General features: G+C 43.7%; 53 protein-coding genes (2 of these 53 cut by a window edge). 38 read left to right on the plus strand and 15 right to left on the minus strand.

What is annotated here, in order from left to right:
- The 19 genes from FTU72_RS01735 to FTU72_RS16335 all read left to right on the plus strand — a co-directional run.
- A protein-coding gene (locus FTU72_RS01735; protein WP_180052355.1) for a hypothetical protein crosses the window boundary here: on the plus strand, nt 1-112 show its end. The gene continues 791 nt to the left of window position 1, outside the view; the window shows 112 of its 903 coding nt (coding positions 792-903); the start codon falls outside the window, past its left edge; its stop codon occupies nt 110-112.
- A complete protein-coding gene (locus FTU72_RS01740; protein ID WP_180052354.1) occupies nt 109-447 on the plus strand; it encodes a hypothetical protein in 339 nt (112 codons plus the stop codon). Before FTU72_RS01735 ends, FTU72_RS01740 begins: the two co-directional genes overlap by 4 nt.
- 48 nt (nt 448-495) lie before the next feature.
- Entirely contained in the window at nt 496-1,062 is a 567-nt protein-coding gene (locus tag FTU72_RS01745) for a hypothetical protein (RefSeq protein ID WP_180030905.1), read from the plus strand.
- Nucleotides 1,062-3,086 carry a carbohydrate-binding protein gene (locus FTU72_RS01750; RefSeq protein WP_180052353.1) on the plus strand — a complete coding sequence of 675 codons (2,025 nt, stop codon included), beginning with the start codon at nt 1,062-1,064 and terminating at the stop codon, nt 3,084-3,086. The genes FTU72_RS01745 and FTU72_RS01750 overlap by 1 nt, the downstream gene beginning before the upstream one ends.
- A gap of 2 nt (nt 3,087-3,088) precedes the next feature.
- Nucleotides 3,089-3,541, plus strand: a complete 453-nt coding sequence (locus tag FTU72_RS01755) for a GNAT family N-acetyltransferase (RefSeq protein ID WP_180052352.1) — start codon at nt 3,089-3,091, stop codon at nt 3,539-3,541.
- A 2-nt stretch (nt 3,542-3,543) separates the two neighbouring features.
- Nucleotides 3,544-3,945 carry a hypothetical protein gene (locus FTU72_RS01760; protein ID WP_180052351.1) on the plus strand — a complete coding sequence of 134 codons (402 nt, stop codon included), beginning with the start codon at nt 3,544-3,546 and terminating at the stop codon, nt 3,943-3,945.
- The gene (locus FTU72_RS01765) at nt 3,945-5,975 is read left to right on the plus strand and encodes a methyl-coenzyme M reductase (RefSeq protein WP_180052350.1); all 2,031 of its coding nucleotides are present in this window, start codon (nt 3,945-3,947) and stop codon (nt 5,973-5,975) included. Before FTU72_RS01760 ends, FTU72_RS01765 begins: the two co-directional genes overlap by 1 nt.
- On the plus strand, nt 5,975-8,812 hold the full coding sequence (locus FTU72_RS01770) for a lytic transglycosylase domain-containing protein (RefSeq protein ID WP_180052349.1): 2,838 nt from the start codon (nt 5,975-5,977) through the stop codon (nt 8,810-8,812). The genes FTU72_RS01765 and FTU72_RS01770 overlap by 1 nt, the downstream gene beginning before the upstream one ends.
- Before the next feature lie 65 nt (nt 8,813-8,877).
- Nucleotides 8,878-9,183 (plus strand): hypothetical protein, encoded by a 306-nt coding sequence (locus tag FTU72_RS01775; RefSeq protein WP_180052348.1) that lies wholly within the window; start codon nt 8,878-8,880, stop codon nt 9,181-9,183.
- The gene (locus FTU72_RS01780) at nt 9,183-11,708 is read left to right on the plus strand and encodes a hypothetical protein (protein ID WP_180052347.1); all 2,526 of its coding nucleotides are present in this window, start codon (nt 9,183-9,185) and stop codon (nt 11,706-11,708) included. Before FTU72_RS01775 ends, FTU72_RS01780 begins: the two co-directional genes overlap by 1 nt.
- A gap of 65 nt (nt 11,709-11,773) precedes the next feature.
- Nucleotides 11,774-12,082, plus strand: a complete 309-nt coding sequence (locus FTU72_RS01785; protein WP_180052346.1) for a hypothetical protein — start codon at nt 11,774-11,776, stop codon at nt 12,080-12,082.
- Nucleotides 12,082-13,770, plus strand: coding sequence for a phage terminase large subunit (gene terL, locus FTU72_RS01790; protein ID WP_180052345.1), 1,689 nt, complete (start codon nt 12,082-12,084; stop codon nt 13,768-13,770). Before FTU72_RS01785 ends, terL begins: the two co-directional genes overlap by 1 nt.
- A gap of 9 nt (nt 13,771-13,779) precedes the next feature.
- Nucleotides 13,780-16,101: a hypothetical protein gene (locus FTU72_RS01795; RefSeq protein WP_180052344.1), complete on the plus strand. Its 2,322-nt coding sequence runs from the start codon at nt 13,780-13,782 to the stop codon at nt 16,099-16,101.
- Nucleotides 16,102-16,201: 100 nt separating this feature from the next.
- The gene (locus tag FTU72_RS01800) at nt 16,202-16,465 is read left to right on the plus strand and encodes a holin (protein ID WP_180052343.1); all 264 of its coding nucleotides are present in this window, start codon (nt 16,202-16,204) and stop codon (nt 16,463-16,465) included.
- Entirely contained in the window at nt 16,458-17,000 is a 543-nt protein-coding gene (locus FTU72_RS01805; protein ID WP_180052342.1) for a glycoside hydrolase family protein, read from the plus strand. The genes FTU72_RS01800 and FTU72_RS01805 overlap by 8 nt, the downstream gene beginning before the upstream one ends.
- Nucleotides 17,000-17,383 carry a hypothetical protein gene (locus FTU72_RS01810; RefSeq protein WP_257220226.1) on the plus strand — a complete coding sequence of 128 codons (384 nt, stop codon included), beginning with the start codon at nt 17,000-17,002 and terminating at the stop codon, nt 17,381-17,383. Before FTU72_RS01805 ends, FTU72_RS01810 begins: the two co-directional genes overlap by 1 nt.
- A gap of 327 nt (nt 17,384-17,710) precedes the next feature.
- Nucleotides 17,711-18,562, plus strand: a complete 852-nt coding sequence (locus tag FTU72_RS01815; RefSeq protein WP_179992316.1) for a 3'(2'),5'-bisphosphate nucleotidase CysQ — start codon at nt 17,711-17,713, stop codon at nt 18,560-18,562.
- Between the two features lie 60 nt (nt 18,563-18,622).
- Nucleotides 18,623-19,372: a histidine phosphatase family protein gene (locus FTU72_RS01820; RefSeq protein ID WP_179992317.1), complete on the plus strand. Its 750-nt coding sequence runs from the start codon at nt 18,623-18,625 to the stop codon at nt 19,370-19,372.
- Between the two features lie 121 nt (nt 19,373-19,493).
- Complete coding sequence (locus FTU72_RS16335; RefSeq protein ID WP_004786141.1) at nt 19,494-19,616, plus strand: hypothetical protein; 123 nt, start codon at nt 19,494-19,496, stop codon at nt 19,614-19,616.
- Nucleotides 19,617-19,755: 139 nt separating this feature from the next.
- On the opposite strand, the gene rpsT is transcribed toward FTU72_RS16335, so the two are convergent.
- Entirely contained in the window at nt 19,756-20,025 is a 270-nt protein-coding gene (rpsT, locus tag FTU72_RS01825; RefSeq protein ID WP_004786139.1) for a 30S ribosomal protein S20, read from the minus strand.
- A 213-nt stretch (nt 20,026-20,238) separates the two neighbouring features.
- Between rpsT and FTU72_RS01830 the strand changes: the two genes are divergently transcribed.
- The 5 genes from FTU72_RS01830 to FTU72_RS01850 all read left to right on the plus strand — a co-directional run bounded on the left by FTU72_RS01830 (nt 20,239) and on the right by FTU72_RS01850 (nt 25,153).
- Nucleotides 20,239-20,904 carry an NAD-dependent epimerase/dehydratase family protein gene (locus FTU72_RS01830; RefSeq protein WP_034702612.1) on the plus strand — a complete coding sequence of 222 codons (666 nt, stop codon included), beginning with the start codon at nt 20,239-20,241 and terminating at the stop codon, nt 20,902-20,904.
- Between the two features lie 12 nt (nt 20,905-20,916).
- The gene (gene rraA, locus FTU72_RS01835) at nt 20,917-21,426 is read left to right on the plus strand and encodes a ribonuclease E activity regulator RraA (RefSeq protein WP_125278329.1); all 510 of its coding nucleotides are present in this window, start codon (nt 20,917-20,919) and stop codon (nt 21,424-21,426) included.
- 101 nt (nt 21,427-21,527) lie between these two features.
- Nucleotides 21,528-22,325 carry a glutathione S-transferase N-terminal domain-containing protein gene (locus FTU72_RS01840; protein WP_034702605.1) on the plus strand — a complete coding sequence of 266 codons (798 nt, stop codon included), beginning with the start codon at nt 21,528-21,530 and terminating at the stop codon, nt 22,323-22,325.
- Between the two features lie 222 nt (nt 22,326-22,547).
- Nucleotides 22,548-23,231: a response regulator transcription factor gene (locus tag FTU72_RS01845; protein ID WP_180033475.1), complete on the plus strand. Its 684-nt coding sequence runs from the start codon at nt 22,548-22,550 to the stop codon at nt 23,229-23,231.
- A gap of 59 nt (nt 23,232-23,290) precedes the next feature.
- Complete coding sequence (locus FTU72_RS01850; RefSeq protein WP_180011840.1) at nt 23,291-25,153, plus strand: ATP-binding protein; 1,863 nt, start codon at nt 23,291-23,293, stop codon at nt 25,151-25,153.
- A gap of 85 nt (nt 25,154-25,238) precedes the next feature.
- On the opposite strand, the gene FTU72_RS01855 is transcribed toward FTU72_RS01850, so the two are convergent.
- From FTU72_RS01855 to FTU72_RS01865, 3 genes are read right to left on the minus strand one after another with little or no spacing between them, the layout of a single operon-like run.
- Nucleotides 25,239-26,408: a cupin domain-containing protein gene (locus tag FTU72_RS01855; protein WP_180052341.1), complete on the minus strand. Its 1,170-nt coding sequence runs from the start codon at nt 26,406-26,408 to the stop codon at nt 25,239-25,241.
- A 24-nt stretch (nt 26,409-26,432) separates the two neighbouring features.
- Nucleotides 26,433-27,026, minus strand: coding sequence for a nucleoside triphosphate pyrophosphatase (locus FTU72_RS01860; protein WP_034702599.1), 594 nt, complete (start codon nt 27,024-27,026; stop codon nt 26,433-26,435).
- Nucleotides 27,026-27,409: a DUF2237 family protein gene (locus FTU72_RS01865; RefSeq protein ID WP_034170328.1), complete on the minus strand. Its 384-nt coding sequence runs from the start codon at nt 27,407-27,409 to the stop codon at nt 27,026-27,028. Before FTU72_RS01865 ends, FTU72_RS01860 begins: the two co-directional genes overlap by 1 nt.
- 141 nt (nt 27,410-27,550) lie before the next feature.
- Here FTU72_RS01865 and FTU72_RS01870 point away from each other — a divergent pair, with 141 nt between their 5' ends.
- From FTU72_RS01870 to FTU72_RS01885, 4 genes are all read left to right on the plus strand, one after another.
- Nucleotides 27,551-28,738 carry a phosphoglycerate kinase gene (locus tag FTU72_RS01870; RefSeq protein ID WP_034702596.1) on the plus strand — a complete coding sequence of 396 codons (1,188 nt, stop codon included), beginning with the start codon at nt 27,551-27,553 and terminating at the stop codon, nt 28,736-28,738.
- 150 nt (nt 28,739-28,888) lie between these two features.
- Nucleotides 28,889-29,167, plus strand: a complete 279-nt coding sequence (locus tag FTU72_RS01875; RefSeq protein WP_052026304.1) for a hypothetical protein — start codon at nt 28,889-28,891, stop codon at nt 29,165-29,167.
- A gap of 120 nt (nt 29,168-29,287) precedes the next feature.
- On the plus strand, nt 29,288-30,325 hold the full coding sequence (gene fba / locus FTU72_RS01880) for a class II fructose-bisphosphate aldolase (RefSeq protein WP_104426189.1): 1,038 nt from the start codon (nt 29,288-29,290) through the stop codon (nt 30,323-30,325).
- Nucleotides 30,326-30,410: 85 nt separating this feature from the next.
- Entirely contained in the window at nt 30,411-31,265 is an 855-nt protein-coding gene (locus FTU72_RS01885; RefSeq protein ID WP_179992319.1) for a DMT family transporter, read from the plus strand.
- Here FTU72_RS01885 and FTU72_RS01890 read toward each other — a convergent pair.
- Both FTU72_RS01890 and nfsB read right to left on the minus strand, forming a co-directional pair.
- Nucleotides 31,228-31,455 carry a hypothetical protein gene (locus FTU72_RS01890; protein WP_004786112.1) on the minus strand — a complete coding sequence of 76 codons (228 nt, stop codon included), beginning with the start codon at nt 31,453-31,455 and terminating at the stop codon, nt 31,228-31,230. The genes FTU72_RS01885 and FTU72_RS01890 overlap by 38 nt on opposite strands.
- A gap of 107 nt (nt 31,456-31,562) precedes the next feature.
- Nucleotides 31,563-32,216 (minus strand): oxygen-insensitive NAD(P)H nitroreductase, encoded by a 654-nt coding sequence (gene nfsB, locus FTU72_RS01895; protein ID WP_166136614.1) that lies wholly within the window; start codon nt 32,214-32,216, stop codon nt 31,563-31,565.
- A gap of 245 nt (nt 32,217-32,461) precedes the next feature.
- Here nfsB and hpaI point away from each other — a divergent pair, with 245 nt between their 5' ends.
- Together hpaI and FTU72_RS01905 are read left to right on the plus strand one after the other, a co-directional pair.
- Entirely contained in the window at nt 32,462-33,256 is a 795-nt protein-coding gene (hpaI, locus tag FTU72_RS01900; protein ID WP_180025439.1) for a 4-hydroxy-2-oxoheptanedioate aldolase, read from the plus strand.
- 652 nt (nt 33,257-33,908) lie between these two features.
- Entirely contained in the window at nt 33,909-34,127 is a 219-nt protein-coding gene (locus tag FTU72_RS01905; protein WP_004786100.1) for a hypothetical protein, read from the plus strand.
- Nucleotides 34,128-34,164: 37 nt separating this feature from the next.
- On the opposite strand, the gene FTU72_RS01910 is transcribed toward FTU72_RS01905, so the two are convergent.
- Together FTU72_RS01910 and FTU72_RS01915 are read right to left on the minus strand one after the other, a co-directional pair.
- A complete protein-coding gene (locus FTU72_RS01910; protein WP_179992321.1) occupies nt 34,165-34,890 on the minus strand; it encodes a UDP-2,3-diacylglucosamine diphosphatase in 726 nt (241 codons plus the stop codon).
- Nucleotides 34,891-35,044: 154 nt separating this feature from the next.
- The gene (locus FTU72_RS01915; protein WP_004786097.1) at nt 35,045-35,554 is read right to left on the minus strand and encodes a peptidylprolyl isomerase; all 510 of its coding nucleotides are present in this window, start codon (nt 35,552-35,554) and stop codon (nt 35,045-35,047) included.
- A 430-nt stretch (nt 35,555-35,984) separates the two neighbouring features.
- Between FTU72_RS01915 and FTU72_RS01920 the strand changes: the two genes are divergently transcribed.
- Both FTU72_RS01920 and FTU72_RS01925 read left to right on the plus strand, forming a co-directional pair.
- Nucleotides 35,985-37,712, plus strand: a complete 1,728-nt coding sequence (locus tag FTU72_RS01920; RefSeq protein WP_179992322.1) for a glutamine--tRNA ligase/YqeY domain fusion protein — start codon at nt 35,985-35,987, stop codon at nt 37,710-37,712.
- 66 nt (nt 37,713-37,778) lie between these two features.
- Entirely contained in the window at nt 37,779-38,690 is a 912-nt protein-coding gene (locus tag FTU72_RS01925) for a bestrophin family protein (protein ID WP_166136623.1), read from the plus strand.
- A 117-nt stretch (nt 38,691-38,807) separates the two neighbouring features.
- Here the strand turns inward: FTU72_RS01925 and FTU72_RS01930 are convergent, their stop codons facing one another.
- The 4 genes from FTU72_RS01930 to putA form a co-directional block, all read right to left on the minus strand.
- Nucleotides 38,808-39,371, minus strand: a complete 564-nt coding sequence (locus FTU72_RS01930) for a lecithin retinol acyltransferase family protein (protein ID WP_125278319.1) — start codon at nt 39,369-39,371, stop codon at nt 38,808-38,810.
- 381 nt (nt 39,372-39,752) lie between these two features.
- On the minus strand, nt 39,753-39,977 hold the full coding sequence (locus FTU72_RS01935) for a hypothetical protein (protein ID WP_004786091.1): 225 nt from the start codon (nt 39,975-39,977) through the stop codon (nt 39,753-39,755).
- A 241-nt stretch (nt 39,978-40,218) separates the two neighbouring features.
- Nucleotides 40,219-41,301: a tRNA (uridine(54)-C5)-methyltransferase TrmA gene (gene trmA / locus FTU72_RS01940; RefSeq protein WP_179992323.1), complete on the minus strand. Its 1,083-nt coding sequence runs from the start codon at nt 41,299-41,301 to the stop codon at nt 40,219-40,221.
- 179 nt (nt 41,302-41,480) lie between these two features.
- On the minus strand, nt 41,481-45,233 hold the full coding sequence (putA, locus tag FTU72_RS01945) for a trifunctional transcriptional regulator/proline dehydrogenase/L-glutamate gamma-semialdehyde dehydrogenase (RefSeq protein ID WP_179992324.1): 3,753 nt from the start codon (nt 45,231-45,233) through the stop codon (nt 41,481-41,483).
- Nucleotides 45,234-45,351: 118 nt separating this feature from the next.
- Here putA and FTU72_RS01950 point away from each other — a divergent pair, with 118 nt between their 5' ends.
- On the plus strand, nt 45,352-45,849 hold the full coding sequence (locus tag FTU72_RS01950) for an Lrp/AsnC ligand binding domain-containing protein (RefSeq protein ID WP_004786082.1): 498 nt from the start codon (nt 45,352-45,354) through the stop codon (nt 45,847-45,849).
- Nucleotides 45,850-45,903: 54 nt separating this feature from the next.
- On the opposite strand, the gene putP is transcribed toward FTU72_RS01950, so the two are convergent.
- Nucleotides 45,904-47,418: a sodium/proline symporter PutP gene (gene putP / locus FTU72_RS01955; RefSeq protein WP_179992325.1), complete on the minus strand. Its 1,515-nt coding sequence runs from the start codon at nt 47,416-47,418 to the stop codon at nt 45,904-45,906.
- A gap of 413 nt (nt 47,419-47,831) precedes the next feature.
- On the opposite strand from putP, the gene aspA reads away from it, so the two are divergent.
- The 5 genes from aspA to FTU72_RS01980 all read left to right on the plus strand — a co-directional run bounded on the left by aspA (nt 47,832) and on the right by FTU72_RS01980 (nt 55,559).
- Nucleotides 47,832-49,280 carry an aspartate ammonia-lyase gene (aspA, locus tag FTU72_RS01960; RefSeq protein WP_179992326.1) on the plus strand — a complete coding sequence of 483 codons (1,449 nt, stop codon included), beginning with the start codon at nt 47,832-47,834 and terminating at the stop codon, nt 49,278-49,280.
- A gap of 124 nt (nt 49,281-49,404) precedes the next feature.
- Complete coding sequence (locus tag FTU72_RS01965; protein ID WP_179992327.1) at nt 49,405-49,764, plus strand: hypothetical protein; 360 nt, start codon at nt 49,405-49,407, stop codon at nt 49,762-49,764.
- 124 nt (nt 49,765-49,888) lie between these two features.
- A complete protein-coding gene (gene mfd, locus FTU72_RS01970; RefSeq protein ID WP_179992328.1) occupies nt 49,889-53,350 on the plus strand; it encodes a transcription-repair coupling factor in 3,462 nt (1,153 codons plus the stop codon).
- Nucleotides 53,351-53,576: 226 nt separating this feature from the next.
- Nucleotides 53,577-54,011: an HIT domain-containing protein gene (locus FTU72_RS01975; protein WP_004786072.1), complete on the plus strand. Its 435-nt coding sequence runs from the start codon at nt 53,577-53,579 to the stop codon at nt 54,009-54,011.
- Between the two features lie 57 nt (nt 54,012-54,068).
- Nucleotides 54,069-55,559, plus strand: coding sequence for an adenylate/guanylate cyclase domain-containing protein (locus FTU72_RS01980; RefSeq protein ID WP_180052340.1), 1,491 nt, complete (start codon nt 54,069-54,071; stop codon nt 55,557-55,559).
- Nucleotides 55,560-55,633: 74 nt separating this feature from the next.
- On the opposite strand, the gene fdx is transcribed toward FTU72_RS01980, so the two are convergent.
- Both fdx and hscA read right to left on the minus strand, forming a co-directional pair.
- Nucleotides 55,634-55,972 (minus strand): ISC system 2Fe-2S type ferredoxin, encoded by a 339-nt coding sequence (gene fdx / locus FTU72_RS01985; protein ID WP_034702567.1) that lies wholly within the window; start codon nt 55,970-55,972, stop codon nt 55,634-55,636.
- Nucleotides 55,973-55,987: 15 nt separating this feature from the next.
- A protein-coding gene (gene hscA, locus FTU72_RS01990; protein ID WP_179992329.1) for a Fe-S protein assembly chaperone HscA crosses the window boundary here: on the minus strand, nt 55,988-57,671 show its 3' portion. Its footprint extends 176 nt past the window's final position; only the last 1,684 of its 1,860 coding nucleotides appear in the window; its start codon lies off the right edge, out of view; the stop codon is at nt 55,988-55,990.

Genomic DNA, 57,671 nt, shown 5'->3' on the forward strand with positions numbered 1-57,671 from the left:
GACATACAATGACAGCACTGACCACTGTGGGTTGATTGTGATTAATAGAGCTTTAACTCCTAGCGAAACCTCAGTTATCACAACCGAGTTCAACGAGAGGGCTGGTGTATGAAATTCAACTTATCAGTAGTAAACATCATCCCTGACGCTCACAAAGACGCTATCAATCAAATCGCAGAGCTTTACGGCTGTGGTGAAAACAATCTATCTGTAAAGTTAGTTGACAGCAACGATGCTGTTTTCTGGGGCTGTCATTCCTGGTGGACGCCAGATCACTATGCAGTATTTAGTGATGATGAATTGCGACAGGAAGTAATTCCTACTGAGCTGCAATCATCTTTAGAGCATTTATATGAGCGGCTGATGCTTGATGGTGATGCTCAAGAGAATTGGACGGCTGCATTAGCTTTAAATGGGCTTTCTGAAGTTCGGGAAGAAACACAATAAACTCCACCACAAAAGCCTTCAAGATCATAAAAACTTGAGGGCTTTTTTATGTCTATTACAACCAGAACTTCTATCTGCAACCATGCTTTAAGCCTGATCGGTGATCAGAATATCGCTTCATTTGACGAGAACACAGCACGTGCTGAACGTTGCCGGAATATCTATGACCAGGTGCGAAAATCCATTCTGCGTGATCATCCTTGGTCATGTGCAAAAGCACGTACTATTCTGGCACCAGTGACCACTTATCCGGCCTTTGGCTATAAGCATGCCTTTCCTTTGCCGCGTGATTACATCCGGATCGTGAGTGCCAACACGGAACAGTACGAAGTAGAGAATCGCTACATTCTGGCCAATACCGATGCAATCCAGCTGGAATACATCTTTGATAACGACAATGAAGATTCGTGGGATTCCATGCTGGTTGAAGCCATGTCACTCAAGATGGCAGCAAAGCTATGCAAGCCAAATACCGGCAGTGATGCAGCTGGACAGTCAGCAGATGCGCAATACCGCGAACTGATCCAGCGTGCAAAAGCAATCAATGCGCAAGAACGACCAGCACAAGACATGCTGTACGTGGACGAGTCTCGCTATATCGGGAGTCGCTACTAATGAAACAATGGCTGCTTAAAAACAACCTGTCCAGCGGTGAACTATCACCGTTGCTGTGGACACGTACCGACATCCAGCAATATGCCAACGGCGCCAAGAAACTGTTAAACGCTATCCCACTGGTGGAAGGTGGAGCAAAAAAAAGACCAGGTACTAAATATCGTGGAGTCTTTGACGGTGCACTTCGCCTAATTCCATTTGTTCCGAACTCGGATAATCCGTTTTTACTGATCTTGGGCATAAGTACGATTCAAGTCTACGATCCATTAACTCAAACTGTAGTCCATACAGGCAGCACGCCGTATAACACAGCGGCCAAAGTGGCTCAGGTGCAGGTGGCACATTCACGCTATCGCATGTTCTTTGTTCAGGGAGATCATCCGGTGCATCGTCTGGTCTGTAGCAAGGACTTTGATAACTGGAATTTCGGGCAATTCACTTTCGTAACTGCGCCAGTAGATGAGATCAACACCACACCAAACGTGGCTTTAACACCTACTGGAACGGAAGTAGGTAAATCTATTGCGCTGAATGCGGCTGCTTTTCCCAATTGGAGTTCAACAGAAAACTACATTATTGGTGAGCGTGTTATTTATCTCGGCCAGACATGGCGTGCTGTAACGGACAACACAGGGAAAGTTCCAGCAATTGATAGTACGGATTGGGAAGCTGTAACGGCTGGTGATGCTGCGGTATTTACCCCATCCCATGTGGGTGCAATCGTCAATATCAACGGTGGCCAAGTCAAGATCACTTCTTATGTTTCAGCAACTGGTGTGCTCGGTGAGGTACTGGTCAAGCTGAATGCCAATATTCAGGCTATTGCTAAATCATGGACATTGAATACAGCGGCATTTACAGCAGCCACTGGCTATCCATCCACGGTGACGTTCTTTAAACAGCGCCTGGTCTTTGCTAATACGAAAAACAATCCGAACCAGTTATGGATCAGTGCCATTGGCAACGATGGCGACTTTCTGGAATCTACAGATGATGCGTCTGCATTCTCCATGGCTTCATCATCGGCACAGGCAGACAACATTCTGCATCTTGCCCAGCGTGGTGGTGTGGTCGCTTTAACGGGTGGATCTGAGTTTTTAATCAGTTCGTCCGGCGCATTTACGCCAGCATCAGCCCAGATTGAACAGCATACAACCTACGGCGCAAAGGCGAATGTTCGGCCATGTCTGGTTGGTAATGAACTGCTATTCGTCCAGCGTGGCGGTAACCGTCTGCGTGCACTGTCATATCGTTATGAAGTGGATGGATTGGTCAGTCCTGAACTATCAGCCATTGCTCCGCATATCGCTGAAGATCATGGCGGCATTAAGGAACTGACCTACCAGCAAACGCCGTACAGTCTGGTGTGGATGGTGCTCAATGATGGCAAGGTGGCTTCAATTACGCTAAACCGTGATCAGGAAATGAATGCCTGGTCTCAGCATGATTTTGGTGGATCTGTGCGCTCGATCTGTGCCTTACCACAAGCCAACGGCAATGACCTGTGTTTCATGCTGGTTGCGCGTAAATCATCTGTCGTGCTTGAGCAGCTGGACGATACAGCATTCATGGATTGTGAAATTGCCCATAACGGGGATTTGGCCAGTAGAAACCTGCATAACGTCACTCAGTACCGGTTCAATAATACGGATGGCTACTTCTACGATGACAACCAGCCAACATCCGGCACATGGTTTGCTGGTCAGCCATTCAATATGGAAGTTGAGTTCTTGCCGCCAGATCATAGCCAGGTGCCGAGCACAGCAATGCTGCATAAGATCCAGGCGCATGAAGTGGTCTTGTATATCCGTAAGTCAGTAGGCGGTCAATACAACCAGTATGAACTCGAATATAAGCCATTCAACCAGCAAGCCTTCCAGAACCTGCCTTATACGGGTCCCGTTAATGTCAGCATGAATGGCTGGTCGACCTTGCACGAAATGGAATTAAAAATTACACACAACAAACCGCTACCGTTCCACGTGCAGAGTGTAGCTATGTTGGTATCCATGAATGAGAAATAAAGATGCTTGTACGTCCGGCAACACTAGAAGATTTAGACACGCTTGTTTACTGGGGCAAGCGTCTTACAGATGAATCACCACGGTTTAAGAATCAGGGCTTCAGTGCAGAACGAGCAGAAAAACTCTTTGCTCATTTGATTGATAAGCTCGGATCAATCCTGATCGTGATGGATCACTACATGAACCCGGTAGGCGGCCTGATCGGTGTGCTAGATACCGACTGGCGAACCGGTCAGATGCTGGCATTTGAACAGGGAATTTATGTACTTCCTGAATACCGGAATACAGGTGCAGCCAGTGCATTGGTGAAAAGCTTTGAGGTATGGGCGACTGTACACGGTGCAGACCGCATCCAGATCGGCACTATGACTGGCATTCATGCTGAACGTACCGTGAGCCTGTATGAGTCATTAGGCTTTGAATTGGTCGGCTATGTACTGGAAAAGGAGATTTAATCATGTGTGGTGGTAGTCCAGTTGGTGACATCATGAACGGCGTGCAGAACCTTGCGAATGCACAGATGGCAGATGCAACAGCAAAAGGTAATGCCAAAACCGTTCAATCTGTGGCGCGCTTGGAAGCTGAAAAGATGAAGCGCCAGGGTAAAAGTAATGCATCTTCGGCACGTGCTGCAGCTGCGGAAAATGGTGTGGATGTGGATGTAGGTGCAGCAGCCATGATTCAGGATGAGCATATCTCTGATGCAGCCTATAACGCTTCAATGAATATTTCGGATGCAGGGTATCAGGCAAAGCAGATCCGTGTTCAAGGCAAGATGCAGCGCAATAACTACGGTATGCAAGCGGCGTCAGACTTTATGAGTGCGGGTGTTAAAGCCTTTTCAGGAGGTTGGAAGTAATGGCGATTATTCCACGTTCGCAGGGTCGTGTTACATCACAGCCAACCTTGCAGCAACATACACCGATGACCGGCCTTTCCAGTATTGGCAAGGTAGTGGACGGCGTTCTGGATGAACGCAAACGCAAGCAGGAAGAAGCGGAAGTATCGGCTAAACGTGTCGAGCTGTATCACAACGATCTGGCCAAACAGGAAGCGAAGGTTAAGCTTGATGACGTGATGACACGTGAAATGTCGGAACAGATCACGCTACTGAAAAACGATGTGTCTAACGGTGCCATGAATGCAGACCAGGCGAACAAGACATTCAATGAATGGTCAAAGGCACGTTTTAAACAGATGCAAAATGAACTGCCGTGGGATTCCATGCATGAGCTGGAAAACTACTGGACAGAAAATGCAACCAGAAACGCGACTGGTTTCCTGCCGTTGCAATTGCGTGCCGATGCTCAGAAGGGTGTAGTCGTTGCAGACCGTGCCACTGAGATTGCAACACGTATGGGCCGTGAGGAAGGCTTGGAATATCTGAAAGAAAAACTCGAGGTTTTAAATCTGCCAGAACCAGAAAAGCAGCAGCGCATCAATACCTATCACACTTCGCGTGACGTTCTGGATATTGACGGACGTATTACTTCTGCCATCGAAAGCAAGGACACGACCGACCTGCAAAGCCTGGTGAAAGAACTGGACGAAGGAAAATTCGGCTATCTTGATGGACCACAAGCGCAGCAGAAAAAGGCGCAGATTCTTAGCCGGATCGATGCAATCAATAAGCAGGTTGAGATCGAAGAAAATAAGCGTGTGCAGCTGGCCGGCAAAGTTGTGAATGATTTTAAAACTCAGGTGCTCACTGCTCGAGCACTGGATGATGATTATCTGGAAACTGTACGCAGTGCTGTGGCGGGTACAGAGCATGAAGCGGAATACAATTTCTATAAGTCACAGTCGCATAACTTCCAGTCGTTTAGCCATCTGTCCACACCAGAAATGGAACGCCGTATTAACCAGCAAAAAGCCAAGATGGCTAACAGCAAAACCTCGGATGCTGTAACTGAAGAAAAGATTCTCGGTGTTTATGAAACGATTCTGAACAACAAGAAGCAGACGGTAAAAGACAATCCAAATCAGGCGGTACGTGAAGCCGGATTGCAGACGCATAGCCTGAATGGTGGTGAACTGAAATCCAATCCAAAGTCATTCGCAGCAAAAGCGATTGAAAACGGCGTGAGTCAGTTTGCATTAAAGGATCCAAATGTAGTGGTGAAACCAATTGCAGCCGAGGATCTGCCAGAAGCTAAAAAGGCGTTTGAATCCAAATCAGTTAATGACAAGCTGAACTTTATCGGTGAATTGATCAACCAGAGCAAGGGCGTACCAAACGGCAGTGCTATCTGGGGCGCAACAATTGGACAGTTGGGTGGTGGTGATCTGTCTTATGTCATGGCTGGGGTAGCGCGTGCTAATCGCTATCAGTCAGAAAAGGGCGAGGATGTAGCCGCTGCAATCGTTTCGGGCACTCAAGCACTGAAAAATAAAGCTTTGGTTATGCCAACAGAGGAGTTATTAAAAACCGAATTTAATAAGTATGTCGGTAATTCCGTGAGTGGTATCACAGCAGATATGAACTATGCAGCGTTTAAATCAATCTATGCGCATCTATCTGAACGTAATGGGTACCTGCATAAAGATGGGCAGGACATTAGCAAGGAATTAGCTAAAACAGCACTGAGTATGACCACCGGTGGGGTATATGAGCAGGGCGTGAAGTACGGCAACCAAGAGACATGGAAGGTATCCAAGCCTTATGGCATGAAAGACGATGATTTCGAGCAGGGAATCCGTAAGGGCTATGCCGCTATTTCTCAAGCCACTGGTATTTCAGTTGCTGAACTTGAAGATTTACGCCTACGCCGTTCTGCTAAAAAATCCAAAAAAGGCGAGATCCAATATGATCTGATCAATGAACGCGGTACACCATTGCGCGTAGGTGGTACGGAATGGCGGATCAACATGCAAGGAGCATATAAGTAATGAGCAACTGGTTATCTGAATATGCACCTGAAGAACAAAAACAGGTTGATGAGCTAAACGCCAAAGGGATTGCACACAAGCCAGTCGAGCAAAAGGAAGAATCTAGCGGCCTGTTCCAGCTGGCTGCACCGGTGCGCGGTATGGGTGCCGGCTTTGCAAAGGCTGTGGATACCATCACTGCACCAGTGGATGCCGTGGTGGATCGTGTGTCTTATTCATTCAAGGACGTAGGCACAGACGAAATCATTGAACCTTATTCTGCATACAAGGCGAACAAGGAAAAGGCGCGTGATGATCTGGTGTATGAATCCATTGATTATCTGAAGGACGAACAGAACACCGGCACACTTGGCAACATTGCATTCAGTTTGGGGGATTATGCAACACGTGCCGTGGTTGGTAGCGCCGTTGGTGGTGTACCAGGTGCAGCCGCTGTCACTGGCTTATCTGAGTCTCATTATGTCTATGGCGACCTGACCCGCGATGGCGTGGACAGCGAAACTGCAACCAAAGTGGCTTTGGTCGATGGTGCTGTGGCGGCCGTATCAACGGCTTTGCCGATGTCCTACGGTTTTAAAGGCACAGGTGGCGTGATCAAAGACGGCGTATTGTCTGTCGGTGGTGCTACTGCATTATCACAAGGCGGCCAAGCGGTATCAGGTCAGGTGCTGGAATCTGAGGGCTACGACAAACAGGCGAAAAAGTACGAAGTCAATGTCGAGACTGTCGGCACAGATCTACTACTGAATACCCTGTTTTTTGGGGCAGCACGTGGAGCCAATCGCTATCTGAACAAAACGCCTGAACAGTTGGGCGCAGAGATCGAAGCAGAACGTGCAGCACTGGTTTTAAATGAACTGGAATTTGAAAACACGCTGGCACCAGTGAAGCCATCCAATCCAGTTCAAGCCAATAACCATTTAAAAAACTTGGATGCAGCGACTGAATCCCTGCGCATGGGTAGACCGGTAAATGTGGTGCACCCGGTGAAGGGTGAGGATAAGCAGAAGCCAGTCAATTACGACACTATGGCCTTACCAACCAATGCCAAAACGATTGCACGTAAAGCACAACAGGCCGGGATTCCTCCAAATGTAGCTTTAACCATTGCCCATATTGAAACTGGCGGTACGTTCAGCCATACAGCCAAGAATCCAACATCATCCGCACATGGGCTGTTTCAGGTACTGGATAAATCCTGGAAGAACTTAGGCGGTGGTGATCGATCCAATATTGATGAGCAGATCCGCATCGGCTTCAAGCATATGAAGCAGGCAGAAAACCACATCAAGAAAAGCATTGGCCGTGAGCTGCAGCCTCATGAGCACTATCTAGGCCATTTACTTGGACCAGGTGGAGCAGCTGCAGTTTTAAAAGCCGATCCAAATGCAAAGCTGATTGATGTGGTTCGCAAGTACGATCCAAAGAATGCCAATGACATTGTGAAAAACAATGCCATGGAAGGCATGACCGTTGGCCAAGCAATTGGCAAATGGCGTAACAAGTGGAATAGTCTCAGTGCACGTTATGGTGGTACTGGCACTAGCACAGCCTATGGCATGGATGGGTCTAGCTATGACTTTGCCTATGAAGTAAAAAGCCTGGATGAACTGATTGCATCCAATGATCTGGCCTATGGGGTGAATCCACTTTATCCGGCTGAACTGCAACCGCGTGATCGCACCCGGGAGGCATCACGCCAGCAGATCGAGCGCATGGCCGATGACTTAAAACCTGAATTGCTCGGTGAATCTCCAAAGCTGTCTGATGGTGCTCCGATTATCGGCATGGACAATGTAGTGGAATCCGGCAACGGACGTACACTGGCCATTGCAAAAGCCTATGAAGCCGGACGTGCTGAAGAATATCGGACATTCCTGGAACAGTACGCGGCTGAACGTGGCATTGATATTGACGGCATTAACAAGCCTGTTTTAGTCCGGACACGTTTGACCGATACCGATCGTACCCAGTTTGCAAAGCTGGCCAATGAATCGGACGTGGCGCAGTACTCCGCAACTGAACGCGCTGTGAGTGATTCGGATCGTTTGCCGGATGCATCACTTCTGAAGATCAATAATGACGGTACGATCAACCTAGATGGATCCATGGACTTTGTACGCGGCTTTGTCGGCTCATTGCCGAAGTCAGAACAAGGTACAGTGATTACCGGTGACGGACGATTAAGCCAGGAAGGGAAACGCCGTATTGAATCCGCAATCATGCAGCGTGCGTTTAATGATTCTGCCCTGATTGGCCGTATGGCTGAGAATCTGGACGATGACAGTAAAACCGTGTTGTCCGCATTGCTCCGTGCTGCACCTCAACTGGCACAGCTAGACAGTCTGGTGAAACAGGGTGGACGACATCAGAACAGCATTGCAAAGGATCTGGCTCAGGCAGCGCAAAAACTGCGTGATCTGAAAGCCAATGATCTGACGGTTGAAGATTACCTCAATCAGAATTTGCTCATCGATGACGGACTTTCACCTGGTGCACGTGAGTTCCTGAATGTCTTTGACCAGAACAAGCGTAGTGCTAAAGCCATTGGTGAAAACATCCAAAGCAAAATCGATGAGATTGAAGCCATGGGTGATCCGCGTCAGGGTTCACTGTTTGGTGATGGGCCAGAAGAATCAGCCGCGTTAGACATCATCATGCAGAACCCAGATCAGCAGATTTCTGTTAGTCGTATGCGGCCAGATGGGGAAATGGAGGAAATCACCATGACCTTACGTGAGCGACTGGATGAGCTGAAAGCTGAAGCACGTCAGGCGCAAGAAGATACTTTGGCCGCACAAACGGCCATTAGTTGTGCTTTACAGTTTGGTGAATAGTTTTACCCAACAAACTAAACCTTAATGAATGCTCAGATGATGAAAATTATCTGAGCATTTTTATTATGAAATACCGTAAAAAACCTGTGGTGATCGAAGCTGTTCAACTCACAGAAGATAACCTAGTTGATGTACATGATTGGGTGCATGATGTAGATAGCTCTACCATTTACGGGGGCGTTATAGGTTTTATTAAATCTGAAGTAGAAAAATATGGCGGCTTGCCGATTCCAACGCTTGAAGATGGCAAGCCTGGATGTGGTGTCAAGCATGTGGCATCTTTTGGCGATTACATTATTAAAGGTGTGCAAGGTGAGTTTTATCCATGCAAGCCAGATATCTTCCTTGCAACTTATGAGGTGGCTGAATAATGAAAGACCAATGCAAGGCCGCCGTAGCAAAGGCACTCGGCAAGGCAGCTTTAAACCAGCAAGAAGCAACCGATATTGAAAACCGGATCAAGGATGCAATGAAGTCTTTGGCCAAAAAAGACATTCAGACCTGGCGCAATCTATCCGATGCTGAAAAACTGGTGAAAGCTGGTGAATTTGTGGCACAGGATATTCAGGCACAATTAAAACGAAAGCATGCGATTGCAGCACGTGACATTCTCACTCAGAACAAAAACCTTGCACAGCTTGATCATCCAACCTTATCAGCCAGTGAGGTTGTGGATCGGATGGTTGCAGCCCATGGTGATATGTCCGGCATTCAATCCCTAGACTCCAAAGCACGTGCGATTGCATCCGTTTACCGTGGTGAGTTAGTGGACTTCTATACCAACATTAAAGGCGGTTTAGGTGTATTTACTGATGCAGAACTGGTGCAAAAAATTGTCCGTGAACGCTTCAATGACAGTACCGGCGATCCTTTGGCCAAGAAGATTTCAGACAAAATGGGCGAAGTCTTTGAAGGCATGCGTGAACGCTTTAACCGTGCCGGCGGTGATATTGGAAAGCTGGATGATTGGGGATTGCCGCAGACGCATAGCCTGGAAAAGATTGTATTAGCTGGCAAACAGGCTTGGGTACAAAAAGCAGAAGGCTTAATTGACACTTCAAAATATGTGCATGAGGATGGCACGTATTATTCACAGCAAGAGATTCGCGAACTGCTTGAATACTCATTCGACACATTGAGCAGCAACGGTGCCAATAAAACTGAAATTGGCCGTCAGTCTTTTGGTGGTAATTCCAAAGTCACCAGCCGACATTCTGAAAGCCGGGTACTGCATTTTAAAGATGCTGAATCGTGGATGGAATATCAGGCTGAGTTCGGTGGTATGCCGTTTGTAGATTTGGTGGAAGCGCATATTAACGGCTTATCTAAAGATATTGCTATGGTGGAAAATCTTGGCAGTAGTCCTAGAAATTCCATGCGCATATTGATGGATGCAGCAGAACAAAAGGACTGGCAAAAAGGCATTGATGCAAACGATACAGGCAAGAGCCGTAAACGTGCACAGACCATGTTTGATGAGTTCTCAGGGCAGAATACACCGCAATCCGAAGTTCTGGCCAATATGGGTTTAGCGTACCGATCAATGAACGTGGCATCCATGCTGGGTGGTACCACAATTTCATCCGTCACCGATCAGGCTATGATTGCCAAGACTGCATCGATCCATGGCATCGCCTACCGTAAAACGTTTGGTGAACTTATTTCACAATTAAATCCAAAAAATAAAGAGGATCGGGAGCTGGCGCACAGTTTAGGTCTGGCCACAGAAGAAATGCTCGGCTCTATCGCACGTTGGTCGGATGATGGATTGACTTCCGTACATGGCAAGTCACAGAAACTGGCACGTGTGTCCAGTGGTATTGCTTCACAGGTTATGCGTATATCTGGCCTGAATGCACTCACAGCAGCTTCAAAAGTCGGTTTTACCAAGATGCTTATGCATAAATATGGCACTTTGACCCGTTCTAAAGCATGGGCCGATCTGGACGCAATGGATCGGGAGCTGATAGAAAAAACCGGACTGAACGAACGCGCTTGGGAAGTGATGCGCCTGGCTGATCCGGTGGTGGATCGTAAAGGCAACCAGCTAATGTCTGCACGTTCCATCTATGAAATACCAGACGATAAATTAAAACCGTTTGGCGACCCACAAAAGATACGTGATGAAGTTGCCACGCAGTTTCAGGCACACTTGCTAGATGAACAGGGAATGGCCGTGGTTGAAGCCGGATTGCGTGAACGTACATGGATGAGTGCCGGACAGAAGAAAGGCACAGGCATGGGCGAACTGGTCAAATCCATGCTGCAGTTTAAATCCTTTCCAGCCGCGTTTTTAATGCGTCACGGATCACGTGCAATGGCACAGGATGGTGTGAAAGGTAAAGCGGCCTATGGTGCATCGATCTTTGCCATGACCACATTGCTGGGTGCGCTTGCTGTACAGCTTAAAGAGCTGGCCAATGGTAATGATCCTTCGACCATGTGGGATAGTGACGATCCACAAAAGACAATGAACTTCTGGACACGCTCAGCGGTTCAGGGTGGCGGCCTATCCATCTTGGGTGACATTCTGGTTGCGGGTACAGATACTTCAGGACGCAGTACTTCTGATTTTATGGTAGGCCCATTGGGTTCAGATGCTAAAGCTTTGCTTGGTTTGACTGTGGGCAACATGACGCAGTACTACGAAAACAAGGATACCAATGCAGCCAATGAAGCCTATAAGCTGCTTAAAAATAAGATCCCTGCACAAAACTTGTGGTACACCAAAGCCGCGACTAATCGCCTGGTCTTTGATGAGCTGCAGGACATGATTGCACCCGGGTACCGAGAAAAATATCTGAGAAAGGCCGAGCGTGAACATGACCGGACACGCTTCTGGGGTGATGATATTGGTGACATCCAGATGCCTGATTTCGAGCGTATCGTGGAGTGAGTAGGACACCCAATTAAGCCCAACCGAACCCCCTGTATATATGGCTTATATACGGGGGATTTTTTATGCGTGATGACCAGGTAGAACGAATCAAATTACTTTCTGAAGAAATTGCGGACGACATGGTGAAAACTGCCAAAGCTGCAATTGATACCGACATTGCAACAAAAGTTGGTCGTGGGGATAAAGCCTTTTTGTATGGCATCGCAAAAAACCAAGCTGGCGTTATGGCGACCCTGCAACGTGTGCTTGATGTGAAGTCAGGCAAAGTTCCACCAATTAGCGCAACAGCAGCCACTCAGGAGAAATACGAACAGAGTCTGATTAAGAAAGCCGAAGAAGCAGCCGCAAAACTTAAACAACGCCTTAGCTAATGACTAAACCTAAGATTTCATTCTTAGCGTTCTTTCTGCTTTGGGCTGAGCTGCAAGGCTGGAAGGTACCGCTATTTCATGTTCAGGTCTGTGTATTCCTTGAAGTGTTCTATCTTAAAGGTCGTACAGGCTTGCTTATGCTTCCGCGTGGACATTCCAAGTCCAGTATTCTGGATGTGTTTAACGCCTGGGTAATTTATTGCTGGCCAAGTACGCAGATCCTGCATCAGGGTACAACGGATTCAGATGCATACAAGTGTTCCAAAGGTACGCGCGATGTGCTAGAACGGCATCCACTTTGCCAGGGCAATCACAATGTCGGTATTCGTCAGGGTGAGATTGAACGCTGGTTTGTAAATGGTACGCCTGATGTGCGTTACGGTACCATGCTGGCCAAAGGTATTCTTTCTGGTGTAACCGGACACCGTGCACACTTCATCCAGAATGATGACGTTGAAACGCCACAAACAACGGCCAATCCGGAACAACGGGAAAAGCTGCCGAAGAAACTATCTGAACAAACGCACATTGCCATACCAGGTGCAAAAAAGCTTTGGATCGGCACACCACACACCCATGACTCCTTGTATGAAAAGATTAAAAAGCAAAGGAAGCTAGACAAATTAATCCTCAAGATGTTTGAACATGAGAAGCGTTTTGAGGATACCCAGAAAGGCCAAAAGGTATTACTTGATTTTGCACCGGTGCATGCCTTCTCTGGTATTGGTACCGGATCAAAATACCTGCATAAAGGTGAGCATTACACTTGCCGCAAGCTAAAAAATGTCTGGGAAATTACTTTCCTTGAATCCAACTATGTTGTGGATTTCTATTCTGAAGGGCTTTGGGAGGAACGATTTACACCGGAAGAAATGGAGTTCCGTCGTGAAGAATGTAAAACCCTGAATGAATGGGATTCACAGTACCAGATGCATGCCAAGCCGATTGGTGATGTGCGCTTAGATCCAGACAAGATTTTGGCTTATGACTGTGAGCCGGTGCTGAAACGTGCCAACGGTGAATACTTCATGATGCTCGGTGAGCGCCGTATTGTCGGTATGTCTGCTAAGTGGGACCCATCATCCGGCAAACTTAAATCTGACGTTTCATCAGTTGCATTGGTTCTGCACGATGATCTAGGCAATAAATACTGGCATAGATCCATTGCTTTAACTGGTCCAGATATTATCACCAATGATGATGGTGAAATTATTGGCGGCCAAGTATGGGAGCTTTGCGATCTTGTTGAAGAATTCCACGTTCCGAAGATTGTGATTGAGACTAACGGTATTGGTGGTTTTGCTGGTACGTCACTGAAAGCAGCATTGAAGAAGCGTAAGCTTCGCTGTGGTGTGGAAGAACGCCATGCTTCACAGAATAAGAATAAGCGCATTCTCGAAAGTTTTGAAGGGCCGCTGATGTCTGGTCTGCTTTGGGCACACATTTCTGTACTTGTTGTGAGAAATCCAGATGATAGCGAAGAAGATGCACCAGCAGCTAAACAGATGCGTGAATGGAATCCAGCCGTTGCCAATCAGCCTGACGATTATATGGACTCAGCAGCAGGTGCAATCGTAGATCAGCCAGAACGCGTAGGCAAAATACACAGAAATAACGAGGTCAATGAAGGCCCTAATTGGAGAGGGAGTAGTGGCGTGATTGAGGCCACTTTAGACTTTGAAAATTAGGGGCAGGTCATGGCAGTTCCAGAACAGACGCCGTACAGCGAACACACCGGAAACGGTAGCACTACCAGCTTTGCGCTGGGGTTTCAGTGTGAATCAAAAGATCATTTAATTGTTTTAGTAGATGAGATTGAACCATCGATTGAATCTTGGAGCCTAGTCGGTGGAAATGTGGTATTCACCACTGCACCAGCAGTCGGGAAAAAGATTACCTTACAACGAAACACACCATTTGGTCGGACTACGAATTACCAGTCCTTCAATAATTCATTCCGACCACCGGTTGTAAATAAGGACTTTGACTGGATCTGGTTAAAGCTTCAGGAATTAGGTGTTGCAGACTGGATTTTAGGCGCACGTATTGATGCATTAAAAAACTACGTAGACCGTAAAGATGATGAGCTTAAAGCCTATCTTATGGAGGAGATCCGAAAGCAGGGTGTAGCACTAGACCAACTAGATGAATACTACAATTATTTAATGGAGCGACTGGCTCAGATTGCTGTGCAGGGCGGATGGGATTCATCCTTCATAGCTCATAAAGACACCAACCAGTATGAAATTAATGAGTTCATTTACCCAAAACTCAAGCGAGAAATGATTTCTATCTGGGATTTCTTTACAGCCGCAGAATACGCAGCGTACACAGCAGCACCAACTACGTATGATGCGTCTACACAAGTACAAGCGTTCTTTAATGCGATCTCCGCAACAGATTTTGGTAAAGCCTATTGTGATGGTAACTTTTATGTGACGCAAGGTATTGTTTTTGGCGGTAATGGGGGCTCTAAAACGAAGCAAATTATTGGACGTTTAAAACTAACGTACATCGGTACTACCAATATTGACACATTATTCACTATCCAACCAGATAGCGGTGTAACTTGGACGGGTGGTGTTCAAGTAGATGGGGCAATCGGTAATGCTATCAACTACGCTAACCGTAAAGTAAATCATGGTGTTTTGATCGGTGGTGCGTACAACTGCTCGCATTTCACAATTGACTATACTTACGCATGGAATGGGTTTAAGCAGTGGGGTGTATGGTTATCCAACAACACAACGGGCGCAAATATTCGCAAGATTCGCGCATACCGTAGCGGTAGCTCGATGGTTTCTGGTTATGTTGCGGGTGTAACATCCAATTTCACATGGGTTAGCGATAAGTCTGGCACAGTCACACAGAGATCAGTGATAAGTGTAAGTAATATTATTGATTTCACGCAGATTAAAGGTACAGTTCAAGCTAGAATTGATGGTGAGCTATATTGGTTATTTACCACAGAAAACGCAGGTGAGCTTGAAACATACCCACTCCTACCAAGCACAGTTCGATCAGGTACTCTTAATTATATCTTCGGTGGTGGTTTCTATACGAGTGGTGGTGATGCGTCGTTAAATGCTATCGGCAATATTAACGTATCTGTTTGCGCTAATGGGATATTATTAGGTGCTTTATACCCTCCATTCATTGAATCTGCAACAACAGAGTCCAATCTTATTGGCTTGGCGATTGGTGGTTCACTTGGTTCAGCAGCTCTAGGCGGTGCGCTAGGCTGTCTTTATGTTGAAGCTAACTCATTCAATGTGATTGAAAACACCCGAGCTGATGTTAATTTTAAAATTCTAAATACCACTGTACTACAGGATACTTCTAGACTTAGACACATGGGAGATTATCGTCTTGCAGATGATCGCATGGCTGGGGGTTATAAGTTTGGAACTTCCATTCGTATTAGTGGGGTAGACTTTGAGCAAGATCGCACTGTAACTAGCGGTACAGCCAATGTTGATTTAACAGCTATTAAAGAGTTTAGAAAAAACATTATATGCAATAACAGGTTAATTTCCACAATTAATGTTTCTGTAAGTAACCTAGACTCATTCACTAAGTTTGGGACGGGCTCAGCTCGGGTTCGATTCATACCGACCAACGGTGTTGTTTCTCCAACAATCACGATCAATCCACCTGCGGACATCACTATCAATGGTTCAAGCGACCCAATTGTTGTAAACAACTTAGTCGGTCAACCTGAGTTTGAGTTTGAACTCATGTCTACAACGAGTATTGTAATGAAAGTTAAAGCAGAGCGTGCTGCATCATTTACGCACAACCCTGCGGCTCTGGGTGCCGGGTTGGTACAGTCGACAACATTCACTGTAACTGGTGTTAAACTTGGCGATATGGTTATTCCATCATTCAGTCTACCACTACTTGGAACTCGAATCTGGGCGGAAGTCACAGCAGAAAATGAGGTTACTCTGTATCAACACAACCCAACTGCTTCCAGTGTTGATGTTGCAAGTGGCACGCTTACATTAAAGTTAGTATAAATATAAAGCCCCGAAGGGCTTTTGATACACAACATTTGCATAGAAACCCTGATCTTTAATTAGATCAGGGTTTTTTAATGTCAAAAATAATGGTGGCGGCATGTCCGATCAGAAATCAGCAGTAATGGAAATGGCAGCAACTGTCTCCTCTGCTGCATCAAAAACAACATATGCAGGGGCTGCTTCTGGTTTTGTGGCATACCTTGCTTCAATCGATGTTCTGGCTTGGCTCGGTATCGCTATTGCACTGGGTGGCTTTGCAGTGAACTGGTACTACAAGCGACTTGAGAATAAGCGTGCCGATGAAATCCATCAACTCAGAATGCAAGAGCTGAGAAAAGAACGGGAGCAATGCGGTGTCTAATAAAACTAAATACTACGTGATTGGTTCTTCTCTGGTACTTGCTGCAGGGGTGTGGATTACAGGTCCGAGTGATGAGCAGGTGCAGTCAACGGCTGTAAAAGAAGGCTTCACACCTAAGCCGGTAATTCCGGTCAAAGGGGATGTGCCGACTATTGGTCACGGCACTACGGTCTATCCAAACGGTGTTCGCGTCAAAATGACTGATCCAGCGATTGACCGCAAACAGGCGTTTGAATATCTCAAATTACACATGGATAAAGATGCACAGCGATTTAATAAAACCGTTCTGAATATTCCAATCTCACAGCCTGAATATGATCTGTATCTGGATTTCACCTACCAGTACGGCACAGGCGCTTGGTCTGGATCTTCCATGCTGCGCAACTTGAAAGCACGTGATTACGTTCAAGCATGCAAGTCACTGTTGAAGTGGAAGTATGTCGCAAAGCGTGATTGTTCCATTCGTTCCAATAATTGCTATGGGGTCTGGACTCGCCAGCTGGAACGCTACAACAAATGCTTGGAGGTGAACTGATGTCAGCATTCATTGCAAAGTTCTACCAGGTGATTATCTGCATTCTCTTATTTCTATTGTTAAGCGCCGTGGCTATTGGTGGGGTGCAAACCTTTCGCCTGGACAAAGCGCAAAACAAAGTACTGAATGCTGAAATCACGTGTCAGGACAAAATCGATAAAAAATTAAAACCGTATCTTGATGCTGAAAAAGAAGCTCAGGAAAAAGCCAATCAAGCGGGTGAGCAGTATGAAGAATCAAAAGAAGTTGAGCGCATTAAAACCGAAACAATTACACGTGAAGTGCAAAAGATCGTTGAACGTCCTGTTTATATCCACACTAATTGCTTTGATGACGATGGGGTGTCAGCAGTCAACACCGCTGGCAATACCGGCAAACCTTAAAACACTTTGTCCCGATCTACAGGAATTAAAGTCTGGCCAAGCCAAAGAAGTGCTGCAGGTGATGGTCGATGATCGACGAAAGTATGTAGATTGTAAGCAACGTCATGCAGCTATAATCAGTATTGTAGAAAAGTCCTCCAAGTGAGGGCTTTTTGCTTATACTGAAATAAGGCATATATTTGAGTGTGTACAGGAATGTGTACATAAAAATATGATTTAAATGATTTTTAAAATAAATATTATTTAAATTAGTAGCTTGTGAAACTAGCCGTCCATATCAAAAATGACAGGCGGTTTTTCTGAGCAATTCGACATATAAGGTTTTCTATGTTTAAAGCGACAATAGCACCACAAGATCCGATGATTTTGCAGTTTGTGCCCATTTTGACACAGGCCTGTGAAATTTTGCGAGAAGAATATCAGCGTTATTGTTCAGGTGCTGCGTTTGATATTGTCAAGAAAAGTGATGATTCTCCTGTGACCCAGGCAGACTATCGGGTGAATAGTTATTTAACCCAAGCTTTAGCGGAAATCTCAGAATTGCCTTTATTGTCAGAAGAGGGGCAGCAGGATCAGCGTCATGCCTGGACAGATTTCTGGTTACTTGATCCTCTGGATGGCACTAAAGAGTTTTTGCATCAGCGCCCAGAATTCACGATTAATCTCAGTCTGGTCAGAAGCAGTCTGACTACCTTTGCTATTTTGGCGGTTCCTGCGCAGCAGCTAATTTATTTCTGCCCAGAACAGGGCATGCCTTTAAAATACGATATTCAGAATCAGGCATGGTTTGGTTATGAAGCAGCTATAAATCATCAGGATGTCTTTGTCGGTCTGAGTCAGAGCAGCCAGCAAAAACCTAAATATGTCGAGTATCTGCAAAGCCTGGCTAAACTTAGCGCGTACACCGAGTTCAAGGCAGGAAGTGCCTATAAATTCTGCATGTTTCTTGAAGACTGGGTAGATATTTATCCTCGTTTCCATCCAACCTCGGAATGGGACACCAGTGCCGGTCAATGCATGCTCGAGCGAATTGGTGGAGGGTTGGTTGATCTGGAAGGTCGGCCATTCATCTACAATCAGCGCAAGACCTTACTGAATGGCGGATTTATCGCCTATAAGAATGAAGCTATGAAAATACTAGCCTTACAGGCACTGGCGGACATGCAAGACAATGATTGAGCTCATAGCCGTTCATGGTATAGTGAGGAAGATTCCGTTGATAGATCAGTTGGCAAGATTGTGGCATTAAAACTGCTTCCACCAAGTATGCTCAGTGCAATAGATTTATTGCCTGATACCAAGACACCTGTGACTCTGTTTACGCGGCATTCTCTGCGTGAAGATGTCGCTGGTCAGGGACTGGCAGGTTATGATTTGCAGTTGACGCCGCAAGGACGTGATCTGGCGCAGGAATGGGGCGCTTATCTGGTCAATCAGACAGATCGGCATATCCAGCATTGTATATCGAGTCCGATTCAGCGCTGTGTAGATACCGCAGCATTGATGATCGAGGGGGCAGATGCAACGGATAAAGCACCGCATACCCATAAGATTGAAATCGTTGAACAGGGTTTGCTAGTTGAGCCAGGCAGCTTTGTACTGGATATTCAAAAAGCAGGGCCATATTTCAAAAAACAGGGGGCATTGGGCTTTATCAATAGCTTCGTCAATAATGCCTTGCCCGGAATGAAACATCCCATTAATGGCGTAGTGGATGTACTGGAATTAATTTACAACACTCATCCGAAAACGCTGTATGGACTCAGTCTGGCGGTCAGTCATGACACCATTCTGGCAGCGATGATTGCAGTGATGTCTGGGCATCAGGAAGTCAGTCGTGAAGACTGGCCGAAAATGATGGAAGGTCTGTTTGTCTGGTTTGAAGGCGATGTATTTGAGGAATCTAAACTAAAATGGATCTGGCGGGGCAAAGTGCATGAGCTGGATATTTCCCAATTTCAGAATGCCGAATTAAAGGTAAATAAATAATTCAAAGGCTCAATCATTTAGGTTGAGCTTTTTTACATTTATCGTATGAAAGTGAAATAGAGTAATGATGAAATATCACTATGCTGATATTTAAACCAATTTTGGAAGCATAGGAGTCATCATGAAAATAATCACAATTTTAAGTCTGGTCGTTATGCTGGGATTAACTGCCTGTCAGCGTGATACAGACAATGCGCAGCAAGATCAGACCACAACACCTCATTCTATGGATAAGGATGAATAGTTTATTCTGTTTTTGTCTAAGTAAAAGATTTCTATGACTAGAATTGGGAATAATCTGGTATTCATCATTCTTTATTGTTGATTTGGTATTAAATTTCAGGCACAAAAAAAGCCCTAAAAGGGCTTCTTTTGATTTGCGATTAGTTAGAAGCTAATGCTTTAACTTGCGCGTTCAAACGGCTCTTATGACGAGCTGCTTTATTTTTATGGATGATACCTTTGTCAGCCATACGGTCGATTACTGGAACAGCTTTTTTGTAAGCTTCAGTAGCAACAGCATAGTCGCCAGCAGCAATAGCAGCTACTGTACGTTTAAGATATGTACGAACCATAGAACGCAAGCTTGCGTTGTGTTTGCGTGCTTTAACGTTTTGACGAGCACGTTTTTTTGCTTGAGCAGAGTTTGCCACTCGTGCACTCCTTGAAATAGATTGGTCTGGGCGGGCTGAAACTCAACTGAAAACCACATCAGAAGAACTATCACCAGCCCGTAAACAAGTGCCATATTTTGAGGAAACTATGGGCTTAAGTCAAGTCTTGACATGCTTTGACAACATTTTAGTTGCAGAAAAATTCTAAAGAAAACGTTAGATTAGTATCTAAGCAGGGAGATCGTACAAAAAATGACTAAAACCATTACATATCCTATCGTGATTGGCGCTACAGGCTTGGTCGGAAAGACTTTGGTACAACAGCTGGTAAATGAACCTAGTTGTAAGCGTATTAGCGTCATCGTGCGTAAACATCAACCAGAATTTGAACAGTGGCACAAGGTCAAGCAGGTGGTCGTTGAGGATTTCTTAATGCTCAATGATCAGGATGTCAGTGGCCATACTCATGCCTTTAGCTGTCTGGGTACCACGCTAAAGAAAGCCGGCTCCAAAGAAGCTTTTTATAATACCGATTACACCATCAACGCCCATTTTGCCGAACTAGTGCAGCAAACGGATGCTCATTATCTGTTGATTAGTGCGATGGGTGCCAATTCAAAATCCAGACTGTTCTATAACCGGGTAAAGGGTGAATTAGAGGATTATATCCAGACCTTGTCTCTGGAGCGTATCAGCTTGTTCCGACCCTCTTTGTTGATTGGTGAGCGAGATCATCAGCGTTTACTGGAAGACGCGGCACAGAACCTGTTTGACAAGTTTTCGCATTTCATCCCCGATTCTTTTAAATACAAGCCAGTGACAGCAGAGCAGGTGGCTCATACTATGGTATATGCAGCGCTGAATCAGACTGTGAAATTTGAAATTTATGATAATTTAGCCATACAAAAAATGAAATGAGGGTAAAAAATCGTGTCCAGCGTACCATTTGTAACTTGTGACCTGCTTGATGACAATCCGGATAAAAACTTGCAGGTGGTCACCCCATGCCTGGATGGCAAATTCTTTAGAAGCTATGGTGCACGTAAAAGCTTTGGCGGCCAGATTGTGACCGTAAAATGTTTTGAAGATAACTCTCGAGTAAAAGAGTTATTGGCGACAGATGGTACCGGCAAGGTTCTGGTTGTAGATGGTGGTGCTTCGATGCGTTGTGCATTGATGGGTGACCTGATTGCTGAGTCTGCGGTGAAAAACCACTGGAATGGTGTAATTATCTACGGCTGTGTCCGTGATGTCGATGCGATTGCTGAGCTTGATCTTGGTGTACATGCTTTAGCTTCTATTCCTCAAAAGAGCAACCGTAAGGGGATTGGTGAGGTAGATGTGCCGCTTTATTTTGGTGGCGTGACCTTTAAATCAGGCGAGTATGTCTATGCTGATAACAACGGCATTGTCCTGTCCAAAGAGCAACTGGTGGACTAATTCCGGTTATTGAAAATATACAAAAACAAGCTATACCGTGGAAGTCAGGCAGTTTAGATTGCTGCTTTCACGGTTTGAAAATAATAAAGAGGACAGACGATATGTTAGGCCATCAGATTAAAGTAGCACAGGCATTGGCATCCGCATTTCTGGAAGGTGGACGTGGTACCACTGGAACACCATTTCCGAATCAGCCTGAAAAGCCTCTCAAGCTTTATGAATATGAAGGATCGCCATTCTGTCGTCGTGTCCGTGAGGTCATGACTTTACTGAATCTCGATTATGAAGTGTATCCGTGCCCACGAGGCGGTAAACGCTTTCGTCCCGAAGTGAAACAGCAAGGTGGCAAACTTCAGTTTCCATTTTTAGTAGATGAAAATACCGGAGATAAGCTATACGAATCTCAGGATATTATTCATCACCTGTTTAAGCATTATGGCAAGACAGGTAAGACTCCAGCCAAATATTCAAATTATCCAAAAGTGCCGGTTGCTGCCATTGCAGGTACGATGGTGAATGGTCTACGTGGTGGCATGGCTAAACCGTTGTCGAAGAATAGCCCTGCGCCTGAACAGCTTCTTGAGCTGTGGGGCTTTGAAGCCAGTCCATATACCCGTATTGTCCGTGGCGTATTGTCTGAACTGGAAATCCCTTACATCTATCATAATGTGGCAAAAGAACGTTGGCAGGATCAAGGTCTGGCAAAACTGCGTTTAAAACCGGGGAAATATGAACCTTTACCGGGTGGTAAGCGTGAACAGGTCTTAAAAGTAATGGGAGATAATATTCAGGTTCCTTATCTGGTTGACCCAAATACCAATACAAAAATGTTTGAGTCCAAAGATATTGTGGAGTATTTGAAGCAGCAATATGGTCCTGAGAAGAAAAGCAAAAAATAAACTGCTCCTAATATTTGGAAGATAAAAAATTGCCATCTGAAAATAGATGGCATTTTTATGGTTTATAAATTTAAATTTTCCAAGAACAAGAACTCTGCTTTCAAAATTATTCATACTTAGAGCTACTCACAATAAAGTTAAAAAAACTCATGATTTTTCTTCTTTTTTTGTTTATATTTTAATTTCAATGGGGTGATAAGAATAACGATAAGGGGTGTGCTTATGACAGCACAAGACGCCGTGCTACCGGTACCTGTATTAATTGTTGAAGACGAATATGTCATTCAGTGCCGTTTAAAGAACATATTGAAGGATCTGGGGTATAGTGATGAGGTATTGCTATTCGCCAATAATGTCAGGGAAGCCGAATATCTTCTGCAGCAAGAACCGTTCTGTTTAGCACTGATTGATCTTGGATTGCCAGATGGAAATGGCATTTCCATTATTGAAAAAATACATGAGCTCGGTTCACAAACTTTGATACTCGTCGTATCCGCTTGGAGTATTCAGGACAGTCTGCTAAAAGCAATTAAAGCAGGAGCAACTGGTTATGTACTCAAGGAACGTGATGATACAGAAGTAAGTCTGGCAATTCGTAGTATTTTGCGTGGCGGCGCACCCATTGATCCTTTTATTGCACGGGAAATTCTCAAGCAGATTTCCAGTTCAGAGCCATCTTCCTCTTTGGAGCAGATCGTACTTGATCCTGAACAGGAAAGCTTGACTCAACGGGAAAAAGAAATTCTTTCATTGGTGGCACAGGGGCTCAGCAATCGTGAAATTGCTGATGAACTCTGCGTGTCACGTTATACCGTTGAAAGTCATATCAAGCATATTTACCGCAAACTCTCTGTTAGCAAGCGGACCAAAGCAGTCAGCACCGCCCGGCATTTAGGTATTCTTTAGTGCGAATGCTGTCTGTTAGCAAGATGTTTGGGCAAAGACTAAGGCTCTTCGCTCTATTAATGATAGGGAGCTGGCTGAGCCTATTCTCTTGCATCAGCTTGGCACAGAATAATTTTCAGATTAACGAGCTTTGTCAGGTGAACATTGAACAGCAACAAAAAGTTCAAGTCCCAAGTCATCTCGAAATTCCGGAGGCGGGCTGGCAACCTGTAACATTACCGGATAACTGGAAAAATAACTGGCCGAAATATAATGGGGGTGCCTGGTATAAAATTCGCTGGGGTTGGTCTTGTCAGGACAATATACGTCTCGCTGAACCCATTGTTTTTGGTATTGATTATCTGAACTCTGCTGGAGCTGTTTTCCTGAATGATGATCTGCTGTGGTCGGATCAAAACCTGCAAGAGCCTTTGTCTAAAAGCTGGAATGTACCACGTTACTGGATTTTGCCCATTGCGGGCTTGAAGCAGACAGACAATGAACTGCTGATTTATGTACGAGGCTATAGTTTCCAGGGTGCAGGGCTTGGCAGAATTGAATTTCACAACATCATGGCCAATGACCAGCATTACTCAAAAAAGATCTGGGATCGCCGTACGCTCTTTCAGATCAATATGATTCTATCCGGTACGATTGGAGTCATTAGCCTGATTATCTGGCTATTCCGACGTTCAGAAACCACTTTTGGCTGGCTGGCGTTGAGTTCATTATTGTGGATTCTGTTTATCTCCAATGTATTAACCACAGAGAATTTTCCTTTTCCCTCCAGTATATGGGCCGGTAAAGCCAATCTGATTTTCTTTATCCTCTATATGCACTGTTTTTGTCTGTATCTAATTCGGTTCTTGAAGCAGAAATTTCAGCGTTTGGAGCGGGGACTTATCGGGGTGACTGCTTTATTCAGTCTATTCATCATAGCCAGTTCTTTAGATCATTTAGAAGCAGTGCTAAGTGTTGCTTTTGTCTGCTATGTGCTGCTTTATATTAGTTGTGTCATCTATGTTAGCTACTGGGCAATTAAAACTCGAAATGGCGAATATCTGTTTCTGATGCTTTGTCTGTGGGGAATTTTGCTGTGTGTCATTATAGATCTGATTATTCTGGGGCGAACGGCGGTTAGTGAATTCTCACCTTTATCACCTTATACATCACCGATTATTATTCTGTTTGTTGTGCTAATTATGGGGACACGACTGAATCGTAATATTAAAAAAATCGAAAAATTTAATACGCAGCTGGAATCCAAAGTACGGCAAGTCAGTGCAGATCTAAATAAAAGCCTGAGTGATCAGCATAAGCTGGAACTGGATAATGTGCGTTTGCAGGAACGGATTAATCTGTCACATGAACTGCATGATGGACTAGGTGGCTCGATTGTGCGTTCCATGATTCTGGTGGATCAAAGTACCGAAAACATTTCCAATCGACAGTTTTTATCTATGCTGAAGCTGCTTAGGGATGACCTGCGTCAAATCATCGATAGCGGTTCTTCTATTGACAATAAAGTGCCTGAAACGCCAGTGATCTGGATTGCGCCAGTACGTTACCGATTTACTCAATTGCTGGAAGAAATAGATATCGCCGTAGAATGGTCATTTCCTAAAGTCTGGCAGCGTGAACCTACGGCTTTACAATGTCTGACCCTGATCCGTGTGGTAGAAGAAAGCTTGACCAATATTATCAAGCATAGTCAGGCCACAAAAGTGAGTGTGAGTATGGAATATACACAACCACATCAACTGACTTTAAAAATTCAGGACAATGGTATCGGTTTTAATCCGGAGATGGTGCAGAAAAATGGCATGAGCATTGGTATGCGCAGTATGAAAATGCGTATTGAACGCATGGGTGGAATGCTGGATATTCAGTCTGCGAAAGGCGATACTTGCGTACACGTGGTGATGGAACTCTATCAGCCTTAATCATCTCAAAATTATACATACATAAAAAAGAAGGATCATATGATCCTCTTTTTTTATAGACTTAAAATGACCGAGATATAAAAACTTACTCTTCTTCAGCCGGTGGCACTAGCATCAGTACAGAATCATTCAATAGCTCAGCAACATCCTCCAGTATATCTTCGTCAGCGAAATCTTCATCCAATAAGACACGCGCACCATCAGCAATCTGCTTCAGTTTTGAAGTAAATGCTTCAGAAATACAGATTCCCTCACCATTGGCCCAGAATAAGGTTTCACCATCTTCTTCTGTATAGAGTAAGCGTGAAGCGGGTTCAAGCATCAGGCTATAGCCCTGATCAAGTGCTTCTTCCAGATCACCTGTACCAATTTCTTCAGCTTCCGGAATATTCTCTTCATATTTTGGTTCTGACATCAGGCTCATGATGGCATCTTCAAGCACATTGGAGTTATGCAACTGCTCCATGATTTTGCCTTTCAGATATTCAAGTTCATTGCCTGTGACTTCACCCGCAGCACTGATATGATCGCGAATGATGTCAGTCAATGGATTGCGTAAGACTTCATTTTCCGAAAATTTATCGCCTACACGGTCCATCATGTCACTGACATTTGGCATACGGAAACCAAAAGAGAAAGTCAGACAGTCATCTTCTGCTAAGCCGTAATGAGACAGACCGGGTGGAATATACAGCAAATCACCGGGTGCAAGGACTTCATCAAAATTCACATCCATTTCTGGCAATAATTTTAATGGCTGCCCCGGTACAAGTTCGGTCTCAGCATCACACATTTGCCCCAGTTGCCAGCGGCGATGACCATAGCCTTGAACCAGAAAAACATCATAAAAGTCGAAATGTTGACCGACTGAACCGCCTTGAGGTGCATAAGACACCATGATGTCATCACGACGCCATTGAGGGATAAAGGCAAACTTTTTCCAGAGTTCAGACAGGTCGAAAGAATAGTGATCCACAGCCTGAACCAGTAAAGTCCAAAGCTTAGGCATCTTCTGGAAGTCAGCTTTTAATAAAGGAGATGTCTTGACCGACCACTGATTTGGATCACGATCTTTCTGCTTGATCAGACGTGCAGTGACATTTTCTTCAAGTGCTAGCTCCATCACATCATCAGGCTCTAGCAGGCCTGCGATTTCAGGCATGGCATTACGTACCAGCAGCGGTTTTTTTTGCCAGTATTCGGCAAGGAATTGTTCAGCGGTAATACCGCCTAAAACGTCTAGAGGTAGGGACATAAATAAAGCCTAAAATAAAGGAGATTAAGGAACTAAAATCTTTAGCTCACGAAGAATATTACATAGCTGAATCATTGGCATACCCATCAGGGTAGTTTGATCCTGACCGATCATGGTTTCAAACAGACTAATCCCAAGGCTTTCACATTTAAAACTACCGGCACAATGCAGCGGCTGTTCGATCTCTACATAACGCTCAATTTCCGCTTGAGACAGTTTGCGGAATTTGACTTTGTAATGTTCTACCAGCGTACGTTCAAAACCGGTAGATTTCTGCTGAACGCTGAGCGCTGTACTGAAATACACAATCTTGTCCGAATTGGCCTGCAGCTGGCGAATGGCCTTTTCTATTGTTAAAGGCTTACCCATAAAGATATCTGGTGCGCCTTCACGCCAGGCTACCTGATCAGAACCAATTACAATCGCATCAGGATGTAGCTCAGCGATATGACGAGCTTTTTCAAAAGCCAGGCGTTTGGCTAATTCATCCGCATGATTTTCACCTTGGGGTGATTCATCTATGTCCGGGACGACCGATACGTAATCAAGACGTAGACGGTTCATCAGTTCTTTACGGGTCTGGCTTGAAGAAGCCAAGATGATTTTTGCGGTATTCATTAGACAGCGTATTCTTCTAAAATATGGAGAGGAACGTAAGCAAGGACAGCTTTGTGACAGGCTTGCAGCTTGATCGGTGGCGCTTGTCCAGCTTCATAAGCTTCTACCCAGCGTGTAACGCAGATACACCAGAAATCACCAGGTTGCAGTCCAGGAAATCCCAGTTCTGGTAATGGTGTAATCAGGTCATTGCCCACTTTCTGGGAAAAATTCAGAAATTCAGAGGTCATCTGTGCACAGACAGTGTGCTGTCCCAGATCGGTAGGTGCGGTATGGCAAAAGCCATTACGGAAATACCCAGTAATGGGATCAAAACAACAGCTTGCCAAAGGCTCGCCCAGAACATTAAGACGGTTAAGATTAGGATCAGGATGTATCGACATAGGTACTGAATCTGGAAGAAGCTTTTTTCTATCATAACAAAACTTTGGCATTCATAATGTTTTCTGCAAAAGATGCTAACCTTTTTCTGCATAATCATTTAAAATCGCCTCGTTTTTAATATCTATAAAGAGAGCTCTACAATGAACTTTCAGCGTATGACTGACCTTGACCTGACGGGTAAACGTGTTCTGATCCGTGAAGATTTAAATGTACCGGTTAAAAATGGTGTAATCACTAGCGATGCGCGTCTACGTGCTGCATTACCAACAATTAAAGCTGCAGTAGAAAAGGGCGCGGCTGTCATGGTGTATTCACACCTTGGTCGTCCAGTTGAAGGTGAGCCGAAGGCTGAACAGTCTCTTGCGCCTGTAGCAGCTTATCTGACTGAAGCATTGGGTCAGGAAGTAAAACTTTTCACAGACTATCTGGACGGTGTTGAAGTTCAGCCGGGTCAAGTGGTTTTACTGGAAAACTGCCGTTTCAACGTGGGTGAAAAGAAAAACAATCCTGAACTTGCAGCAAAATATGCAGCACTTTGTGACGTATTCGTGATGGATGCATTTGGTACTGCACACCGTGCAGAAGCATCAACTGAAGGTGTCGCTCGTTTAGCTAAAGTAGCAGCAGCAGGTCCTTTATTGGCAGCTGAGCTAGATGCTCTTGGCCGTGCATTGAAAACGCCTGAAAAACCAATGGTTGCGATCGTTGCGGGTTCTAAAGTTTCTACCAAGCTTGATGTTTTGACTTCATTGTCTGATATCTGTGATCAATTGATCGTTGGTGGTGGTATCGCAAATACGTTCCTTGCAGCTGCTGGTTACAATGTAGGTAAATCACTGTGTGAAAATGACCTGATCGATACAGCGAAAGCGATTGCCGCAAAAGTTTCAGTTCCGCTTCCAACTGATGTTGTGGTTGCTGATGCCTCTGAAATCAACTTTGATGACTTCCTGGGTTCATTGGCTGCAGCGAAAGCGACTGTGAAGAAAGTTGAAGATGTTGCAGACAATGACATGATCCTTGACGTGGGTCCAGAAACTGCAAAAGCATTTGCTGAAATCCTGAAAACGTCTAAAACAATCCTTTGGAATGGTCCAGTCGGCGTATTCGAAGTAGATCAGTTCGGTGAAGGTACTAAAGCACTGTCTTTAGCAATTGCTGAATCTGAAGGCTTCTCGATTGCTGGTGGTGGCGATACTTTAGCTGCAATCGACAAATACGAAGTTGCTGACAAAATTGGCTACATCTCGACTGGTGGCGGTGCATTCCTTGAATTCGTTGAAGGCAAAACACTTCCTGCAGTTGCGGTATTGTTAGAGCGTGCTTAATCGCATGCCCTAATGTAAAAAGCTGGCTTGATGCCAGCTTTTTTTATTTTTATCGCTTATTTATTCCAGATCTGTTCATCAATGATTCATTAAAGTGCAATAAAGCTGTCATAAGATGCAGACAATAGAGTATGAAGATGAGATCTTTTGATGAAACAGCACCTCACTTTAGCTGCATTGCTGGCAGCATCTTTTATTTTTACTGCCTGTACCCAGCAGGAAAATACACCGGCAGAGAACGTAGAAAATACAACAGCTGTAAATGAAGAGAGCATTAGTCCGGAACAGCAAGCCGCAATTGATGCGATTGATAAACCGGTTCTGGATGAAAAAAATACAGATGTTCCGGCTGAAATTGCCAATGCACCTGCAGATGCCGCAACTGTAGATCAATCTGTATCAGGTGCTTCTGAGCCTATGACACCTTAACTCAGACTATGCAAGTAAAAATCCCTGCTTTTGCAGGGATTTTTTATAAAATATTGTATTTTTTGGCTGTATTGCAATAGTTGAACATGTAGAATATGGCCCATTACCTGGGAGGATATTATGGCTCTTATTTCGATGCGCCAGCTCTTGGATCACGCCGGCGAACATGCTTACGGCGTACCAGCGTTTAACGTAAACAACTTAGAACAAATGCGCGCAATCATGCTCGCAGCAGATGCAACGAATTCACCTGTGATCGTGCAGGCATCTGCAGGTGCTCGCAAATATGCAGGTGCACCATTCTTACGTCACCTTATCTTGGCTGCAGTTGAAGAATGGCCACATATTCCAGTGGTAATGCACCAGGATCATGGTACTAGCCCTGACGTATGTCAACGTTCAATCCAGTTAGGCTTTACTTCAGTTATGATGGACGGTTCACTGGGTGAAGATGGTAAAACACCAACTTCATACGAATACAACGTTGATGTGACTCGCCGTACTGTACAAATGGCACATGCATGTGGCGTTTCAGTAGAAGGTGAAATCGGCTGTCTGGGTAGCCTTGAAACAGGTATGGCAGGCGAAGAGGATGGTGTAGGCGCTGAAGGCGTACTTGACCATTCTCAACTGCTAACTTCAGTTGAAGAAGCTCGTCAATTCGTTGCAGATACCAATGTTGACGCATTAGCCATTGCTGTGGGTACTTCTCACGGTGCATACAAGTTTACTCGTCCACCTACAGGCGATATTCTTGCAATTGACCGCATTAAAGAAATTCATGAAGCACTGCCAAATACTCACCTTGTAATGCACGGTTCAAGCTCTGTGCCACAAGAATGGCTGGCTGTGATTAATCAGTATGGCGGCGACATCAAAGAAACTTATGGTGTTCCTGTTGAGCAACTGGTTGAAGCGATCAAACACGGTGTTCGTAAAATCAACATCGATACTGACTTGCGTTTAGCGTCTACAGGTGCAATGCGCCGTATGATGGCTGAAAAACCAAGCGAATTCGATCCACGTAAATTCTTCAGCGCAACTGTAGATGCAATGAAGCAAATCTGTATCGACCGTTATGAAGCATTTGGTACTGCAGGTAATGCAGACAAGATTCGCCCAATCTCTTTAGAGAAAATGGTTGAGCGTTATAAATAATTCCTTGTGAATAATTTATAAGAAGAGCCCACAGCGAATGTGGGCTTTTTTATATTTAAATAAAGATGAAGAATAAGAGCAGCATATGGAACTGATTTTTATTGCAGCATTATGTAGTGTTGCAGTCTCGATACTCTTAAAAATTGCTAAAAATAGAGGCTTGAGCCCCATCCACATGATTAGCTGGAATTATGTTACAGCCAGCGTATTGTGTTTTTTCTGGTTCAAGCCAGACATCCAGCATATTTCCATGAGTCAGACTCCATGGCTACTGATTCTGGCGCTTGGCGTTTTATTGCCGAGCGTATTTCTATTTCTGGCCAAGTCATTACAGACAGCAGGAATCTTAAAAACTGAAATTGCCCAGCGATTATCGGTTGTACTATCACTGGCCGCTGCTTATTTCATTTTTCAGGAACAATTTAACCAGCTCAAGATGCTGGGTATTGTCTTAGGCATAAGTTCCGTACTGTGCATTCTATTCTCACACCGTCAGGCATCAGAAAGCTCCAGGCAGGGAATGTTTTTTCTGGGTCTGGTGTGGTTTGGTTATGCACTGATTGATGTCTTGTTGAAATATACCACCAGCCTTGGTCTACAATTTGCTGTGGCACTGAACTTGATGTTTATCTGCGCCATGATTCTGTCGATGATCTATCTGCTGCTGCAATATCGTCATCTGGGTTCTGGCAAGGATATTGGTTTCGGTCTGTTATTGGGTGCGTTGAACTTTGCCAATATTGCTTTTTACGTCAAAGCACACATGATGCTCAAAGATACGCCAGCGATTGTATTTGCGGGCATGAATATTCTGGTGGTGATTTTTGGTGTGATTGCAGGATTGTTCATCTTTAAAGAACGACTCAAACCTGCAAGTGTGATCGGGTTGATTCTAGGTGTGATTAGTGTTGTTTGCCTAGCATATGCAATGTCTGTTTAACATAGGAAGATGCAAATTCAAGCGGATAACGTAACAGGTCTTCTTTTTCAGCCCGTCCAAGCAATAAGCCTGCCTGTTTGCAGTCTGGACAATGCGGATAACGATGCTGGGCATTAGCATAGTGATGTAAATAGATCTTATCGCAGTGTTTGCATTCGAATTTTAAAGAGCTGGATGGTAAAACAGACATGGGTACCTCTAATTGTTATTCTAGTTGGATGTTTGGAGAATAAAGCAAAAATTAGGCCCGAATTGACAAGAAAAGGGGCACTAGACCCCTTTTATACCATAAAATGCTTACAGTTTGGTGAAAATATCTTCAGCTTGCAGACGAGATTTAGGCAATTTGGCATTGAAATCATTTTCACTGCGATAACCTAAAGTAAGCAGTACTGATGGAATCAGGCCTTGTTCAGCTAACTGTAATTCCTCACTCAGAATGTCTTCATCAAAACCACCGATCGGTGTGGCATCAATACCTTCACTTCCTGCAGCCAGTAAGATCTGTCCCAATGCAATAAAGGTCTGGTTTTCTGCCCAGCGCTGAATATCGCCTTTTTCATTACGATAATAATGTACATAGCCGGTACGGGTATTCTTTTGACCTTCTTTGGCGCTCTCATCTTTAAAACGACCACTGAGATCATCACGATTTAACAGATTGTCCAGATGTAACTCGTCAATATCGGCTTTGGTACAAAATAAAATGGTATGTGAAGAGTCCAGCACTTTGGGAGCATTGTAGGCATAAGTTCCAACTAGTGCTTTGGCAATACGCTGTTTAGCGGCATCATTGTCGGCAATAAAAAAATGCCAGGGCTGAATGTTAATCGAAGATGGCGTCAGGCGTAAGATTTCTAATAAACGTTCAAATTGTTCTGCTGGAACCTTCTTGTTAGGGTCATAAGCTTTAGTGGTATAACGGGTTTGAGCGATCTTGAGTAAATCCATTGATGGACTCCAATCTTTTGATAAGGCGTTTAGAAATATGCTTTAGGCATCTAGATTTTTCTGATCAAAAGATTATTACAATAAAAACATCATCGGCAAAGTTTATATTTATATAATCTTGAGTGAAATTTTATGAAAAACTAAGAGTTAAATCAGATAAAAAGCAAGCTTTTGTATATTGGCAGTTTCTGGTAACAGGAGTTTAATAAGGACTTCAGGCAATAGCATGCAAGATAGGTGGGCCGATGCAATATACCAATTACTTTAAACGTAAATTAAAGACGCAGCAGCAAATTGGCTTGTGGGTCGGACTGGCTGACGCGTATGGAACAGAAATTGCGGCAAATGCAGGCTATGACTGGCTCTTGATTGATGGCGAGCATGCCCCAAGCGATTTAAGAACAACGCTCTCTCAATTACAGAGTATCGCTGCTTATCCATCTCAAGCTGTAGTACGCCCACCAATCGGCAGTGTACAACTGATCAAGCAGTTACTGGATATTGGCGCACAGACCTTATTGATTCCTATGGTAGAAACTGTGGAGCAGGCCGAATTAATGGTCAAAGCAGTCCGTTATCCACCGGAAGGAATTCGTGGTGTGGGTGCTGCGCTGGCACGTGCGACACGCTGGAACAGTATCCCGAATTATTATCAGACTGCTCATGAAAATATCTGTTTGTTAATTCAGATTGAATCGGTGACAGGTCTGGAAAATCTGGATGAAATCCTCAAGATTGAGGGGATTGATGGTGTATTTATTGGGGCGGTAGATCTTTCAGCGACTATGGGTTATCAGGGGAATCCGAACCATCCTGAAGTACAAAAAGCAGTAGTAGACGCTATTCAGCGGATTCGTGCATCAGGTAAGGCTGCTGGGATTTTATCGACGCAGCATGAAGCTACCCAGAAATATTTGGACATTGGAACTGAGTTCGTTGCAGTAGGGGTTGATACCAGTGTTCTGATGAATTCGCTTCGTGAACTTTTGGCGAAATATAAACCTGATGCTGAAGTCATCAAGTCAGAAGGCGGTTATTGATTATAAAAATATCAGAGAGTCGTAAATTGTGGTTTCTCAATATTGATTACTTACATAGAAGATATTTTATAAAAGCTCTGATTTGTCAGAGCTTTTTTATTTACTTTAGCTATAGTAGTTTAAAAAATAAGATGGGTGGGATTGTAAAATGAAACCAGAAGAAATTGATATATTTTTTGAGCAGCAAAAACAGATCCATGAGCAAAAAAACAACAACGTTATCATTTAGGGCAACGTATCTTATTCGTCTTTAATGCTGACTTATACATTGCTTAGTGGATATCTGGCAGTTTTAAACTTTCTTGATTCAGGTGATTTGATCTCTGGCTTTAGTATCATGATGTTGATCGGTTTGTTTTATATGTTGAAATACTTCTTTACTGGACATTCAGATAGGCGAAAAAGCATCTGAAAAATACTACTCTTGACATATGTCATTACAATGTAATTTTGCTATTTGGTCAAAAAAGAGTTATAAGATAATTACTTTAAAGCGAATACTGTTTTCGCTGGTTTATTTTTAGCTGATTGTGATACACGAAAGACAGGTTTTCCTGTTAAAAAAACTCTAGCAAACCCAGAAATAAGATTTATTTTTAGTCTATAGCTCTCCTTGTTTAATCACAAAAAGCTCATATTATGAGTGAATATTTTGAAAAATTTAAATACATGGTCTATCGCGACCGCCATTAATGGTTGTGAAATTCAAGTCAAAGTTGTACCAATGCAACGTCAGCAAAATACCATCAATGGTATGATTATGGTCAATGTGGGCAAGATGATTGAACTTGAAAATGGTGAACAATATCCATTTAATCTGGATGGTAAAAGTTTCTATACTGGTTTTAACCAGTTATACCGTTTAAGTTAAATAAAATATAAAAAGCAACTGCTCGCAGTTGCTTTTTTTATGGGTAATACCAGATTTTTAGCTGAATGTTATGAATATCAATATCCGAGCTGCCCAGCTCTAAAATCTCAGCATAATCAGCTTTCCAATCTCCTAAAACAACTCTTTTTTTACCATTTACATCATGGATTGCAGCGCGGTGAGTATGTCCATGAATCAGCACATCTGCTTCTTTGAGTGCTGCTTCTACCGCAGATGGGTTTACATCCATAACCTCATAGCTTTTCAATTGCTGTGCTTCATGGCTTTTCTTGCGGAAACCGTTGGCGAGTCTGGCTCGAAAGCTAAGAGGCATTTTTCTTAAAAAACCTAACATCCAGGGATGACGGATGATTTTTCTGAAACGTTGATAGGACACATCATCGGTACAGAGTGCATCGCCATGTTCGATCCGGTATCGGATCGAACCGATATTTAAACTGGTCATTTCAGGTAAAAGCTGTCCGGAAAATTGATCCAGAAAATCTTGGCCTAAGGCAAAGTCACGGTTACCGATGAGAAAATAGATTTGATTGCCGGCCTGGTTAAACTGTTTTAAAGCACTGACGATTTCATCCAGCCAGGGAGCAGTGTAGTCATCTCCAATCCAGGCATTGAACCAGTCGCCCAAAATATACAGTTGGGTATTTTTATGCTGATAAGCTGCTAATAAATCTAAAAACCCCCGAACGAGTCGAGGGTGATCAGGTGACAAATGTAAATCTGAGATAAACAGATAGGTCACGAATCTTTTCCTTATTTTTTAATCCCTCCCGACCTCCCTTTCTTGCGTTTCGTTTTAAAAGCAGTGCTTTAAAACTTACTCAGGGAGGAGAAAAACCATCTTTAAAAATGGTGGTTCCCTCCTTTATTAAAGGAGGATTAGGGAGGATTTAAAATTACTCAGAAATGATTTTTGCAGATTCGATCACAACGTTCTCTAGAGGAACGTCAGCGTGGTAGCCACGGTTGCCAGTGCGAACACCTTTGATTGCATCAACAACATCCATGCCTTCAACTACTTTACCAAATACGGCATAACCCCAACCTTGTGCAGTTTTGCCAGTATGGTTAAGGAAAGAGTTGTTTTTCACGTTAATGAAGAATTGAGCAGAAGCAGAGTGAGGTGCTTGAGTACGTGCCATTGCAATGGTGCCTACATCGTTGCTTAAACCGTTGTCAGCTTCGTTTTCAATCGCATCACGTGTTGCTTTTTCTTTGAAGTTTTCATCCATGCCGCCGCCCTGGATCATGAAACCATCAATAACGCGGTGGAAAATTACGCCGTCATAAAAACCGTCACGTACATATTGCAAGAAGTTAGCTACTGTTTTAGGTGCTTTTTCAGCGTTTAATTCAAGAACAATACGACCTTTATTGGTGTTTAATTCGACTTGAGGAAAACTCATTGTGTAATCTCCTAATCATGGACTAATGCCATGGTTTTTTCTGAATGAAGGAAGCATAAGCAAACTACAATCGACAAGGCAAGCAAAAACATAATTTTCTTTGTTAAAAACATAAAAATCGTATCTTATTTATGCATTGATTTACAAAGTCATTTCTTCGAGATCATGCGTCTTCATAAAGCTTGTCTGACCCTAAGAGCATGCACTGATCTGCTGGCTCAGTCAAAAGCGGATATTTTACGATTTGGTAAGCTATTGTATTTTCCAATTTGAAAATGAACGAATTGAAATCAAATACCTAAGTTAACGGTTGAGAGATCATTCACCTATAGTTAAACTAAAGAACCTTTATTTAGTGAATACAGTTAGACCGCGTGAGCTACTGCATATTCATTAATCCCTTTTTAACTTTAGAAGTGAATGATTAATCATGAAGCCAAATGATGTTGTGACGTCTCTGCCCGACAACCCGACCCAAAATAAGAATGCAGTCGATTCAGTGCAGCAGCAGGAACAACAACCAGGCTTAGACTTTGTACGTCAGGTGATTACTGACGATCTAGCAGCTGGTCGTACCCAGCAAGTGGTCACCCGTTTCCCGCCTGAACCAAATGGTTATTTGCATATTGGTCATGTAAAAGCGATCTGCCTGAACTTTGGTATTGCTGAAGAATTTGGTGGCCTGTGCAACCTGCGTTTTGATGATACCAACCCCGATGCAGAAGAGCAGGAATATGTGGATGGTATTGCCAATGATGTGAAATGGCTGGGCTTCCAGTGGAATGGTGAACCACGCTATGCATCAAGCTATTTTGATCAGTTATATGCATGGGCAATTCAACTGATTGAACAGGGCGATGCCTATGTGGATCTGCAAACTCCGGAAGAGATCAAGCTAAACCGCGGTAACTTTGTAGAGCCAGGTAAAAACTCGCCACAACGCGATGCGACTGTGGAAGAAAACCTTGAGCGTTTCGAGAAAATGCGTACTGGTGAATATGCTGAAGGCGAAGCGGTATTGCGTGCCAAGATAGATATGAACTCACCAAATGTGCATATGCGTGATCCAATCCTGTATCGTATTCTGCATTCTGCGCATCACCAAACTGGCGATAAATGGAAAATTTATCCAATGTACGACTATGCGCATCCATTATCAGATGCGATTGAAGGCATTACGCATTCACTTTGTACACTGGAATTCCAGGATCACCGTCCATTCTACGACTGGGTGGTGGAAAAAGTTAAATCGCCATCAGTTCCACGTCAATACGAATCTAGCCGTCTGAATGTTGATTACACCATCACTTCTAAACGTAAGCTGCGTAAGCTGGTTGAAGGCGGTTATGTCAATGGGTGGGATGATCCACGTATGCCGACAGTTGTCGGTATGCGCCGTCGCGGTTTCACGCCTGAAGGTCTACGTGATTTCTGTAAGCGTGTAGGTGTGTCTAAAGTCGATGGCAGTATCGTTGATGTAGCAATGCTTGAATATTGCATCCGTCAATCTTTAGAAAATACTGCAGCTCGCGGTATGGCAGTATTGAATCCACTGAAAGTGACTTTAACCAATTTGCCAGCGGATATGGATCTGACTCATTCACGTCATCCAAACGTAGATATGGGCGAACGTATTATTCCGCTCACTTCAGAAATCTATATCGACCATAAAGACTTTGAAGAAGAGCCACCTAAAGGCTTCAAACGCCTAATCCCGGGTGGTGAAGTGCGTCTTCGTCATGCTTATGTCATCAAATGTGATGAAGTGATTAAAGATGCGAACGGTGAAGTGGTTGAATTGAAATGCTCAATCGATCCTGAAACTTTAGGTAAAAATCCTGAAGGCCGTAAAGTAAAAGGTGTAGTTCACTGGGTATCTGCAACCAAAGGTATTCCTGCCGAAGTTCGCATTTACGATCGTCTGTTCACTGAATCTGATCCAGAAACTGGGGATGACTTCCTGGCGAATCTGAACCCTGAATCATTGAAAGTGGTTCAAGCAGTTATTGAGCCTGCGCTGGCTGAGGCAAAACCGGAAGATCGTTTCCAGTTTGAACGTGAAGGCTATTTCGTAGCGGATCAATATGATCATACCAGCGACAAACCAGTGTTCAACCGTATTCTAGATTTGAAAGACAGCTTTAAACCTGGCAAATAATTTAAGCGAAATCCCTAAAAAGCCCAACTCCGGTTGGGCTTTTTCAATCGTGGCAGGAAAGAATGAATGATTGTTCGTGATAAAAGTAATAGCTTTAGTCTGCTGTTTGCATGGCATGGCACAATTTTGCCTAAAGTTCTGCCTGCCTTGGGGCTGGTAATTTTTCTTTCAGGCTTGCTGGTCTATCTGCGTCAGGCGCATTTTTTTAGCTTTCCTGCAGTGCCGGCCATAGGCTTTACCATCTTCGGGGTGATTCTGTCGATTTTTCTCAGCTTTCGTAACACCGCCTGTTATGACCGTTGGTGGGAAGGGCGCAAGCTGTGGGGAGCGCTGATTGCTACGACACGTCATTTATGCCGTGATAGCTATGTCCTTGATGATCAGTCACGTGAAATCCTGTTGTATCGAATGATGCTGTTTACTCATTTATTACGTGACCGTTTGAGACAGAAGCAGCAAAGTATTCAGCATTACCAAGCCCACACTAATTTTGAAGTTGCTGCATTTGATCAATTGCCCACGCATATCAATGCATCACAATGGGTACTGGAACAAATCCAGAAAGATTTGGTTCTGCTCTATAAACAAGGCAAGATTACAGACATTATTTATAACAATCTGAATCAGCATACAGTGGCTTTAGGCGATATACAGGCGGGTTGTGACCGGATCCTGTCGACGCCGTTACCATTTTCCTATTCGGTGCTGTTGCATCGTGCTGTTTATTCTTTCTGTTTTATCCTGCCATTTAGTCTGGAAGCCAGTCTTGGTTTATGGACTCCGATTCTAGTCGGCCTGATTGCCTATATGCTGTTAGGGTTAGATGAACTGAGTGCGGAACTGGAAGAGCCTTTTGGATTTCAGGATAATGATCTGCCTTTAGACTCTATTGTAAGATTGATCGAACGTGAAACCCTGAGTTCTTTAGGACAAGAATTACCTGAAGCGATTAAAGCTAAAAAAGCTTATTTAACTTAGGTTTAAACTGATTTTATTGAAAAGCTAATCATTAAATAAATTAAATGAAAATCATCTTATTTTTAAATTATTTTTGAGTGGCTGGCTTAAAAATTTTAAAAGCAAGAAACTATGACCCTAGCGATGTTTTAAATGATTGCCAAGATCTGGGCTATTGTTTTTAACCTGCTCATGTAGCTCACGATATTGCTCTAAACGTTGTTTGGCCTTGTCACGTAGCTTTTTCTTGATATAGAGAGCTAGAGCGAAACAGGTGGTCGTCAAGGTCAGGAAAAGGCTATTCATAAAGCTCATCATGGAGCTGATATAACCGATCGTCGTCAGGCGATTCATCATCTGAATGACTTGTGGGCTGCTTTCTACACCAGTGATTGCCCAGGTACAGAGATGTTCACAATTATTGATAATCAGGTGATAGTTATTTTCATGCATTCTGGAACGCATACGACGAACCACTTTACGGCCTTTGTATTTTGCTGAGGCATAATACTGGATCTGAATCGGTTTGCCATTGCTGAATTTCTCAATTGAGGTGATTTCAATTGGATGCTTTTTAAATAAATGTGCAAAACCGGAATAGTGGATGACACGACCACGCCCGGCATAAATCCCGTGATGAGTATAACCGAAATGTTTAACCATAAGATGCGCACCTATGGGAAACCGTTTAGTTCGCTGCATGTAAAGATTAAGCCATTTAATAACAAGTGTATTTTAAACAGCAAGTGTACTGTTTTTTTGTGAATTAATCGATGTTTTAGAACTTAATTCTATCCAGAATTCGTTGTCTAGACAGTCATCCTTAAATTTCTCGAACCTTATAAATGCTGTATGTGAACTGATTGGATAGATCTAAAATTATAATGTTTAAATAGCCTAAGTAAATATGAAAAGTCATTTATCTGCATATTTGAAAAGAAATAAAGATATAGACACTTAGGTTTAGATAGAAGGAGTAGGTTCCACCTGATTAAAAGCAAAGAAGGGTAGGCAAAAATCCAAATGATAGATATAAAAAAAGCATTTGCGTATGCAAATGCTTTTTATCAAGACCTAAGCTGCTTATTGCAGCGGCAGGTGCTGAAGTTCATTGAGTTCTTTACGGCTGTAACCGCGAGAAGCTAGAACTTTTTTGATTCCGATAATGATATCTTCATCAGTTGCTTTAGACAGTGCTTCAAGGAGCTGTTCATTTGTCTTGCAAGAGCAATCATTTTCAACACAAGCAATCTGGTTCTTGTGTTCATTTTGTTGTTCATCTGAAAACAACTTCTGCCAGAAACTCATAGAGCCTTCATACACAACCTAACATAGGGTGAAATATATCCAATTTAATAAATAAAGCAATAGGACCTATGTGATAAAAGCAGCAGTCAGTATTTCAAATTTTCGATTGGAGATAAGATTTTGAACGATATTATTTGATTGAAACAAGATAATTCATGCATAAGTTACTAATTTTATGTATAAAAATGGAGCTAACAAAAGCTCCATTTATGTAACAAAAAAATAAATTGAAACAATATTTTTAGCGTTTTTCCAGCAGTACGCCTGACTCTACATGGTGGGTATAAGGAAACTGATCGAACAAGGCAAACTTGGTAATTTTATGGGTTTGGGACAATTGTTTCAGATTGTCGTGTAATGTGTCCGGATTGCAAGAAATGTAGATGATTCGTTCAAAGCGCTGTAGCAGTTTCAGTGTTTCATCATCGATCCCTGCACGTGGGGGATCGACGAATACCGTATCGAAGTCATAAGTTGACAGGTCAATATTGGCTTCTTGCAGACGGCGGAAAGTACGTTCACCATTAAAAGCTTGCGTAAATTCTTCAGCAGATAGACGTGCTACCTGAATATTGTCGATACCGTTCTGCTCGATATTCCATTCAGCCGCATACACAGATGACTTGGCCAATTCAGTTGCCAATGCACGACGGAAACGGGTAGACAATGGCAGGGTAAAGTTACCATTGCCACAATACAGCTCTAACAGATCTTTGTCAGATTGCTGCGCGGCATTACATGCCCATTCCAGCATTTTCTGGCAGACTTGCGCATTCGGCTGGGTGAAGCTGCTTTCGATCTGTTTGTACTGATATTTACGGTCAAATACAGTGAGTTCTTCTACGACAAACTCATCGCTCAAGACAAATTTCTGGCCACGGCTACGACCAATCAGCTTGATCTTCAATTTTTCAGCCAGTGCTTTAGCTGCAGGTTCCCAGCTTTCATCCAGTTTACGGTGATAGATCAGGGAAACCAGTACTTCACCTTTTAGTGTTGCTAGAAAGTGGACTTCAAATAGGCGGTGGCCTAGAGTTGCATCGGCTTTGAAGGCTTCTAGCAATTGCGGCATTAAGTCATTAATACTGCGGTCAGCCACAGGGAATTCATCAATACGGATCACTTTCTTGTTATTGTTCTGATCACGTTCAAACATGGCATAGAACAGGTCATCTTCAGTATGCCAGATCCGGAATTCAGCACGCATGCGATAGTACTGTTCAGGCGACTCAAATACTTCAAGGGCAGGTGGTTGATATTCGGCAAATTGCACGCTAATGCGTTCAACTTTGACATCCAGTTGTTGCTGATAAGATGAGGTCATATGCAGTAAAAAATCGCAAATATTTTGAAAGCCAAGATGGTAGCAAAAATTTGCTGTTCTGCCTAAGGCTATTCAGGGAAACAGGCTGGAAAAGCTGTTAAAAAAAGGCCAAATCTTCAAAGGGGAGAGATTTGACCATAAGAGGAAAGGGATTAAAATAATTTAAGTACTAAAGCTGTTTATAGGCCTGACATGGTCATGAGACTAGCATTACCACCTGCAGCTGCGGTATTGATACTGATTGCATGTTCAATCACGAAACGCTCCACTGGAATCTCATAATTTCCAGAGCTTAAATGCGTGATACCTACAATAGCTCCTTGTCGTCTTGTAATACGTTGCTGCAAATCCATCAATGCAGTGGTCTCGCCATGATGCAGTACAGCCTCAAAATCACCTGATTCAATATCTTTGATAACTTTAATAGCTTTCACCACACTCGCGGGCATGCTTTGCAGATACTTGAGTATAAAAGTATTGTCTGCGAGTACGGCCGGGCGGCTACCAACCGATAAGATCGCCAAGATTTGCTGAATCTGATCCATATCATTTTCTGCTAGAGAGAGCACACTCTCACGCGGCAAGATCATGTACTGGTTTTCTTCACCCGTTGGACCTTGCAGGCTAAAGCTATGTCCCGTTGCAATCTGAGCAGGAGCTTGCAAAGAAACCCGTGGAAAAGTCTTGCTTACCCAATCCTTAAAATCTTGCGACACCGGATTTTTAAGTAGTGCCTGAGCAGACTGCATCGCATAAGGCTGAGCCAGTTTCTTCTCAGACACCTGATGCATTAAACGGTAGATATAAAGTGGACCACCGGCTTTCGGACCAGTCCCAGACAGACCTTCACCACCAAAGGGCTGTACACCCACCACAGCACCGACAATATTTCGGTTGATATACAAGTTCCCGACATGTGCTTTTGAAATTACAGTCTGCATGGTTTCATCGATCCGGGTATGTAGGCCCATAGTCAGGCCATATCCTTTGCTGTTGATCTGATCTAGTAGTTGTGGCAGCTCGCCGGCTTTATAGCTAATCAGATGTAGTACTGGACCAAAGATTTCACGCTCAAGATCATTTAAATTCGGCAGTTCAATCAAGGTCGGTGGAATAAAAGTCCCTTGAGCCAGATCAGAAGCATCTTGATTAAACATCAGCTGATGAACTTGATGACCTTTACTGCGCATCTGATCAATATGTTTCTGGATATTCTGCTGTGCTTCGGCATCAATCACTGGACCAATATCGGTTTTGAGTAGAACCGGATTGCCGACACGTAGCTGTTGCATGGCTCCTTGTAGCATCTTACGCACAGTATCCAGATTGTCTTCCTGCACACAGAGTACACGCAGGGCAGAACAGCGCTGACCAGCACTATCAAAAGCTGAGTTAACTACATCCAGCACAACCTGTTCGGTGAGCGCTGATGAATCTACGATCATGGCATTCTGACCACCAGTTTCGGCAATTAAAGTGACGCTTTCGCCAAACTGATTCAGTCGTTCTGCTACGGTCTTCTGTAGAATTTTTGCTACTTCAGTAGAACCGGTAAACATGATGCCTTGGATGCGTGAATCTTGGCTGAGTTGAGCTCCAATGGTTTCACCACGACCCGGTAATAATTGCAGTACATCTTGTGGAATACCCGCTTCCCAGAGAATCTGCACAGCTTGAGCGGCAATCAACGGAGTCTGTTCAGCAGGTTTTGCGATGACTGTATTGCCAGCAACCAATGCCGCCGAAATCTGTCCGGTAAAGATCGCTAACGGGAAGTTCCAAGGACTAATGCAGAGTACAGTTCCTAAAGGCTGAATATGTACATCATTAGACAGGTCCAGCATCTGGCCAGCATAATAGCGCAGGAAGTCAATTGCTTCGCGAACTTCCGCAATCGCATTGGCATAAGTTTTACCGGCTTCACGAGACAGAAGGACCATCAGTGGTAACAGACGTTCCTGCATCAGGTCAGCGGCTTTATTGAGACAGGCAGCACGTTCATTCTTTGGCAAGTTGCTCCAGAAACTTTGTGCATTTACGGCCTGAGTCAGGGCTATTTCAGCCTGTTCAGTCGTTGCTTCATATACAGTACCCACCACATCTTGATGCTGGGCTGGGTTGATAATCTGTACAGGATGACTGTTAATTTCTGAGAAAGCAGTACCCATTGCAGCAGCCTGGAATTGGCTATTCGCCAAGTCAGTTGCAACTTCATTTAAGGCTTGCAGGTCTGCGTCACTGGCCAGATCCAAACCGGACGAATTTGGACGCAGAGCACCGTATAAATCTTTTGGATAAGGAATCTGCGGGTGTTTGGCACCTAAGGCATTTTCTTGTTGAGCTGCTTTTAAAATGGTTTGACGCGGATTCTCAATTAGGTCTTCGACTTTTAAACTCTTGTCAGCAATGCGATTGACGAAAGAGGTATTCGCGCCATTTTCTAGCAAGCGACGAACCAGATAGGCCAGTAGGGTTTCATGGTTACCGACCGGCGCATAGATCCGGCATGGAATACCAAGTTTACCAGCCGCTTTATCACCTACCACATTTTCATATAGCGGTTCACCCATGCCATGCAGACATTGGAATTCGTATTGACCGGCATAATAGCGGTCTGGATTAGCGAGCTGATAAATCGTGGCAACAGTCTGCGCATTATGTGTCGCAAATTGTGGGTAAATATAGTCCGGTTCTGCCAGTAGTTTACGTGCGCAGGCAATATAGGATAGGTCAGTATGCACTTTACGGGTAAATACCGGATAATCAGACATACCTTCGATCTGGGCTTTCTTGATCTCGCTATCCCAATACGCACCTTTCACCAGACGAATCATCAGGCGTTTCTGGCTGCGTTTAGCCAGATCAATGATGTAATCCACGACATAGAAGCAGCGTTTCTGGTAGGCCTGAATCACAAAACCAATGCCTTTCCAGTTATCGAGTTCAGGTTCAAAACACAAGCGTTCTAAAAGCTCTAAGGAAATTTCCAGACGCTCAGTTTCTTCGGCATCAATATTCAGGCCGATATTATAGTTTTTCGCCAGAACTGCCAGATTCAGTACCTTGCTATACAGTTCATCATTCACACGATCCATTTGTGAACGTTGATAACGTGGATGCAGTGCAGACAGTTTGATGGAAATACCGGGACCGTTATAAACATCCTTATCTGTTGATGCCTTGCCGATAGCATGAATGGCGTCTTGATAGTCCTGATAATAACGCTCCGCATCTGGATCGGTCAGCGCTGCTTCACCAAGCATGTCATAAGAATATTGGAAACCTTTATCTTCTAGTCGTTCTGCATTTTTCAGGGCTTCATCAATGGTTTCGCCAGTGACAAACTGCTCACCCATCATGCGCATTGCGACGTCCACCGCTTTACGGATGATGCCACGGCCACTACGTGCTAAAAGACCGGTTAATAAACTCGACAGGCTTTTCTGCTGTGGAGTTTCCATCAGCTTTCCAGTGAGCATTAACCCCCAAGCCGCAGCATTCACAAACATCAGCTGGCTTTGACCAAGATGTTCTTTCCAGTTGCCCTGATTGATTTTGTCGCGGATCAGTAAGTCACGGGTTGCTGTATCTGGAATACGTAGTAAGGCTTCTGCCAGACACATCAAGGCAATCCCTTCCTGAGAAGAGAGCGAAAATTCCTGAAGCAGTCCTTGTACGATACCGGCTTTACCGCCTGAGCCTTTACGCTCGCGCAGGGAATGTGCCAGATCAAAAGCCAGGCACTGAATTTTATCTGTCAGTTCTGAAGAAATTTCACTATGTTCCAGCAGCGTTTCCATGCACTCGGACTCGGCACGTCGCCATGCGGTATTGATGCGCTGTTCATATTGGTTTTTATCCTTAAATTCAGCAATGTAATTCGATTGCTTCACTGCATTCGAGTGCGAATTCGGGCGTATTGTGGTGGACATAGTGACTTCCTGTACTGCGTCAATCGGTTCTTTGAGTTGAATGAGTTTTAATCTATAATCCCAAAATAATTGACGAATATCTCACTATAGTTTGTATCATTTTTAGAGAATAATTCTAATGAATAGCCCATATTTAAGCCTTGACCGAATAGATATTCGCATCCTTGATTTGCTGCAGTCTGAATCGAAAATTTCCAATATTAAACTGGCAGAGATGGTGAATCTTTCACCAACTGCGGTACTGGCGCGTGTACAAAAACTGACTAAGGAGGGATTTATTCTCGGTTATGAAGCGCGACTTAATCCAATTATGCTGAATAACGGTTTTGTGGTCTTTGTCGAAATTCTGCTGGATAAAACCACACCGAATGTGTTGGAAGAATTTTCCGAGGCGGTACAGCATATTCCCGATATCGTGGAATGTCATATGATTAGTGGCGGTTTTGATTTTGTGGTGAAAATCCGCTGTGCCAATATGGATGAATTCCGAAAAATCTCCGGTGATATTTTGTGGCAATTACCGGGGGTAAAAGAAACCCGTAGTTATCCAGTAATGGAAGTGATCAAGGAAACCCAGCAGATCAAGCTGAAAATGCCGGCTAAAGCTAAGGTATAAATTCAGACAAAACAAAAGGGACACGAAGTCCCTTTTTAATTTGAAATAGAAAGATTATTTATTCATTTCAGCCATTTCTTTCTGATATTCGGCTTTTGCCAGTTCAAAACGATTGACGACATCGTGGTTTGGCGCTTTATCCAATAGGCTCACAATCACGATACTTAGCGCTGCCAGAATAAAGCCCGGGATGATCTCGTACAGACTAGTATCACCCATATAATTTTTCCAGGCAATTACAGTCACGGCGCCCATCACCATTCCGACAATCGCGCCGTTGAGGGTCATACGTTTCCAGAACAGTGAGAAAATGATCAAAGGACCAAAGGCAGCGCCAAAGCCAGCCCAGGCATAAGCCACCAGACCCAGAACTTTACTGTTTGGATTGATGGCCAATGAAATTGCAATCAAGGCAATCACAATCACCATGCCACGACCGACCCAGATCAGTTCTTTTTGCGAAGCATTTTTACGTAGGAAACCCTTATATAAATCTTCAGTCAGGGTAGTCGAGCAGACCAGTAACTGGCAGCTCAATGTACTCATAATCGCAGCCAGAATTGCCGCTAATATGATGCCTGCAATCCAAGGGTTAAACAGGATTTTGGTCAATTCCATAAACACGGTTTCAGGATTCTGGTTGACGATTGCAGCAGCAGGAAGGTCAGGATTTGCTGCAAAATAAGCAATCCCGATATAGCCCGCCGACATTGCACCCACCAGACACAGAATCATCCAGGTCATGCCGATCCGGCGTGCAGTAGGAATAGTTTTGACCGAATCTGCCGCCATAAAGCGCACCAGAATATGTGGCTGACCAAAATAGCCTAAGCCCCAAGCCAAGCTAGAAATAATCGCGACAAAACTTAGGCCTTCCAGCATATTGGATGCATGTGGACGGGCAGTTTCCAGTAGGGTGCCCACCTGTTGAGCGTTATCACCCAATGCCAGATAGGTAATGATGGGTGTAATAAGCAACGCAAAGATCATTAAGCCAGCCTGAAAGGTATCGGTCCAACTGATTGCCAGGAAGCCGCCAATACACACATACAGAATCGTGGCCACTGCACCGAGCCAAAGTGCTGTCGTGTAATCCCAGCCAAACAGGCTTTCGAACAGACGCGCACCTGCGACCATACCGGAAGCACAGTAAATTGCAAAGAACACCAGAATCACAATGGCTGATAGTAAGCGTAAGATTCGTTTCTTATCCGCAAAACGGCTGGTGAAATAATCAGGCAGGGTCAGAGCATTGTTCTGAAATTCAGTATGGGCACGCAGACGGCCAGCTACCAGTAACCAGTTCAGCCAGGCGCCAATAATCAGGCCAATCGCAATCCAGACTTCTGACAGACCGGAAAAATAGATGGCTCCGGGTAAGCCCATCAGCAGCCAGCCACTCATGTCGGATGCACCTGCGGAAAGCGCAGTCACTACACTGCCCAGACTTCGCCCACCCAGAATATATTCATCAAAATTGGACGTCGCACGATAGGCATATAAACCGATCCCAATCATGGCGACGATATAAAACATAAAAGTAATCAGTGTTGGGTTAAGCGAGCTCATAGGCAGAGTATCCTTAAATTTTAAACATCATCATCCGGGATGATTTTTGAACTGCATTCACAGGGCAGTGATTCAAACATGGTTTAAAAATTACACTCTGTAACAGTTGAGCAGCTTTTGTGTATATTTTATGTAAATTAAGAATTTTCTCATATAAATGAAGAATTAGTAGAGGGTTATAAAATACAAAGTTACACATGGTTTTGAAGAAAAATAAATAATTTTAATAAACAGTTAAATTCATTGAACTTTTGTATTTTAATTACACAATTTTACAAAAATAACAACAATCTCGAATTAGACATATTTTGTTTCAAATCCTGCTTAAATCACTTCTATTTGTTTTTAGGGCCTCTCTTCATAGTGAATGAATGCCATTCTGAATGGTGCATCATTGCTAAGAGTAATATGACATGGACAATATGTTGCAAATAGAATCAAGTCGAATTGAACAGGATTTATTGGGGAAAAAACAAATTCCCCAGCACAGCTATTATGGTATTCATACTTTGCGTGCGATTGAGAATTTTCAGATCTCAGGTCTGGCAGTAGGTCAGCAAGCACACTTTATTCGCGCATTGGCGCAAGTTAAAAAAGCAGCAGCACAAACGAATTTACATTTTCAGAAAATATCAGAACAACAAAGTAGTGCTATTCAACAAGCCTGTGATGAATTAATTCATCAACCTCAGGACTGGCAGGAGGCATTTCCGCTTGATCCTTATCAGGGTGGAGCTGGTACTTCTATCAATATGAATGCGAATGAGGTTATTGCAAATCGGGCGCTAGAATTGCTCGGGCATCGTAAAGGCGATTACCATATCCTGCATCCAAATGATCATGTGAATACTTCACAATCAACCAATGATGTCTATCCCACGGCACTACGTCTAGCGACTTATACACGTCTGGATGAACTGCTTCATGTACAAAAATCGTTGATTGATACTTTATATAGCAAGTCATCAGAGTTTCAATATGTGATCAAGATGGGGCGTACCCAGTTACAGGATGCAGTCCCAATGACTCTGGAACAGGAATTCCGTGCTTTCGCAACCTTATTAAAAGAAGACCTGAAGCTGATTGAGCAAATGCGTCAGTTATTGCTGGAAGTGAATCTGGGTGCGACCGCCATTGGAACCGGCGTGAATACTCCAGATGGTTATGCCAAACATGCAGTACAAACTTTAGCGAAAATTACTGGCCTACCTTTAAAAGGCGCGGAAGATTATGTCGAAGCGACCAGCGATTGCGGCGTGTTTATTATTCTATCAAGCAGCCTGAAACGTCTGGCTGTTAAATTATCCAAGATCTGTAATGACTTGCGTCTTTTAAGTTCTGGCCCGCGTACCGGTCTAGCGGAAATCCGTTTGCCAGAATTACAGGCGGGTTCTTCTATCATGCCAGCTAAGGTCAATCCGGTTATTCCAGAAGTAGTCAATCAGATTGCATTTCGTGTGATTGGTAATGACCTGACTGTGACAATGGCAGCAGAAGCAGGGCAATTACAGCTTAATGTTATGGAGCCGGTCATTGCAGTATCCTTAAATGAATCCATCCAATTATTAACTCAAGGTATGCAGACCCTACAACAAAAATGTATTGCCGGGATTCAGGCCAATGAACAGAACTGTTTAAATGCAGTGATGCGCAGTATCGGGATTATCACCTTACTGGAACCACTTTTAGGTCATGCCACTTGTGATGAAATTGGCAAGCAATGTATTCGTGAAAATAAAACTGTACCCGAAGTGGTGCTGGAACTGGGTTTGTTAAGTGAAATTCAGCTGGATGAAATTTTTGCCTTTGAAAATCTGGTTTCAGAAGTCCCAATGATGAATCAATGGGAACAGGTATCCTGAAAGTTTAAGGATGAGCCGAATATAGATTCGTGCTGATTTTAACCATTTGCCTCAAATCCCGTCTGTGGGTTTGGGGCATTTTCATCTAGACTATATCGATGACACAATGAATTGAGTGCATAGCATGTTTGATAAAATCAGCAACTTATTTAAATCAAATAAACCTGATCCGGCTCAGATTTTTCTGGAAGAGAATCATATCCAATATGTAGAAGGGACTGGCTATATTGTGGATGGGATTAATTTAAATCAGGAGCTGGGTGAGCGACTGGAATATTTGTCTAACCGACGCATGAAAACTTTTGATGATTTAAAAGCGCTATATTCAACTGCAATGATCATTAATGAAAAAATTGATCTGGAAATTGCCAATCAGCGTTTTAATGCAAGATTAGGAAATACTGAAGAAAACCTGCTGCAATTCAAAGCAATTGTGAAAAAGTTGAATGACTATTATCGTAACTTTTTACGTGATAAAAAATAACTGAATCATAGGCTGATTTTATCCTATGCAGTCAATCTGTAACGACTGCATAAAAATAACGAAATAGCACCAGATCATCGTGATAGTATAAGCTTCATGTTGTTTAGACTTTAAAGCTATATACATGTTCCAACAAGAAATTTCCCAACTTAATTTAACAAAGCTCAAGGTAGGCGAGAAACGCTGGTTAGGCAATCTGCAAGGCTCGTCTACTGCATTATTGCTGAAAGAAATTATCAAGCAGCAACGATCGCGTCTATTTGTTATTGTTGCGCGTAATAACCAGCATTTGGGTCAACTGGAAAGTGAACTGGAATTTTATGGGATTAAACCGACCATATTTCCAGACTGGGAAATTTTGCCTTATGACCGTCTGTCACCGCATCAGGATATCGTCTCTGAACGTCTGGCAATTTTATCTAATATGCCCCAAGGTGGCGTATTGTTGCTGGCAGCTTCTACATTGGCACAGCGTGTTGCACCTACTTCATGGGTGCTGGGTGAACACTTCGATATTCGAGTCGGGCAAAAGCTGGATCTGGAACAGCAAAAGAAAAAACTGATTCAGGCTGGTTATCATCTGGTCGACACCGTTTATGACCATGGTGAATTTGCAGTTCGCGGTAGCATTATCGATATATATGCTTCAGGTCAGGATGCACCAATCCGGATTGACCTGTTCGATGATGAAATTGAAACCCTGAAATTTTTTGATCCGGAAACGCAACGTACTACGCAAACTCTAGAACAATTTACCGTATTACCTGCACAAGAATTTCCACTGAAGGAGGGTCGTGCTACTTTCCGTGACCGTTATGCAGAATTTTTCCCCACAGCTAATCCAAAGAAAAATCCAATTTATCAGGATGTAATGGATGGCATTGCTTCACCGGGAATTGAGTTCTACCTGCCTTTATTCTTTAGTCATGAAGCGATGCAAGGGCAAAGTACCTTAATTTCATACTTACCAAAGAATGGCATTGTCATTACAGATAAGGCGTTGGAGCAGAGTTTAGAACAGTTCTGGCAGGACGTAACTCGCCGTTATGAAGATCGCTGCCATAATATTGATCAGCCGATTCTGCCGCCTGAAGCACTGTTCTGTCCGACCAATCAGCTTTTAGAACAGCTAAATCAGTTTAGTCGCATCATTGCGGCACAAGAAGCTTTTGATGAGAAAGCCGGCGTGATTAATCTGGATACCCAGTTACCACCACGCTTGCCTGTTGATCCAAAACGTGAAAAGCCCTTTACCGAAGTCAAAAAATATATTGATGCGGCCGATCATCCGGTTTTACTGGTTGCTGAAAGTGCTGGTCGTCGTGAAACCTTAAAAGATGCGCTGCGCCCAAGTCTGGGCGATATTCCGACCGTAGAAAACTTTGATGCTTTTGTCGATTCTCTGCATGCGATTGCGATTACCAGTGCACCATTGGAACGTGGTCTGGTTCTGACAAATCGGATCAGTGTGATCTCGGAAAATCAGCTTTACGAACATCGTGTGGTCCAACGTCGTCGCAAGCGTCAGCAGGAAGTATCAGAAGAATTCCTGATCCGCAGTCTGACCGAGCTAAGCATTGGTGCACCAGTGGTACACATTGATTATGGTGTAGGACGTTATGCAGGCTTAATTACTTTAAGTATCGATGATCAGGACCATGAATTTCTGCAACTGGACTATGCTGAAGGCGCTAAAGTCTATGTGCCGGTGACTAACCTGCATCTGATCAGCCGCTATAGTGGTGGCGATCCAGATCTCGCACCGTTACATAAACTGGGTACGGATGCCTGGAATAAAGCCAAACGTAAGGCTTTGGAACAGATTCATGATGTCGCAGCCGAGTTATTACATATTCAGGCACGTCGTTCATCTAAGCCGGGCATCAGTTTTGAGGTTGATCAAAGTCTGTATATGCAGTTTGCTAGCGGCTTTGCTTATGAAGAAACACCGGATCAGGCCAATGCGATTGAAGCCACACTATATGATATGCAACTGGCAAAACCAATGGACCGTCTGGTCTGTGGTGATGTCGGTTTTGGTAAAACTGAAGTCGCCATGCGGGCAGCCTTTGTCGCAGTTCAAAATAACCGTCAGGTTGCGGTATTAGTGCCTACCACTTTGCTGGCACAACAGCATTATGAATCTTTTAAAGACCGTTTTGCGGACTGGCCAGTTCGGATTGAGGTGCTTTCCCGTTTCGGTTCATCTAAAGCGCATACCAAAACGATTGAGGGTTTAGCGGATGGCAAAGTCGATATTGTCATCGGCACCCATAAGCTTTTACAGGAAAATGTCCAGTTCCATAATCTGGGACTGATGATTGTCGATGAAGAACATCGTTTCGGGGTGCGTGATAAAGAACGTATTAAAGCCTTGCGTGCCGATGTGGATATGCTGACCCTAACAGCAACGCCAATTCCACGTACCCTAAATATGGCCTTTAGTGGTATGCGTGATCTGTCCATTATTGCAACACCACCAGCACGCCGTCTGGCTGTAAAAACTTTTGTGCAGGAACATACCAGCGACACCATTCGAGAGGCGATTCTGCGTGAATTACTGCGTGGTGGTCAGGTCTATTTCCTGCATAATGAAGTCGATACCATTGACCGTGCTGCAGAAAATATCCGGAATCTGGTGCCGGAAGCACGTGTCATTGTGGCCCATGGGCAAATGCGTGAGCGTGAACTGGAGCAGGTGATGCAGCAGTTCTATCACAAGGAATACAATGTTCTGGTGTGCTCGACTATTATCGAGACCGGGATTGATGTACCTAATGCCAATACTATTATTATTGAGCGGGCAGACAAGCTCGGTCTTGCACAGTTACACCAGTTGCGTGGCCGGGTTGGGCGTTCGCATCACCAGGCTTATGCCTATCTGTTAGTGCCATCCCTAAAAGCCTTGAAAGGTGATGCAGAAAAACGTCTGGAAGCGATTCAACGTGCCTCGACTTTGGGTGCAGGCTTTATGCTGGCCACCGAAGATCTGGAAATTCGCGGTGCAGGTGAACTTCTAGGTGAGCAGCAAAGTGGTTCGATGCAGGCGATCGGCTATAGCCTGTATATGGAAATGCTGGAAAAGGCGACTAAAGCGATTCAAAAAGGTAAAACGCCGAATTTTGATGCACCACTGTCTTTAACTGCGGAAATCAACCTGCATATGCCAGCCCTGATTCCGGACGATTATCTGGGTGATGTACATCAGCGCTTGCTGTTCTATAAACGCATCAGTAATACTGATACTCAGGAAAAACTCGATAATATCCGTATGGAACTGATTGACCGTTTTGGCATTCCGCCGCAACCGGTGAAACAATTATTTGCTGTGCATCAGCTACGTCTTAAAGCCGAGCAATTGGGCATCACTAAAATTGACATTGGTGGGCAGGGTGGCCATATCGAATTTGCACCAGATACGCCAGTTCAAGCCATGAGTATTATCCAGATGATGCAGAAACATCCGACATATTTCAGGATGGAAGGCGGTCAGCGATTAAAAGTGATGGTGATGCTGGAAGATTATCAAAAAAGAATCCAGTTCATCAGCGATTTACTGGATAGCCTATTAAAAGAGCTAAATTAATAGTTTTAGATTTTATAGAATATGAATATTCACGCTATATTTCATTTTTATAAATATAGTGTGAATATCAGCTTGTTTTCATATGAAATTATTTAAGCTAATAGTTTGCCGTTTTGTCCTTCACAATTCATACAAAATTGCCCTAAAGCACCCGCTTACAATACTCAGCCGCAATTGTATATGGTAGTATTAGCCATCATTCTAATTTTGCATCATTTATAAAGATATGTTTAGTTTGCATCCACAACTTGCTCAAGATACGTTTTTTGTAGGCGACTTTCCTTTATCAACATGTCGTTTGATGAATGATATGCAATTTCCGTGGTTGATTCTGGTTCCGCGTGTACCAGGCATTACCGAATTATATGAATTGAGCCAAGCTGACCAAGAGCAGTTTTTACGTGAATCAAGCTGGTTATCTAGCCAGTTAGCGCGTGTATTCCGTGCCGACAAAATGAATGTCGCAGCTTTGGGCAATATGGTGCCGCAACTGCATTTTCATCATGTGGTTCGTTATCAAAACGATGTGGCATGGCCTAAGCCGGTATGGGGCACTCCAGCAGTTCCTTATAGCAGTGAAGTATTGGCACATATGCGTCAAACCTTGATGCTGGCTTTACGCGGTCAAGGAGATATGCCATTTGACTGGCGTATGGACTAAGCGTTGACATACATTTTATGGTCCATTCAGGATTTTGGACTTTAAGAGAGTAATTGGGTGCAATTAGACGACTGGATTCATCAGGAACCAAAACAGTTTGAATATTTCCATCGGATGATGGGATATATCATGCTGTCTCTGGTTCTGATCGTCTATCACTACACGGAACCGGACACCAATTACCAGATTTTTGTTCCGTTATTTCTGGCACTGGTTTTGGTGATCACACCGAAATTATCCCGGTGGATGATTTATAAATACGACTATAATTTAAAACGTAATTTCTTCTTTGTTCTAGATGTGATTATCGTATCGGTTGTACTTGCAGCTGTGCATCTGGATCTGGTGTTGTCTCTACTGGCAGTGGTCACATTGCTATATACCGCCATTAATAACAAGATTTCGTTCATGATGGTGTCACTGGCTGGCCTGATTGGCACCATGATCTTTTATCTGTCTACCATTGGCATTTTTGGGTTTACCAGCTATTTCAGTCCCACCAGTACCGAACTCACCGTACTAGGTTTCATCTGTTTGATTACTTATTTTGGTGTCGGAAATTTCTATCAAAGCGGTCGTATGCAATATATGACCCAAAAGAAAAATCATTATTTTGACCAGATGAACCGTTATATGGAATTTGCTAACCAGCTCAGCCGTTATGCGCCAGTGCAGTTATGGCAATCCATCATGAAAGGCGAGTCTGAAGCTAAGATCGAATACAAACGTAAAAAACTCACGATTTTCTTTTCGGATATTCAGGAATTTACAGAGCTTTCTGAAACTCTGATTCCGGATGATTTGGCTTTCCTGTTGAATGACTATTTAAGCCATATGACTGAAATCGCAAAAAAATATGAAGCAACGGTCGATAAGTTCATGGGGGATGCCATCCTGATCTTCTTTGGCGATCCGCACTCTGATGGTGTAGAGCAGGATGCTAAAAATTGTCTGGAAATGGCGATTTCAATGCGTCAGCAAATGAAATTACTACGCGAACGCTGGATTAAAATGGGTTATCCGCCATTACATATCCGTATGGGGATTTCGACCGGTTATTGTCACGTGGGGAACTATGGTGCCAATCACCGTATGGCCTATACCATTGTTGGTCGTGATGCCAATCTGGCTGCACGCTTACAAAGTGCTGCGGAAGTTGATGAAATCCTGATTTCTGAAGATACCCATAACCTGATCAAAAATGATTATCTATGTGCACCTAAAAAGCCAATTTTCCTGAAAGGGATTAAGGCGCCGGTACGCACCTGGCAAGTGATGGAAAAATATGCCTTCCAGAAAGTTGAATATCAGCGCTGGTTTGATTATGAATATAAAGGTTTCCATTTACTGTTAAATCTGGATGAAGTGCAAAACTATGATTATCCAGAGTTGCTGCATGTGCTGGAGAAAATGATTAAACGCATTCAAACCCAACAGCAACTGACCAACTCTCAAGGAATTGTGAAATTAAAACTTGAAGATGAAGTCATTGAACCTTTGTCTGCTGAAGAAGCATTTCGAGCAGCTGAACGATCAAAAGTCATCTAATTTTTATGATTTAAATAAATGATAAAGACCATAAAAAAAACCACGCCTAAGCGTGGTTTTTTGATTGCAGAATCTTAGTGATTTTCTGAAGCATGGTTGATGGTATATTTTGGAATTTCAACTTCCAGATCTTCATCCACAATCTTCACTTGGCAAGACAGACGGGAATCAGGCTCTAAACCCCAAGCACGATCGAGCAGATCAGCTTCGACATCATTCATTTCTTCAAGGCTGTCGAAACCGCGACGAACAATTACGTGGCAAGTGGTACATGCACATGACATATCACACGCATGTTCAATCTTGATTCCGTTTTTCAGCATGCTTTCACATAGATTGGCATCTTGTTCAACTTCAAACTCAGCGCCTTCAGGGCAAATTTGCGCATGTGGAAGAACTTTAATACGTGGCATAGTCTTTACCTTAAATTAGTTTGAGTTTGACCAATCGTCGAGTTTAGTGCCTTTAAGGGCAGCATCAATATGTTGATTCATGCGCAGAGCAGCAAATGCATCACTATGTATTTTAAGCTGTTCTACTGCAGATTCAATGGCTTTGATATCTGTGCCTTGTAGCTCGGACTCAAGTCGTGCTTGCGCAGCAGTCAGTTCTGCCAATTGCTGTTCATTCATCAATTGAGCATCTACTTTCAATGCCTGAACCAGTGCTTCAAGTTCACGTTGTGCTTCCACCTTGGTTTCCTGCAAATGACGAAGATTCTTATCTTCTTCAGCAAACTGATAACCTTCTAACAGCAGACGTTCAGTATCTTCACTCGACAGACCGTAAGATGGTTTGATATCAATTTGTGCAGTCACACCTGAAGTCATTTCTTTGGCAGAAACGGTTAATAAGCCATCCGCATCCACTTGGAAAGTCACTTCAATGCGTGCCTGACCTGCGGTCATTGGTGGAATACCATGCAGGACAAAACGGCCTAAGCTACGGCAATGTTCTACCAGATCACGTTCACCTTGTACCACATGAATCAGCATAGCGGTTTGGCCATCCTGATACGTTGTAAATTCCTGGCGACGTGCAACTGGAATTGCGGTATTGCGTGAAATCAGACGTTCAACCAGACCGCCCATAGTTTCCAGACCAAGAGAAAGTGGAGTCACATCTAATAATAATGATCCATCTTTGCTGTTGCCAATGAGCTGATTCGCTGTAATTGACGCACCAATCGCAACTACTTCATCCGGGTTAATGGTGCACAGAGGTTCTTGGTTAAATACATCACGTACTGCTTTTTGCACGGCATACGAGCGGGTAGAACCACCTACAAGCACCACATTCTGAATATCATCAAGTTCCAGCTTGGCATCACGCATGACACGCTTGCATACGCTGATGGTTTTATCCAAAGCAACCTTGATGATTTCTTCAAAAGTCGGACGATCTAAAGTCAGGCTTTGGTCAAGCAGCTTTAATTCAACTGAGTCAGCATTAGATAATGCTTCTTTAGCTTTACGCGCAGCAGTAATGAAATGCGCATATTCAGCATCATCTAGGGTTTCGATATTAAGCTGTTTTTTAGCCCATTTTAGAATCAGGCGATCCAGATCGTCACCACCCAGAGCAGTATGGCCGCCAGTCGCTAATACTTCGAACACACCTTGAGAGAAACGCAGAATTGAAACGTCAAAGGTACCGCCGCCCAAGTCATAGATCACATAGTTGCGATCTGTGCTCAAGTTAGTTTCCTGATCCAGTCCATAAGCTACCGCAGCAGCCGTTGGTTCATTCAATAAACGCAGAACGTTTAAACCGGCCAGTTGCGCGGCATCACGTGTTGCCTGGCGTTGTGCTTCATCAAAGTATGCAGGAACCGTAATCACGGCACCATTAATCTCATTTTTTAAGCTGGCTTCAGCACGTTCTTTAAGCTGCTTTAAAATTTCCGCAGAAATCTCAACTGGCGTTTTACGTCCTTGCGCAGTTTCAAATGCCGGCATTTCATTCGCTTCGCCCACCAAGGCATAAGGATGCTGGAATTTAATATCTGCTTGGGAGCGACCCATAAAACGTTTTACGGATACAATCGTATTTTTAGGATCGGTGGTAATAAAAGGTTTGGCGTCATCGCCATATTCAGTGCTTTGTGCTGCA

The organism is Acinetobacter sp. YH12137, assembly GCF_013418535.1.
Lineage (GTDB): Bacteria > Pseudomonadota > Gammaproteobacteria > Pseudomonadales > Moraxellaceae > Acinetobacter.

Coding starts and splice junctions, on each gene's coding strand:
- fdx (WP_034702567.1), bottom strand. CDS start 55,972: ATGCCACGTATTAAAGTTCTTCCACATGCGCAAATTTGCCCTGAAGGC.
- FTU72_RS01855 (WP_180052341.1), bottom strand. CDS start 26,408: ATGTCCCTACCTCTAGACGTTTTAGGCGGTATTACCGCTGAACAATTC.
- mfd (WP_179992328.1), top strand. CDS start 49,889: ATGTTCCAACAAGAAATTTCCCAACTTAATTTAACAAAGCTCAAGGTA.
- FTU72_RS01760 (WP_180052351.1), top strand. CDS start 3,544: ATGTGTGGTGGTAGTCCAGTTGGTGACATCATGAACGGCGTGCAGAAC.
- FTU72_RS01850 (WP_180011840.1), top strand. CDS start 23,291: ATGATAGGGAGCTGGCTGAGCCTATTCTCTTGCATCAGCTTGGCACAG.
- putP (WP_179992325.1), bottom strand. CDS start 47,418: ATGAGCTCGCTTAACCCAACACTGATTACTTTTATGTTTTATATCGTC.
- FTU72_RS01830 (WP_034702612.1), top strand. CDS start 20,239: ATGACTAAAACCATTACATATCCTATCGTGATTGGCGCTACAGGCTTG.
- aspA (WP_179992326.1), top strand. CDS start 47,832: ATGGACAATATGTTGCAAATAGAATCAAGTCGAATTGAACAGGATTTA.
- FTU72_RS01815 (WP_179992316.1), top strand. CDS start 17,711: ATGTTTAAAGCGACAATAGCACCACAAGATCCGATGATTTTGCAGTTT.
- FTU72_RS01845 (WP_180033475.1), top strand. CDS start 22,548: ATGACAGCACAAGACGCCGTGCTACCGGTACCTGTATTAATTGTTGAA.
- FTU72_RS16335 (WP_004786141.1), top strand. CDS start 19,494: ATGAAAATAATCACAATTTTAAGTCTGGTCGTTATGCTGGGATTAACT.
- FTU72_RS01890 (WP_004786112.1), bottom strand. CDS start 31,455: ATGTCTGTTTTACCATCCAGCTCTTTAAAATTCGAATGCAAACACTGC.
- fba (WP_104426189.1), top strand. CDS start 29,288: ATGGCTCTTATTTCGATGCGCCAGCTCTTGGATCACGCCGGCGAACAT.
- FTU72_RS01950 (WP_004786082.1), top strand. CDS start 45,352: ATGAATAGCCCATATTTAAGCCTTGACCGAATAGATATTCGCATCCTT.
- FTU72_RS01870 (WP_034702596.1), top strand. CDS start 27,551: ATGAACTTTCAGCGTATGACTGACCTTGACCTGACGGGTAAACGTGTT.
- FTU72_RS01745 (WP_180030905.1), top strand. CDS start 496: ATGTCTATTACAACCAGAACTTCTATCTGCAACCATGCTTTAAGCCTG.
- FTU72_RS01785 (WP_180052346.1), top strand. CDS start 11,774: ATGCGTGATGACCAGGTAGAACGAATCAAATTACTTTCTGAAGAAATT.
- terL (WP_180052345.1), top strand. CDS start 12,082: ATGACTAAACCTAAGATTTCATTCTTAGCGTTCTTTCTGCTTTGGGCT.
- FTU72_RS01765 (WP_180052350.1), top strand. CDS start 3,945: ATGGCGATTATTCCACGTTCGCAGGGTCGTGTTACATCACAGCCAACC.
- FTU72_RS01975 (WP_004786072.1), top strand. CDS start 53,577: ATGTTTAGTTTGCATCCACAACTTGCTCAAGATACGTTTTTTGTAGGC.
- trmA (WP_179992323.1), bottom strand. CDS start 41,301: ATGACCTCATCTTATCAGCAACAACTGGATGTCAAAGTTGAACGCATT.
- FTU72_RS01750 (WP_180052353.1), top strand. CDS start 1,062: ATGAAACAATGGCTGCTTAAAAACAACCTGTCCAGCGGTGAACTATCA.
- FTU72_RS01740 (WP_180052354.1), top strand. CDS start 109: ATGAAATTCAACTTATCAGTAGTAAACATCATCCCTGACGCTCACAAA.
- FTU72_RS01935 (WP_004786091.1), bottom strand. CDS start 39,977: ATGAGTTTCTGGCAGAAGTTGTTTTCAGATGAACAACAAAATGAACAC.
- FTU72_RS01930 (WP_125278319.1), bottom strand. CDS start 39,371: ATGCAGCGAACTAAACGGTTTCCCATAGGTGCGCATCTTATGGTTAAA.
- FTU72_RS01755 (WP_180052352.1), top strand. CDS start 3,089: ATGCTTGTACGTCCGGCAACACTAGAAGATTTAGACACGCTTGTTTAC.
- nfsB (WP_166136614.1), bottom strand. CDS start 32,216: ATGGATTTACTCAAGATCGCTCAAACCCGTTATACCACTAAAGCTTAT.
- FTU72_RS01885 (WP_179992319.1), top strand. CDS start 30,411: ATGGAACTGATTTTTATTGCAGCATTATGTAGTGTTGCAGTCTCGATA.
- FTU72_RS01840 (WP_034702605.1), top strand. CDS start 21,528: ATGTTAGGCCATCAGATTAAAGTAGCACAGGCATTGGCATCCGCATTT.
- FTU72_RS01810 (WP_257220226.1), top strand. CDS start 17,000: ATGTCAGCATTCATTGCAAAGTTCTACCAGGTGATTATCTGCATTCTC.
- FTU72_RS01915 (WP_004786097.1), bottom strand. CDS start 35,554: ATGAGTTTTCCTCAAGTCGAATTAAACACCAATAAAGGTCGTATTGTT.
- FTU72_RS01770 (WP_180052349.1), top strand. CDS start 5,975: ATGAGCAACTGGTTATCTGAATATGCACCTGAAGAACAAAAACAGGTT.
- hpaI (WP_180025439.1), top strand. CDS start 32,462: ATGCAATATACCAATTACTTTAAACGTAAATTAAAGACGCAGCAGCAA.
- FTU72_RS01780 (WP_180052347.1), top strand. CDS start 9,183: ATGAAAGACCAATGCAAGGCCGCCGTAGCAAAGGCACTCGGCAAGGCA.
- FTU72_RS01875 (WP_052026304.1), top strand. CDS start 28,889: ATGAAACAGCACCTCACTTTAGCTGCATTGCTGGCAGCATCTTTTATT.
- FTU72_RS01920 (WP_179992322.1), top strand. CDS start 35,985: ATGAAGCCAAATGATGTTGTGACGTCTCTGCCCGACAACCCGACCCAA.
- FTU72_RS01775 (WP_180052348.1), top strand. CDS start 8,878: ATGAAATACCGTAAAAAACCTGTGGTGATCGAAGCTGTTCAACTCACA.
- FTU72_RS01865 (WP_034170328.1), bottom strand. CDS start 27,409: ATGTCGATACATCCTGATCCTAATCTTAACCGTCTTAATGTTCTGGGC.
- FTU72_RS01965 (WP_179992327.1), top strand. CDS start 49,405: ATGTTTGATAAAATCAGCAACTTATTTAAATCAAATAAACCTGATCCG.
- FTU72_RS01800 (WP_180052343.1), top strand. CDS start 16,202: ATGTCCGATCAGAAATCAGCAGTAATGGAAATGGCAGCAACTGTCTCC.
- FTU72_RS01925 (WP_166136623.1), top strand. CDS start 37,779: ATGATTGTTCGTGATAAAAGTAATAGCTTTAGTCTGCTGTTTGCATGG.
- FTU72_RS01795 (WP_180052344.1), top strand. CDS start 13,780: ATGGCAGTTCCAGAACAGACGCCGTACAGCGAACACACCGGAAACGGT.
- putA (WP_179992324.1), bottom strand. CDS start 45,233: ATGTCCACCACAATACGCCCGAATTCGCACTCGAATGCAGTGAAGCAA.
- FTU72_RS01860 (WP_034702599.1), bottom strand. CDS start 27,026: ATGAATACCGCAAAAATCATCTTGGCTTCTTCAAGCCAGACCCGTAAA.